Origin of the sequence: Halococcus sp. PRR34 (genome assembly GCF_028617175.1) — an archaeon.
GTDB classification, from domain to species: Archaea; Halobacteriota; Halobacteria; order Halobacteriales; family Halococcaceae; genus Halococcus; species Halococcus salifodinae.
In genome coordinates, this window is sequence record NZ_JAQJDA010000003.1 from 223885 (window position 1) to 280929 (window position 57045).

Here is a 57045-nt window from a genome sequence, read left to right on the forward strand (position 1 = left end):
GACGGGATCGGGCGGGCGTCCTCCGGCGAGAACATCGCCGCGTTCGTCTGCCAGCCTGGTCCCGGAACGGAGAAATCGGTCGAGAATGTGGGTTGCGCGACTCAATGCGTGCCACGGCACCCGTGAGGATCGCGAGAGATAGAACGCGCGACCACGATCGTCATCGACGACGTCGCGATCGACATCGCCACCGACCGAATGTGAGACGAGGCCACCTACCAGGCTGCGATGACCCCTGTCACCCTCTTTCAGGACGTCTCCGAGAACCGCCCCCAGCCAGCACGACGACCTCGCCGACCGCTACGGCGAGAGCGTGGTCGAGCGCGCCACCGACGTCGGCAACTGAAGCCACACTCCGCGCTGCATCCTGAGAACGATTTCGAAGCTCCGGTTTCCGCTGAGTACTGATCGCGTAGCGCCCGATCCGCAGCGGCTGCCGATGGTTATGAGGGTTGCGCGTCGGTCTCGGATGCGGCCACCGTGTTGCTGAGGGTCCCGATTCCCTCGTAGGTGATCTCGATGCGGTCGCCCGGTTCGATCGTGCCCGGGTTCGCCGGGCTCCCGAACGCGATCGCGTCGCCAGGGCGGAGGGTGAACCGTCGGGAGAGGTACGCGACGATCTCGTGTGGATCGAACAGCATCAGTTCGGTGTTCGCGGCTTGGCGCTGCTCGCCGTTGATCGTCGTCGTCATGTCGATCCCGTGCGGGTCGATATCCGTCTCGATCCACGGACCGAGCGGCCCGGACGTATCGAACGCCTTTCGGGCGGTCCGACCCTGCTGGTCGAGCGCGTCGACGTCGTTCATGATGGTGTAGCCCTCGACCACGTCCGGAACGTCCGCGGCAGCGACGTCGTGGCATTCCTCCTCGATGACGGCGACGAGCTCACCCGCGTACGTCAGCTCGTTCGTCCAGTCGGGATACCATATCGGATCGTCGTGGCCAACGAGCGAGGCCGGCGGTTTGATGAAGAAGTCGGGTTCGTCCGGCCGCTCGTAGTCCATCTGATCGAGCGTTGCGGCGAAGTTCCGGCCGACACAGTACAGCGCCGATGGCGAACAGGGGTACGTGAGCTCTCCATCTTGGCCGACGACGTACTCGGCGTCCCGCGTGGTCACGATCCCGTCCTCGTACCGACCGCTGACGACGCCACCTGACGTCCGTAGTCGCGCTCGTCGCATACACGACGGCCGGGTGCGACCGTAATAAGCCCTCGTGAATCGGCGCTTCCAGCCACTCAGCAACGCTGTTCGGTCCTGTTGTCCAGTCGCGTGAGCTACTCCGCAGCTAGCTCGACAAGCGCCGTCCCCAGCACCGCGGTATCCGGTGTCGGTGAGTGTCCCTTTCAGGGTTTCACTGTCGTCGTCTTCGAGCAGCTCGGCAGTAAACGTCCTCTCCCCCTCGATGTTGAACTCGGGTTGTTCCATGGGCCGCACGGGACAGCTAAGCCGTATGACTGTTTTGATGTACTACGGCTCGTTCGATCCGACAGCTCTCCACCCCGGATTCAGATGAGTAATCTATTCCAACTAATAAATTCCGATACAGCACCTACCAGTTCTAGCCACGTCTCGCGTAACAGAGAACCGAAACAGCGTGTGGGATTTGCCATTTTTCGATAGACATCTCTAATCACGATGTAAAAATGCCAAAGATATGGTTATACTGAAAATTCTGTTAACGATCGGTTGGAACTGTTGCGGTTCTATTGCCAACCCGGTTTGTTATCGGTGCTGTCGGATCTGTCTCGTGGCCCTGTGCTTCGCCTTGTCTCTCGGTCGAGGCCGCTCACCTCGTGAAATGACTTCGCTACTGAATGTCGTCGCACAGGCGTTCTCTACTGGATAGCAGCCGACTTTTCACTCACGTGAGGACGGTCGACCAGCTCAAGAGCAGTGATAACTAAAAACTCATCCAACTGTGTCTGTCATCGACTAATTCGACATGCCTAATTATACTGTGTTCCCTACTGAAACTTCGTTCGATTGAGGCGTGGTCACTATCCGGGTCGGCAACATCTGATCGGTGTTTCTGCCCGAACCGACCAACGATAGCACAGCATCGCACGCGCTCGTCCAACCCGACCGTCGACACGGTTAGCGATCGGTGCCCAGAACGGGTGTGTTCGTCACCGGCGACACCATCGTGCCGCCGTTGCTGGAGTGCGAGTCGACTCTCGAATGATGGTTTATTTTTCGGATTCAGACCGCCTCGACCCGTTCGAACAGATACGCACCGAGACCGACCATCACGACCGACGAGGCCACGAGCGCGCCGAAGTTCACGACGAGGGGATACGTCGACGTCCCGACCAGTGCCGCCCGGAGCCCGTCGACGCCGTACGTCAGCGGGTTGATGTACGCGAGTGGCTGGATCAGTTCGGGCAGCCCCTCGATGGGGACGATCGCGCCCGAGAGGATGAACAGCGGGAAGATGACGAACTGAACGATGAGCGAGAAGCCCTCGCTGTCGGAGAACTGCGACGCGAGCGCGATGCCGAAGCCGACGAACGTCACCGCGATCAACACGAGGAAGACCGCTGCGAGCGGTAGCGAGAGCCAACTCGCGAGTTCGAACCCGAGCGGGATCGAGATCGCGAGGATGAGCACCGCCTGGACGATCGCCGTCGTCGACCCGCCGGCGATCCGACCTAGAACTATCGAGGTCCGACTCACCGGCGCGACGAGGATCTCCTTCAGGAACCCGACGTCCTGATCCGAGAGGATCGAGATCCCCGCGATCGAGGCACCGAACAGCATCGTGAAGCCGACGATGCCTGGGACGAGATACTGGAGGTATTCGACGCCCTCGGGGAGGCCGGGGATCGCCTCGCCACCGAGCCCGAAGCCGAGGAGCACGAGGAACATCAGCGGGAACACGAGCGAGCCGATGATCTGGGAGGGCGTCCGCAGGAATCGCTTCACGTCGCGGAGCCAGAGCCCGTAGATGCCGAGGGGATCGATCAGCTTCATCGACTCGCCCTCGCGGCCTGCGACGATTCCTCGCGTGACTCTGACTCCGTCGACGGTTCGTCGGCCTCGCGCTCGGTCAGCGTGCTGCCGGTGAGCGCGAGGAAGACGTTCTCGAGGCTCGGCTTCTCGAGATCCACGGACGAAATCGTCGCTTCCGTCTCGTCGGCGAGTCGGACGAGGTCGACGATCCGGGTGGTGCCGTGTTCGAGCGTGATGGCGATCCCCTCGTCGGTTCGATCGCGCTCGCGCACCCACGGTCGGTCGCCGAGACGGTCGACGAACTCGTTTGCCGGACCATTGAGCCCGAGCGTGACGACGTCGCCGCCCAGCGAGTCCTTGAGTCCCTCGGGCGAATCGATCGCGACGATATCGCCCTGATCCATGATCGCGACCCGTTCACAGAGGAAGTCGGCCTCGTCCATGTAGTGGGTCGTGATGATGATCGTGACGCCCGACTCCTCGTTGAGCCGCTGGATGTACTCCCACGTGTCTCGACGGGTCCGGGCGTCCAACCCCGTGGTGGGCTCGTCGAGAAAGAGCACCTCGGGCTCGTGCATCAGCCCGCGGCCGATCTCCAAACGGCGCTGCATTCCGCCGGAGTAGCTCGCGACCTTGTTGTCCGCCACGTCGGCGAGGTCGACGAGTTCGAGCACCTCGGGGATGCGCTCCTCACGCTCTGCCGTTCGCTTGCCGTACATTCGACCGTGAAAGGCGAGGTTCTCTGTGCCCGTCAGCTCCTCGTCGATCGCGGGCTCCTGGAAGACGATCCCGAGGCTGTCGCGCACGTCCCCCCTCTCCTTGGTGATGTCGTGGCCGTTGACCCGCGCGGCCCCCTCGCTCGGTCCCAGCAGCGTCACTAACATGTTGATCAACGTCGACTTTCCCGCGCCGTTCGGGCCGAGGAGTCCGAAAATCTCGCCTTGTTCTACCGTAAAGGAGAGGTCGTCCACCGCCGTGACCGTGTCGAACTCCTTGGTTAGGCCATCTACCTGGATTGCATCCATCGAATCGTTCCTGCACTAACTGAACGGTCAGTCTATGTAAACCTGTTGTGTCGGTGTTCGGTAGCGATGCACACTCGGGTCGTGAATCCAACGACCGAGCCGAAAGACTGAAACCTGACTAAATGTATAGTCAGGTATGGCCCAATCACTTTCAAAGAAGCGTCCGTGGCTCGCCGCGCTCCTCGCCGTTTTCGCCACGGGGGCGGGTCACCTGTATCTCCGACGGTGGCTACGGGCGCTCGGCTGGCTCGGGGTCGCGGGGCTCACCAGCTACCTGTTCGTGCCGGCGTCGGCGCTCGAAGCGTTCGTCTCCGGTGGTCAGGTTGTCTGGCTCGATCTCCTCCCGCTGCTCGTGGTGACGACCCTCAGCGCGCTCGACGCATACCAGCTCGCGGTCGTCAACAACTACTTCCACCGCGTTCGTACCCACGATGGAGCCGGCCCGACGGCGTGTCCATCGTGTGGTCGGCCAGTGGATGACGACGACCTCGACTTCTGCCAGTGGTGTGCAACCCCGCTCGGCAGCGAGGGGTCGTGAAAACGATAGCCTTTTGTTTCTGATTGAATATTCAGTCTATATGAGCAGTGACGCGGACGATCGAACCGGCACGCAGGCAGCGATCATGGAGGCCACCTACCGGGCGCTCTGTGACCACGGCTACGCCGACCTCACGATCCAGGCGATCGCGGACGAGTTCGAAAAGAGCAAATCGCTGCTGTACTACCACTACGACACCAAAGACGAGATCCTCGTCGAGTTCCTGTCGTACATGCTCGATCAGTTCACCGTCGAGGACGCGATCGATACGACCGACAGTCCCGACGACCAGCTGCGGTCGCTGATCGACAACTTCCTGCCGGCATCGCCCGACGCGGAACAGCGCGAGTTCCAGATCGCGCTGCTCGAACTGCGTTCCCAGGCGCTCTCGAACGAGGCCTACCGCGAGCAGTTCACTCGCGCCGATCGTCTCATCAAGGACACGCTCGCGGACGTTCTCACGGCCGGCATCGACGACGGCACCTTCCGGGAGGTCGACGTCGAGCCGACGGTATCGCTACTCGCCTCGACGATCGACGGTGCGATGTTGCGGCGTGCGACCATCGCCGGCAACAGTACGGCCGCGACCCGCGAGGCGCTGACACAGTTCATCGAAACAGAAATCCTCACTGGTGAGTAGCCAACAGCCGCCGCGCAGTCATCGGCGGCCGTCGCTAAGGCCGGAGTGGCGGTTTCGCTGCGCGACGCTTACGGCCGTTGCCAGCGCCCGGCACGCCACTCCCAAAGGAGTTCGAGGCCGATCCATCCGAGTCCCCAGACGAGGACGACCGTCGCCACGATCGCCGTCGTGGCGAGAATCCCCAGCGACCACGTGAGCGACACCAGCAGCGGGTAGAGCAGCGCCCCGAGGACGACCGCGATGACGAGACTTCCGACCGCACACGCGTAGTGTTCGAACGGTCGAACGCCCTCCACGCCCTCCATCCCCTCCACCCCGTCCTGTCCACTCCCGGAAATGGACGACTGCTCTTTCTCGCTCGTTCCATGAGGTGTGTACACATCCAACACCAATTTGGAGCTATGTTGTCGATGGTTGTTAACGGTTCCGTCGGTGGGCGGTAGGACGGCTGGTTACCGAGTGGCCGTGAACACGAAAATACGAAAATGAAACCGACGTTAGATTCATGTATTCGTGGTGTGTAACAGCAGGCGTGAGGGAGTAATATGGTTGCAATCCGGACGAACGAACTGACGAAATACTACGGCGAGACCCTTGGTATCGAAGATCTCACCCTCGACGTGCGGGAGGGCGAAGTGTTCGGATTTCTGGGTCCCAACGGCGCGGGCAAGTCGACCACCATCCGGACGCTGATGGGGTTTCAATCGCCGAGCGGCGGGAGCGCCACCGTGTTGGGCCACGACGTCACCGACCGGAGCGCGATGATCGAGGCCAAACAGTCGATCGGCTACATCCCGGCCGAGATGGGGTTCGACGAGAGCGTCACCGGGCGGCGATTCCTCCGGTACCAGGCGTCGCTCAAGGGCGATACGCGGAGCGAGGAGTTACTGGAGCTGTTCGATCCGCCGATGGACCGCGAGATCGGCGAGTATTCGACTGGGAACAAGCGCAAGCTCGCGGTCGTGCTCGCGTTCATGCACGACCCGGATCTCGTCATCATGGACGAACCGACTTCAGGACTCGATCCGCTGATGCAGGAGCGCTTCTACGAGTTCATCCGCGAGGAGCAAGAGCAGGGCGTGACCTTCTTTTTCTCCTCGCACATCCTGAGCGAGGTCCAGAAGATCTGTGACCGCGTGGGCGTCATCCGAAACGGCCAGCTCGTCGAACTCGAAGACGTCGAGACGCTGCTCGACAGGACGGGAAAACGCGTCTCGGCGCACGTCGCCGGCACCATCGAACCCGGAGCCTTCGACATCGACGGCGCACACGACGTCACGATCAGCGGTGACGAGGAGTCCTCCCGTCCCACAGCGGCCGACGGGGGTGAGCGCGATCCTCGTCGGAGCGCGGAGCGATCCGACGGCGATGGCAACCGAACGAACGGAGCGCCCGCGGACGCCGAACAGGAACCGGGCGAGGACGACGCGGGCGAGGGTTCCGCTGCGGGCGGACGCGAGGGGACGACGGTGAGCTTCACGTACACGGGCGATTACAACGCCCTGCTCGAACACCTCGTCGAGTACGACATCCTCGACCTCGACGTCGCGGACGCCCCGCTGGAGGACGTGTTCATGCGCTTTTACGGCGACGTCGACCCGGACGAGGAGTCGAGCACCGTCGGCCGATCGGATCGGCGTGGTGAGGCGGATGTTTGAGGTCGCGCGCTACGAGGGCGAACGCCGCCTCGTGCTCGGGGCCACCATCGCGGTCGCGGCGAGTTTCTACGGTGCGATGTTCGTCGCCCTCTCGCCGTCGTTCACCGACTTCGACCTCGAAGCCATCTTCTCGAACCTCCCCCAACAGTTCACCGAAGGACTCGGTCTCGCGGCGATCGATACCCTACCGGGGCTGCTCGCAGTCGAACTCTTCCAGGTCGGCTGGGTGCTCGTGCTCGGGCTCTACCTCGCGTACAGCGCGGCCTCGATGGTCGCTGGCGATATCGAGACGGGCCGGATGGATACGCTGCTTTCCGCGCCGGTCTCCCGATCGAAACTCGTCGTCGAGGAGTTTTCCTCCCTGCTGGTGCCGATCCTCGCGGTCAACGTGATCACCCCGATCGTGCTCTATGCTGGGTCGGTGATCATCGACACGCCGCTCGACGTCGCGAACCTCCTCGCGCTCCACGCGCTGGCGGTTCCCTATCTGCTGTGCTGTTCGGCGGTCGGGTTCGCGGCGTCGGTGTTCCTCAGCGACCAGGGCCGTGCCCAGATCACCTCGATCGGGGTGCTGGTCGTGGCGTTTCTCGTCGAGACGCTGCTCATCGGCACCGATTACGAGGTGCTGGGTGTGATCGCGCCGATGAACTACTTCGACCCCACCGAGATCCTCGTCAACGGGAACTACGACCTCGCGGGCGGAGCCATCCTGCTCGCTGCGGCCGCAGTGCTGGTCTTTGCGAGTCAGTGGCGCTTTACGAGGATGGATATCCAATGACCCTCGACATCCTGCGATACGAAGGGGGCCACCGGATCAAGAGTGCGATCGGACTTAGCGCCGCATTCGCGCTGATGGCGTTGGCGTTCGTGGCGTTCACGCCGTTGATCACGACCGACGTCGCGGCCAGCGCTCAGTTCGAGCAGGTCATGACGGACCTGCCACAGCCGTTCATCGAGGCGTTCGGTTTGGAGAGTCTGTCGAGCCTCGAAGGTCTGCTCGCCGGCGAGTTCTACACCCTTTTCTGGGCCGTGTTCTTCGGTCTCTATCTCGCGTACACCGCGGCGGGGTCGATCCGGGGCGACATCGACACCGACCGGATGGACGTGCTGCTCGCGAACCCGGTCTCGCGGGGCAGCGTGCTCGTCGAGAAGTTCCTCTCGCTGCTCGTGCCGATCCTCGTCGCTAGCGTCGTCACGCCGGCGGTGATCTACGCCGGGACGCTGTTCATCGACGCGTCGATCGCGGTCGAGGAGCTTCTGATGATTCACGTGCTCTCGATTCCCTACCTCCTGTGCTGTGGGGCCATCGGCCTCGTCCTCTCCGTCCTGCTCGACAGCAAGGACACCGCCCAGAACGCCGCCATCGGGCTGCTCTTCTCGCTGTATCTGCTCGAATCGTTCATCGTGGCGACCGACTTCGGCTGGGTGGCGAACATCGCGCCGATGAACTACTTCGACGCGAACGAGATCCTCGTCGAGGGGAGCTACGACTTCGTGAGCGCGGGCATCCTGCTCGCCGCCACGGTCGTACTGATAGCCGTGAGTCAAGTACGCTTCGCGAGGATGGACATCCAGTGATCCGATCGTCTCGCTCGGCAGCGAAACCGAACCACCGCACGCCCCACTCACAAATGGCTGACAGATGAAGGGATTCAGCGACGAAAAACGGGATCTCCTCAGAGAAGAACTCCTCGATGCGGGCCGGACGCAGTTCGCGCGCTACGGGATCGACAAGACCACGATCGCCGATCTCACAGGAGAGGTCGACATCGCGCCGAGCACGTTCTATCAGTTCTTCGACTCGAAGGACGAGCTCTACCTCGCGGTCCTCGACCGCGAGACCGAGCGGTTCTACGGGCGCGCCGTCACGCCGTTGGAGGAGACGGACGATCCCGAGCGCGCTATTCAGGAGTTCCTCCGGATCACGTTCGAGGAGCTGGAGACGAACCCGCTCGTCGAACAGCTGTTCACCGGCGACGACTACGAGCGGCTGACGCGCCTCTACTCCGACGAGGAACTGGCCGAACAGATCGACCGCGAACTCGGCTACCTCCTGCCGTACGTCGAAGCGTGGCAGGCCGAGGGGACGATTCGAGATGGCGATCCCGAAGCGATCGCCGGCACCATCGAGGCGGCGGTGACCCTCGCGCCGTACCGCGAGGAGATCGGCGAGGACCGCTACCCCGCGATCCGCGACACGATGATCGAGACGATCGCTGCCGGACTCACCGATACTATGGGCCGGGAAGACGACCCACACGACCGAACGCACGACTGAGCCATCGGCGATGTCGTGGCGACGACGTCACATCGCCGAACGGGCCGGCGGTCGGTACTCCGCGAACACCTCGACGAGCACCTTGAGCAGGCCGAGGACGACCGGTCCGAAGAACAGTCCCATGAAGCCGAACACCGCGAGGCCGCCGAAGAGGCCAACGACGAACAGGCCGGGGTTGAGCCGCGCCTCGCGCCCGCCGATCATCGGCCGGAGGTAGTTGTCCGAGAGACTCACGACCAGCGCGCCGTAGACGAACAGCGCCACCGCGATCACCGGGCGGTCGACGAGCACGAGATAGCCGGCAGCGGGGAGCCAGACGACCGACGCGCCGATGATCGGCAACAGCGCCAGCACGGTGGTCGTGATCGTCCAGAAGATCGCGTTCGGCACGCCGAGGACGGCGAACCCGATCCCGAGGAGCACGCCCTGGACGACGGCGACGAGGATGTTGCCGAACACGACCGCCCACATCAGCCGATCGCTCCGCTCGTAGAGCCGGTCGATCGTCGTCTCTCTGACCGGCGAGACGGCCCGGAGCCACGCCGCGAGTGCCGGGCCGTCCGCGAGCAGGTAGTAGAGCACGAACAGGAGGACAGTGATGCCGATCGCGATGTTCGAGAGACTGCCGATGACGCTCACGACGTTGCCGAGCACCTGGCTGACATTACCGAGAAGCGCTGTTGCGCCGTCCCCGCCGGAACCGCCGAGCAGCGCGGATGGATCGAGGTTCCACTCCGTCAGGATCCGATCGATGTTCATCGGGATGCCGGTCTGCTCGCTCAAGCGGCTCTCGATCGCCCCGACGCTGAACTCGCCGCGCTCGATCGCAACGAGAATCGTGGACGCCTGTCGGACGCCGACACCGACGAGCACCCCGAGCGGAACGATCACGGCGAGAAACGATCCGACGATGAGTAGTCCTGCCGACCCCCGACTCCCGACGTACTCCCGGAGGCGACATTGGAGCGGGTAGAGCAGGTAGGCGAGCAGGATCGCGAGCAGCAGATACTGCTCGTAGGGCAGCACCATGAGGACGGCGACCGCGCCGAAGAGGGCGATCGCGGCGAGGAGCAGACTTCGTTCGATGGACATATCCCTGCGAACGCGTGGCGCACTCATAAGCGCCGGTGCCGCTTCACCCGTGATCCGAGCCGCCCCGGCGCGATCGTCGGATTCGTCTCACCCGCAACTGCATGGCGACGGATCGACTCTCTGACGCCGGGGCCGCGGTCTACACCGGAGCGATCCTCACCCGACGGCCGGTCGTCGCGTCGCAGCCCCGTCCGTTGACTCGACGACGAGCCGACCGTCGCTGTGCACCGTGACGGTCGATCCGGCGAGCGTGAACCGAATCACCCCGTACGACCGGGGCTCTTCGTCCGTGGTTCCACCGAAGAGTCGTTCGACGGTTCGTGAGTGATCCTCGCCGTAGTCGGCGGCGACGGCTGTCGTGTTCGTGCCGGTCGCCGTCGCGACCGCCTCGACGATGGACTCGCGAAGCGAGCCCGCTTCGTCCCAGTAGTGACGGCCGATATACTGTCCGTTCCATCGTGTTTCGGTCGCTTTAGCCTCGTGGTTGCTCATTCGTGTACTCCGCCGAGCGCCATATGGGATCGCCGCTCGACATTCTGACTAACCATTCATTCAATATCAATCTTCTGCCTCCTTCAGTCGAAGGAGTTGCCGGGATTCGGCCATTGTAGTGCCCACACGGCGATCGAACCGTCGACGAGCGGGATCGACGAGTCGTCGACGGTATCGTTCCGGTGGCTCTCCACAGATCGCTCTTCCGATCACGTGCCGTAGAATGGGCCGACGGGGGAAGGCTGCTAACCAGGTCAAAACCGTGCGGTGATGCCACGCAACGGTTGGTTTGTACTCCCCCGATGGTGGGATGAAGCGGCATCGCACCCCGGCCCTGACTAAACGTTTCGTCAGCATAAGTCTTGTGCCGTCGTTCGTCCTTGTATCGGGGCTATCGCTGTCGATCGGGTCGTGACGCCCGTACACTCGATGCTCCCTTCGATTCGGTGGCGCAGGCAACACGCCTATGTGAATCGCCGTGGGAGATTGGTTCGGACGCGACGTTCACGGGGCGGTTGCCGTGCCACGGAGGATCGGCGAACCGCCGGACGACGGAGATTTCGAGCCATGTCAGGAGACAACCGCGAACTCGCCATCGTTGGACTGGGCAAGATCGGGGGCAACCTCGCGCGCCAGGCTATCGGAAAAGACATCCGAGTTGTCGGGTTCGACACGGCCGATCGGCCCGACCTCGACGATACGGGGGTCGAGGTCCACGATGCCGGCGAGTACGACACGCTGGTCGAGGAGCTCGACCCACCACGCGTGATCTACCTCTCGCTGCCCGCCGGTGGCCTGATCGACGACGAACTCGATGCTCTACTCGATCATCTCGACGAGGGCGACGTCGTGATGGACGGCGGCAACTCCTTCTGGCGCGACTCGATGCGCCGCGAGGAGCGCGCATGGGAGGAGGGTGTCTACTACCTCGATACAGGGACCAGCGGCGGACCACCGCGTGCGAGCGAGGGGGCCTGTTTCATGGTCGGCGGAAAGGAAGAAGGATTCGAGATCGCCGAGCCCTATCTCGACACGCTGTCGGTCGACGGCGGTCTCCTGCACGTGGGACCGCCAGGGAGTGGACACTTCGTGAAGCTCGTCCACAACGGGATCGAGTTCGGGATGCTCCAGTCGATCGCGGAGGGGGTCGAACTCCTCGAAGCCGGTGACTTCGACGTCGACATGGCCGACGTGTTCCACAACTGGTCGAACGGCGCGGTCATCGAGAGCTGGCTGGTCGAACTCATGGAGAAGGGCCTCCGCCACGAGGACCAGCAATCGGACGCCCCCGAGTTCGAGGAGATCCCCCACTACATCGAGGACACTGGGGAAGTCAACTGGCTGGTTCAGGAGGCGTTCAAGGGCGAGACGCCGATCCCGGTCATCAGCCAGTCGGTGATGGAGCTGTTCAAATCACGGGGCAACCAGCGCCACGCCCCGCGGGCAGTCGCGCTGATGCGACACGGGTTCGGCGAACACCCCTTCGGCGAGGACGAACACATCAGGGAGGAACGGTTCACCGGTCGGGTCCGAAACGACGTCCGCCACGAACTCCGTGACGAGGAGGAGATGGACCCGCTCCGGCCGGTCGATCGATCCGACGACGGATAAGCGGAGATACGAACGATGGCAAAAGAGTTCACCTACACGGCCGACGACGAGCAGATCCGTGAATGGGCGGAAACCGAAGACGAGGCGATCGAGCAGGCCCGCGCGGCGCTCGACGACCACGGGCTCGACCTCGACGACGCAGCGATCCGCGAGCATATCGAAGTGGTCCCGTCGCCGAACCGGATCAAGAGCGGCGCAGAGGGCGTTTTCGACGAGCGCCGACGACGGGCGGGCGAGCGCGCAGCGCAAGAACTCATCGAGGACGGGATGGACGTCGGGCTCGGGACCGGGAGCACGACGGCGTGGACGGTCGCCGAGATCGGTCGGCTGCTCCGCGAGGGAGAGTTGGAGGACGTCCGCGGCGTGGCGACCTCGCTTCAGTCCCACGAGCTCGCGAAGGAGGCCGCGATCCCGCTCGTCACGCTCGACGCAGTCACCGAGCTCGACATCACGGTCGACGGCGCGGACCAGTACTCGGAGAACGAGCCTACCGTCATCAAGGGCGGCGGCGGCGCACACGCCCGCGAGAAGGTGATCGACGCGATGGCCGACGAGCTGGTCATCACCACTGACGAGGAGAAGGCGACCGACCCGCTCGACTACCCCGTTCCTGTGGAAGTGATGCCCGACGCCCGCGAGGTCGTCGCCGAGTGGGTGCGCGAGGCCGGCGGCGAGCCCGACCTTCGGATGGCCGAACGCAAGGACGGGCCGGTGTTCACCGCGAACGGCAACCTCGTGCTCGACTGTGACTTTGGCGGGCTCGACGATGCGGCGGGCACGGCGCAGGAACTCGACGCGATCCCCGGCGTCCTCGACCACGGCATCTTCCTTGACATGGTCGATGCGGTCTATCTTGGGACCGGGGACGATGTCGACACGATCACGTTTTGAGGACGGCCGATTCCGGTCTACGTCGTTTCAGACCTCGATAACGGTATTTTCGAGCTGTCCGACGTTCTCGATTCCGATCGCAACCTGATCATCCGCTTCGAGCGTGAACTCCTCGGGCACCAGCGAGGTCCCGGTGAGAACCACCGCGAGCTCGGGCAGCGGATTGTGGCGAGTCGTGTACGAGACGAGCTCCTCGGGCGAGCGCACCATCCGTGAAGTCGACGTGCTGTCGTCGAACAGCGTCTCGCCGTCGCGCTCGATCGTCATCGAGAGCTCCAGATCCCGAGGATCGCCGACGGTTTCGGGCGACGCGATGCAGGGGCCGATGGCACAGCACCGGTCGTAGACTTTGGCCTGGGGGAGGTACAGCGGGTTCTCGCCCTCGATCGACCGACTGCTCATGTCGTTGCCGACGGTGTAGCCCACGATCTCGTCGCGGTAGACCACGACGCCGAGTTCGGGTTCGGGCACGTCCCACTCGGAGTCCTCGCGGATCCCGACACCCTCGCCAGGGCCCACAGTCCGTGAGGGAGTGGCTTTGAAGAAGACCTCCGGGCGGTCGCCTTCGAAGACGCCCTGGTAGATCTCGCCGCGGCCGCTCTCCTCTTCGCGGGCGTCGCTGCTTACCTCGTAGGTGACGCCGGCGGCCCAGACTTCGCCCGGGATCGCCGGCAGGGTCGCCCGCTCGGCCACCGATTCGGCGTCGAGCAGCGGCGCGTCGGCGGTCAGGCGCTCGGTCACGCCGTCGACGTCGGTGTCGACGACGTCCGCGACCTGAGCGAGGTCGCAAAAGTCGCGGAGTCCGTCGCGCGCCCCGGTGAGGTCGTAGGCCTTCTCGTCGTCGCGGGCGACGAGCTTCGTGCCTTGGTCGGTCGCCACGCGGTAGTAGCGCATGCCGGCGGTACGACCTCCCCGCACAAAGCCGTCAGGGTGATCGACGCACGAACACCGTGAGCCTGAGATAGCAGGCCGAAAGAAGGGTATGTCTCGCGTCCGTTGCTCCAGCGATGGCAGACACCTACGAGAACTACGTTGACGGGGAGTGGCGCGCCTCCGAAACCGGCGAGACGTTCGCGGTCGAAAACCCCGCGAACACCGACGAGACGGTGGCGGAGTGTCAGGATTCGAGCAGCGCCGACGCCCGTGGTGCCATCGAGGCTGCCGCAGCCGCCCGGGACGCGTGGGCGGAGACCCCGGGACCCGCTCGCGGCAAACTCCTGCGCGAGACAGCCAAGCGGATGGACGACCGACGCGAGGAACTCACCGAGACGCTCGCGCGCGAGGAGGGCAAGGCGCTCGGCGAGGCCGGCGGCGAGGTCGGCCGCGCGATCAACATCTTCTACTACTACGCCGAGAAGGCCATGGACTACGCCGGCGAGGCCAGCAATCCGAGCGCCACCGGACAGAACCTCTACACCGTCCGCGAGCCGATGGGCGTCGCGGGCCTGATCGTCCCGTGGAACTACCCCATCGCAATCCCCTCGTGGAAGATGGCTCCCGCGCTCGCGACGGGCAACACCGTGGTCTGTAAGCTCTCACAGGACGCGCCGACGGTCTTTCTGAAGGTCACCGAATGTCTCGCCGAGGCCGCCGACGCCGTGGATGCCCCCGATGGTGTCGTGAACGTCCTGACCGGTGGCGGCGAGGAGGTCGGCCAGCCGATCGTCGAACACGACGAGGTCGACGCCGTCTCCTTCACGGGGAGTCGCTCGGTCGGCGATATGATCTACGAGCAGGCTACTGACGCCCACAAGCGCGTCCAGACCGAGCTCGGCTCGAAAAACCCCACCGTCGTGACCGAGAGCGCCGACGTCGAGGAGGCCGCACAAATCGTTGGCGGCGGTGCGTTCGGCGTCACAGGACAAGCCTGCACCGCGACCGAGCGGGTGATCGTCCACGAGTCGGTCCACGACGAGTTCGTCGACGCGCTCGTCGACTATGCGAAATCGATCGAGATCGGGGCCGCCCTCGACGGGGCGGACATGGGCCCCCAGGCGAACGAGGGCGAAATCGAGGGCACCCTCGACGACGTCGAGACCGCCAAAGACGAAGGCGCGACCGTCGAGTACGGCGGCGGCCAACCCGACGGCGACGAGTACGAGAACGGCTACTTCGTCGAGCCGACGATCCTCACCGGCTTGGACTCCGATGCGACCGTAATGCAGGAGGAGGTGTTCGGCCCCTTCGTGGGGATCATGACCGTGAGCGATTTCGAGGAAGCGATCGACCTCGCCAACGATGTCGAGTTCGGACTGGCGGCCGGGATCGTCACCGACGACCACACTCAGGCCAACCGCTTCGTCGACGAGGTCGACTTCGGCGTCGTGAAGGTCAACGAAGCCACCACCGGCCTCGAACTCCACGTTCCCTTCGGCGGCATGAACGCCTCTTCCAGCGAGACCTACCGCGAACAGGGCGAGGAGGGGATGGACTACTTCACCATCATCAAAACTGTCTACGATAACTACTAGACACCCACCTTTTTACTTTGTTACGAGACGGCTCCGCCGTCTCGGCATGACGAAAGACGCCTCCGGCGTCTTTCGAACCACGTCGGGTCTCCTCGCTCGTCGGCTTCGCCGACTCGCTGCGGGGACCACTCCTCGTAAAAATCTGGACCAAAAACTGCCGCTCGTTCGCCCCGCTCACTCGCGGTACAGTTGCTACCCCTTTCCGCAACCGCACAGCACCGTCCGAGCCCTCGGCCCGCGAAGCGGGCCTCGCCCTCGATCCACCGAGGACCGCAACTGCACCGCACAGCACCGCCGAAGCCCTCGCCGCGCGCTCCCTTCGTTCCCGTGAGCGAAGCGAACGGGAGCTCGGAGCACGCGAAGCGTGCTCCGGTGTTCGCTGCTCACTCGGCCTGCGGCCTCGTTCGCGCGCCTCGCCCTTCATCCGCCAGGCCCGCAGACCGCACCGCCACCGCACGCGGCAGTCGTCGCCGAGAGCGGCGGTTCTGCCCGATCCGACTCCCGAGCGGAGAACCGGCACGACACGGACCACGACGTACAGTCCCGTGGTCGCGATCGCTGTCTGTACGAAGGCGGCGACGAGTGTCGGAACACTGGTCCCGAACCTGAAAAGACCGAACGGTAGCGCGACGAGGGTTCCGAGAGCGACCCACACGAGGACGGGCACTGCGACCACGGTACTCTCGTCGAGAAGCTCGCGGAGATCACCCGACAAGCGGAGCGGACGAGTTTCGCGGGCGATAGCGATGCCACGGACGACGACGAACACCACCGCGGTGGCGGACCCGACGATTTGAAAGCCGATCGAAAGCGTTCCGAGAAACGATCCGTTTGCGAGCGCCGCGACGAGCGCACTCAGCACGTACCACGCGAACAGCAGTCCCCCGACGGGCAGGCTCTCTTCCAACAGACGTCGCGAGTCCAGAGGCATGGTCTCCCGTGTCTCAGCAGAACATAAATCGATTGTCCAACGACGCGTTTTTCACCACCCCACGGCACGAGAGCGCATGAACGCAGTCACACTCGGGCCCGAGGGGACCTACTCCCATCGGGCGGCGGGGGCGATCGCCGACGAGGTCGAGTTCCGCGAATCGGTCACGGGGATCGTCGCGGCGGTCGCCGATGGCGCGGCCCCGCGCGGCGTGCTCCCGGTCGAGAACAGCATCGAGGGTTCGGTGACCGAGAGCCTCGACGCGCTCACCGAGTACGAGGTCGCGGTCGTCCGCGAGCTCGTCACCCCGATTCGCCACGCACTGTTGGCCCAGGGGCCCGAATTCGACACCGTGGCGAGTCACTCCCAGGCGCTCGCACAGTGCCGGGCGTTCCTCGACGTCGAGTATCCCGACGTGGCACTCGAAGCGGTCGCCTCTACCGCCCGAGGGGTCGAGCGCGCCCGCGAGGACCCGAACATGGCGGCGATCGCCCACCCCGACACCGCCGGCGACGACCTCTCCGTGCTCGCCGAGGGGATCCAGGATCAGGCCTCGAACGCCACGCGGTTCGTCGCGATCGCCCCGCGCGCCGAACGCTCCGCGGCCGGCGGGAAGACCTCGCTCGTCGTCTACCCGAACGACGATTATCCTGGGCTGCTGCTCGATCTGCTTGAACCGTTCGCCGATCGCGGGATCAACCTCACTCGGGCCGAGTCGCGCCCGAGCGGCGAGCGCCTCGGCGATTACGTCTTCCACATCGACGTCGCCGCCGGGCTCTACGAGGAGCGCACTCAGGAAGCGGTCGAATCCATCGAGGCCATCGCCGAGGAGGGCTGGGTCTGCCGGCTCGGCTCGTACGACACCGAACACGTCGTGGCGTGAGGGGTGCGGTGAGGATGCGGTTGGCGTGCGGTGAGCGTGCAGTGGGTGCGCAGCCGGCTACCTGTCAAAGTTAAGTCCATCGCGGGCCTATGCTGAAGCGCCATGTCGCGACGCAACCCCTTCGAGGAGATCGAGCAGATGTTCGAGCGGATGAACCAGCAGCTCGGCCAGTTCGACGACATGCCGGTCCCCGGAACCCAGCAGCTCTCGGTCGACCTCGCCGACCGCGACGACGCTTTCGAGGTCACCGCCGACCTGCCGGGCTACGACCGCGAGGACATCGATCTCTCGGTGGCCGACCGCACCCTCCGAATCACCGCCGAACGCGACGAATCCACCGAGGAGGGCGAGGGCGACTACCTCCGGCGCGAGCGCCGCCGCCACTCGGTCAGCCGCACCCTCTCGCTGCCCGAGAACGTCGAAGAGGACGAAGCCAGCGCCACCTACACCAACGGCGTCCTGACTGTGACGCTGCCGAAGGCCACGGATCTCGACGACTCGCGCAGCATCGACATCGACTGATCGAGCGCGATTCCACCCTCGACCGAGGCCGCTTTCAGCCTCGACGCCGGAGCGGATGCATGACGCTCACAGCCGGCGACCCCGCACCCGATGTCTCGGCACCCAACCAGGACGGCGAGACGGTCGCGCCCGCCTTCGACGACCCCACGGTCGTGTACTTCTACCCGCGCGACGACACGCCCGGCTGCACTGTCGAAGCCAACCAGTTCGAGCAGGAGCACGAGAGCTATCGCGACGCCGGCGTCACGGTCTACGGCGTCTCGACCGACGGCGTCGACTCCCACCGCGCGTTCGCCGACCAGGAGGACCTCGACTTCGACCTGCTCGCCGACCCCGATGGCGAGGTCGCCGACGCCTTCGGCGTCGACACGTCAAGCGGCGCGGCCGCACGGACGACGTTCGTCATCAGTGACAGTGAAATCCAGCGGGTCTACACTGGCGTCGATCCCGACGGTCACGCCCGGACGGTGCTCGGCGACGCGCTCGACGCTGACCTCGCGTCGCTCGACGACTGAGGCGAGAAGTTACCGAGAGGCGACAAACCGAGTCAGAGCCGAGTCGCGATCGTCCGAGCGGTTGCGTCGGTGACGGCCTGCCAGTCGTCCGAGCGTTCGCCGCCGCGCTTCGGTGGATCGAGTTCGAACTCGATTGGTGCGTAGGTGAACCGATCGAGCGCGTCGCTCGCGACCCGGCCGACGAACTCGGCGTTTTCCCGTTTTGCGGAGACACCGCCGCTCGTGAGATCGTAGTAACCGGTAAATACCTGAAAGACGGCGACGCGATCGGCGTCGGACGTGTCGCTGGCGTCGGGAGCGTTGCCGTCATCGAACGCACCCTCGGCGAGATGGCGAAACAGTTTCGCGGTGTTGTCGGCGGGGTCGGCTCGTCGCCATTCGAGTTCAACGAGTACCCACTCCGCCGAACGGCAGCCAGCGATGTCGACCGGCGTCCCTGCAATTCGGCGTTCGATCTCCCAGTCGTAGTCGTCGCACCGCTCCACGAGTGTATCACACAGCCGGTTTTGAACCGCAGTGGCGAACGCACCCACGAGCTCGCACAGACGCTCCCACTTCCTATGGTTTTCGGCAGCCGTTAGACGGGTGAGCTATCCCTCGCGAATCTCGATCGCTGGCCGGCCCGGTCGCGCCTTACTTACCAGGTCGTCAGGAGCCTCGGCGGCGCGTTCGAGCACGATTGTGGCGTCGAACTCTCGATCGAGCAGCCACGACGCGCGTTCGAGTGCGTCGTACTCGTGGTCGGGCGCGAGCGTTTCGGAGAGTGCCTGAGGGTTCGCGGCGAGGTCCTTCGCGTAGTCGGCGGCGTCCTCGCCGTGCGTCCGGAGCTCCTCGTCGGCCATCACCGTGCCCACGACGTCGTCGTCGGCTTCGATCGCGACGTCGAGCGCACGATGTTTCCACTCGGGGGCGACCGCGACCTCGATGGTTTCGGGGTTCTCGATCCCGGCCACGTCGAGGATGTCACGGACGTCCTCACGGGTGTTCTCGACGAGGCGGCGCTCGGCGGCGTAGTCCTCGACACCGCCGTCGGGGTCGGGCCACGCGGCCTCGGCCACGAACCCCTCGTTGCCGAGCGTGGCCCACGACTCCTCGGCGACGTGGGGTGCGACGGGCGCGAGCAGCCTGACCGCCGTCCGGAGCCCCCGCTCGAACGTTGCCGTGTCGGGGGTCGTGTACTCGCGGTACTGGCCGAGCAGTGAGACCAGCCCGCGCGCCTCCCGGAGGGCCTCGTTGAACCGGAACGCCTCGTACCCTCCGGTTGCCTCCGCGATCGTCGCGTCGATCTCGCGGGCGACGTACGCGTCGATCGGTCGATCGCCCGCATCGGTCGTCGAGAGATCGCCGTCGGTGAACGCCTCGACCGTGCCGAACAACCGGCGGATGAACTCGTTGCTCGACCGGACGCCGCGCTCGGTCCAGTCGAAGTCCTTCGCGGGGCGGGCCGCGCCCATCATGAACAGCCGGGCCGTGTCCGCGCCGTACTCTGCCATGATCTCGACGGGCGAGACCACGTTGCCCGTGCTGGAGGACATCGCCGTCCCGTCGAGCTGGACCATTCCCTGGGGGAGGTAGTGCTCGAACGGCTCGTCGACGTCGAGCAGCTCCATGTCCGCAATCGCGCGGGTCACGAACCGCGAGTACAGCAGGTGCATGACCGCGTGTTCGATCCCGCCCACGTACTCGTCGACCGGCAGCCAGTCGTTCGCGCGCTCGGTGTCGAACGGCACGTCCGCACGGTCGGGCGAGGTGAATCGGAGGAAGTACCACGACGAGTCGACGAACGTGTCCATCGTGTCGGTCTCGCGTTCCGCAGGGCCACCACAGTCGGGACACTCGGTTTCGACGAACGACTCGACCTCTTCGATCGGGTTGCCCGTCGGCGTCGGGACGAACTCGGGGAGCTCCACGGGCAAATCCTCGTCGGGGACCATGACCGGGCCGCACTCCTCGCAGTGAACTACTGGAATCGGCGTGCCCCAGTAGCGCTGACGAGAGATGAGCCAGTCGCGCAGCCGGTACTGGGTGTGGTGGGCCGCCGTGTCGAGGTCCGCAATCAGCTGTTCGCGTGCCTCGCCGCTCGCCACGCCGTCGTACTCGCCGCTGTCGATCAGGACGCCGTCATCGGTGTAGGCCCCCTCCGAGACCTCCGCGGTGTCGCTTTCGCCTCCGTCATCGGGTGCGACGACCTGACGGATCTCGATGTCGTACTCCGCGGCGAACTCGTGGTCGCGCTCGTCGTGGCCGGGAACGCCCATCAGCGCGCCGGTCCCCACGTCGGCGAGCACGAAGTCGGCGACGTAGATCGGGATGTCCTCGCCCGTCGCGGGATTGATCGCGTACTCGCCGGTGAACACGCCGTTCTTCTCGTCGGTGTCGGCCTCCGGATCGAGCTCGTCGACCGCTGCGGCGAGGTCGGGATCGTCGGCGACGATCTCCCGAGTCATCTCGTGATCCGGTGCGAGCGCGAAGAAGGTCGCGCCGTAGAGGGTGTCGAGTCGCGTGGTAAAGACCTCGACCGGACCGTAGTCGGTGCCGAACTCCACGGTCGCGCCCTCCTGGCGGCCGATCCAGTTGCGCTGCATCCCTCGGACGTTGTCGGGCCACTGCTCCAACCCGTCGATCCCGTCGAGCAGGTCGTCGGCGTACTCGGTGATCTTCAAGAACCACTGATCGAGGGTTCGGGTCTCGACGGGGGTGTCACACCGCCAGCACAGCTCCGCCTCGCCTTCGACCTGCTCGTCGGCGAGGACGGTCTCACAGGACGGACACCAGTTGACTTCGCCGCCCTTCTGCTCGGCGAGCCCCTCCTCGTAGAACTGCTTGAACAGCCACTGGTTCCAGCGGTAGTACTCGGGCTCGCAGGTCGTGATCTCCCTGTCCCAGTCGATACCGAATCCGATCGACTGCATCTGGTCTCGCATGGTGTCGATGCAGTCCATCGTCCACTCCCGGGGGTCGATCTCGCGCTCGATCGCGGCGTTTTCTGCGGGGAGGCCGAACGAATCCCACCCCATCGGGTGAAGCACGCTTTCGCCCTGCATCCGCTTGTAGCGGGCGTAGGCGTCGGTGATGGTGTAGTTGCGGACGTGGCCCATGTGGAGGTCGCCCGAGGGGTAGGGAAACATACTGAGGACGTAGCTCGGGTCGGTCGCATCGTCGGAGATGCGGAAGACGTCCGACTCCTCCCAGCGGGCCTGCCACTTCTGTTCGACGTCGGCGTGGTCGTAGGTGTCCTGTTGTTGCATGAGAGATGGCGTTGTCCGTCGTAACCGATCCATCCATCTATAGGTTGCCATCGTCCACCGCAAACACGAGCCCCGTCCGACCGCGACGCTCTTTACGACGCGACACGTAAACGACGGCATGAGCCAGGAGGAATCGGACGACGAACCCGGAACCGCACGGAAAGTGCTGCGGACAGTGACGCCGCCATCGCAGATGCATCGCGACACCGAGATGGACGTCATCGGGTGGTCGATCCTCGTCGGCCTGTTGGTCGTCGCGCTGCCGTTGCTGCCGGTGCTCGTGATCGTCTGGGTGCTGACGAGACTGTTCGATCGGGGCGCGGATCGAGCTACTGACTGACGAACGCGAACGACTCGCCGTTGTCGTTCTCGCGGGCGTGCTCGTAGACCACGTGAGCGGTCGCCACGTCCTGGATCGCGAGGCCGGTGCTGTCGAACACCGAGATGCCGTCCTCGGGGGTGCGGCCCGACGCTTCGCCGACGACGATCTCGCCGACCGCGCTGTCGATGTCGGCGTCGCTGATCACGCCGTCTGCGTACGGGATACTGATCTCGCCGGAGTGGGTGGTTTGAGCGTGGTCGTCGATCACGAGCCGGGCGTCGCGGAGGATCGTGGGATCGAGCTCCTGCTTGTCGGCGGCATCCGCGCCCATCGCGTTGACGTGGGTGTGCTCGCCGAGGTCGTCTCTGGAGACGAGCGGGGCGGTGCTCGGGGTCACCGTAGAAAGCACGTCGCAGGCGGCAGCCTCCGGGATCGAGCCGCCGTGGACATCGAACCGGTCGTCGAAATGCTCGACGAACGCCGCGACGGCCTCGTCGTCGAGGTCCGCGACGACGATCTCCTCGATGTCGCGCACGGCGGCGATGGCTTCGACCTGGGTGTACGACTGGACGCCCGCCCCGACGAGACCGAGACTCCGGGCGTCCTCGCGTGCGAGATGGTCGGTGGCGACCGCGGCCGCCGCGCCGGTGCGCTGCATCGTGAGCTCCGCGCCGTCCATGATCGCGAGCGGGCGAGCGGTCTCGGGATCGGAGTAGATCATCGTGCCGAGCACCGTCGGGAGATCGAAGTTTTCGGGGTTGTCGGGGTGGACGTTGACCCACTTGATACCCGCGGCGTCCCACTCGCCCGCGTCGAGATAGGCGGGCATCGAGCGGAAGTCGCCGTTGTACTCGGGGAGATCGATGTAGGATTTGGCCGGCATCTGGGCGTCGCCACGTTCGTAGGCCGCGAACGCGTCCTCGACCGCCCGGATGACCTCGTCCATCCGTGCGTTCGCGTCGACTGCTGTCTGGTCCAACAGGAGCGTTTCCATACCGGCGATTTCTGCGCGGCAGCCTTAATTCTACCACTCTCGGGGTCGCCACACCGATCGTGATCGGTGAACGAAAAGACATTTTGCACGATGTGTCCGAGAGGCAGCATGCAGCGTGCCGTGGGGACGGTTCTCGTTGTCGTGCTGGTGGTGCTTGCCGGCTGTAGTGGGGTGTTCGGGGGTGACGGTGGCGGTGAGTCGACACCGACGGTCACGCCGATGACGGTGCCGACCGACGAGCCCACCCCGACGCCGGTCCCACAGCTCGCGCCCGGACTCACGGGCCAGGGTATCGAGAACGCGAGCGCGCTCGTGGCAGCCCATAGCTCGTTTCTTCAGAATCGATCGTTCACCGAGCGGTCGAACTCGACTGGACTGGGACCGAACGGTTCGGTTCTCGTTGACACCACGAGCACGCTCCACGTAGGGTCGGGCGACGAGGGGATTTACGCCGTCACCGAGCGTAACAGCAGCGAGGGCTATTCGCCATATCCGGAGACGCTCGCGGCCCGCACCGAGGTCTGGTCGAACGACGGACGAACACTGTGGAACCGAACGTATGCGAACGGAACGACGAGATACGACCGGCTCGATAGCAGTTCCCAAACACGGTTCGGTGCTGCAGGAGCGGGACTCCGATACCGTCTCGAATGGTTCACCACCGATACCACGTCGGTAACCGAACGGCAACGCAACGGCTCCACGCTGTATCTCGTTCGGGGAAAGACCCGAACCGAGCAGACGTTCGCGAACGGAAACACGAGTCTCCGAATGCTCGTCGATCGACGGGGTGTCATCCACAGCTATCGGACTGTTCAGCAGCTATCGGGGAACGAAAATCTCACCCGCGTCGTCAGTACGACCCGGTTTTCAGCCATCGGTGCGACCGATGTGCCGGACCGACCGTCGTGGGCCGACACAGCGTTGAATCGGACGACATCGGTCCCGAGTCGGACGCCATCGTCGGCGAACGCGACAGCGAGCATGGCCACGACCACATCGGGATCGACGACTGCTCGGAACGCGACGGTATCGACCGAGACGACGAGCCTCGATATCAGTAGCTGACGACACGCTTCTCTCAGCCAGACGCCCGACTCAACACCGTTCGTGTCTCATCTCGATCCAGTTCGTTCGGGCGACGATCCATCGTCGTTGCTCTCGCCCGTTGCATCCGGCGCATGGAAACACCGAACGCGTGAGCTGTCGATCGTCTCGAAGTCGGGCTGGCGCTCGGCACACTCCGTCGTCGCGGCGGGACAGCGCGGATGGAACGAACACCCAGTCGGTCGATCCGTCGGATCGGGCGGATCACCGCGGAGCGGCGTCGGTCGATCGTCACCGGGGACGTCGCTCGGGATCGCACGGAGCAACGCGTCGGTGTACGGATGGCTCGGCTGTTCGAACAGCTCCTTCGCCGGCCCTCTCTCGACGATCTCGCCGGCGTACATGACCGCGACTCTGTCGGCGAGATACCGAACGACATCGAGATCGTGGCTGATGAACACGTACCCGACACCGAACCGTCGTTGTACGTCCCCGAGCAGGTCGAGGATCGTCGCCTGTGTCGCCACGTCGAGCCCGGAGACCGGTTCGTCGAGAACGATCACGTCGGGATCGTGCGCGAGGGCGCGGGCCAGCGCGACGCGCTGGAGCTGCCCGCCCGACAGCTCCCGAGGGTATCGATCGGCGATCTGCGGGGAGAGATCCACACTCTCCAACAACCCATCGACGTCGTCGAGATCGGCTTCCGCCGTCGAGACCGTCCCGGGGTCGTCGAGAGCCTCGGAAAGCGACCGACCGATCGGCCACCGGGGATCGAAACTCTCCCGGACGTGCTGGAACACGACACCGATCTGCCGCCGCTGGCTGTACGAGCGATCCCCGATCTCCCCCACACGAGTGCCGTCGAGGCGAACCTGACCCTGACTCGGCGTGAGTTGCCCAGTCAGGAGCTTTGCGAGCGTGGATTTCCCGCAGCCGCTCTCGCCAACGAGCCCGACGGTTTCACCGGTGTCGACCGACAACGATGCGTCACGGACCGCTTCGGCGGACGGCTCGTCGGTCCGCAGTCGATCGAGAAACGAGCGCTCCCCCGAGAACTCCTTCGAGACGTTCTTCGCTTCGATCACGGGGGTTCTCGATCGCGATTCACTCGCGGTTCGCTCTCGCTGTGTCGTCCCGTTCACGCTATCGGGCGTCGATCGTTTCTGACCGGGAGTGTCTGCGTGGTTGGGGGGAAGTGGCGCTTCCACACAGGCCAGTCGATGGTCGGGGTTGCGTTCGATCGTCGGGACCGGTCCGTCGTGACACGCCGGGGTCGCGTGTCGGCAGCGATCGACGAACGGACACTTCTCGTGGCCACCGATGGGGTTCGGCGGATTTCCGTCGATCGATCGTGCTCGTTCGCCCGGGTCGTTGCTCCGGACCGAACACGCGAGCAGTGTTCGAGTGTACGGATGTTCCGGCGCAGTCAGTACTTCTTCGACCGGACCGGCCTCCATCACCTGTCCACCGTACAGAACGACGACGCGGTCACAGGTCTGTGCGATGACGCCGATGTCGTGAGAGATGAGGAGGACGCCGATGTCCCGCTCGTCTCGGAGGGTGCGAAGTCGTCGGAGGATGTCCGCCTGTGTCGTCGTATCTAGTGCCGTCGTCGGTTCGTCGGCGATCAATAGCTCGGGCTCACTCGCCAGCGCAGTGGCGAGAACGGCACGCTGGCGCATCCCGCCCGAGAACTCGTGAGGGAACGCCGCCGAACCCGACTCTGGGTTCGGCACGTCCATCGCCGCCAGCAGCTCGACAGCGCGCTCGCGTGCCTCCGCCCACGCCGACCGATCCCGGAGCAATGGGACGCCGAGGAAATCGGCGAGACGCTGCTGGCCGTTCGTTTCGTGTATTCGAACCGCCTCGCTGATCTGTTCGCCGATCGGGAACACCGGATTCAGCGTCTCTGTCGGGTCTTGGAAGACCATCGAGAGCTCGTTGCCGCGGATCCGCCGGAGTGTGGACTCGTCGGCGGTCGTCAGTTCGGTCCCGTCAAACGTGATCGTTCCGTCGACGATCCGCGCCGGCGATTCCAGTCTGCAGATCGACCGGGCGGTGACGGACTTGCCGCTGCCGCTCTCACCGAGGAGACCGACGATCTCACCACGATCGACCGAAAAGGACGCGCCATCGACCGCGTGGACGGGCCCTCGATCGGTGTCGAAGCGAGTGTGGAGCTCCTCGACGCGAAGCAGTGGGTCGCTCACAGCTGCTCCGTTCGGGCCGACTGAGCCGGTGAGAGCCTGTCTCTGAGACTGTCGCCCAAGAGGTTGAACCCGAGGACGGTGAGCATGATACAGCCCCCTGGGGCGTTGACGAGCCACCACGCCTGTCGAAGGTAGGGACGCCCCGACGCGAGCATCGTTCCCCACTCGGCTGTCGGCGGTTGGGCACCCAGTCCGAGAAAGGACAGCCCCGCAGTCCCGAGGATGACGCCGCCGATATCGAGCGTCCCGAGAACGACGACGGGCGCGACGACGTTCGGCAGCAGGTGGCGGGCGGTGACGTGTATCCGGGATCGACCGACCAGCCGGGAAGCGGTCACGAACTCCCGTTCTCGAACCGAGAGGACGCTGCTACGGATCAGTCTGGCGTACGATGCCCAACCGACGACGGCCAGCGCGAGCATCACGTTCACCAGACTCGGCCCGAGAACGCCGGCGATGACGAGCGCAAGCACGATCCCGGGAAACGCGAGCAGCGTGTCGACGAGTCGCATCAGTGCTTCGTCGACCCACCCGCCGGCGTAGCCCGCGACGAGACCGACCACCGTACCGACGACGAGCCGGACGGTCGTCACGGCGATGGCGATGCCGAGCGACAGCCTGGCTCCGTGTGAGAGCCGTGTGAGCACGTCGCGACCGAGCTGATCGGTGCCGAGTGGATGGGCCAACGATGGCGGTTGCAGTCGACTGAGGAGGTCCTGCTCGGCCGGGCCGTACGGCGACACGATCGGCCCGAACACCGCGAACACGAGCATGGCGAACACGACGATCACACCGAACTGTGTGAGGGGGCTCGACGGGAGCACGCCCGTCCACCGTCTCCGTTCCCCGTCCGATCGCTGTTTCCGTTCCCCGTCTGATCGCTGTTTCCGTTCCTCGTCCGCTCGCCGTGGTTGCACGTCGGCTGGCGTCTCACTCACGTCGGTTCACCCCCGAGATCGATGCGCGGATCGAGTCGGCTGTAGGTGAGATCGACCACGACGTTCGTCAGCACGAAGATAACCCCGATGAGGAGTGTCACTCCCTGCACGATCGGGTAATCGCGTGCGAAGATCGCATCGACCAGGAGCGTTCCGAGCCCCGGTCGCTGAAACACGACCTCGACGACGACGGCACCGTTGAGAACGTAGCTCAACTGGAGCCCGATGATGGTGACGACGGGCACGAGCGCGTTCCGGAGCGCGTGTTTGTAGACGACGATTCGTTCACGCAGCCCCTTCGATCGGGCCATGCGAACGTAGTCGGCGTCGAGGACGTTGAGCATCGCCGTCCGTACCAACCGGGTGATAACCGCGGCCATGCCCGATCCGAGAGTCAGCGCCGGGAGGACCAGATGTTCGAGCCCACCCGCGCCAGCGACGGGGAACACGTCGAGCCGGAGCGAACAGACGATGATGAGGAGATAGCCGAGCCAGAAGTTCGGCATCGAAACCCCGACGAGCGCACCGAACTGTGCGGCGTAGTCGGTGTGACTGCCCGGCTCGACCGCGCTGGCGATCCCGGCGGGGACCGCGATCGTGACCGCGACGAGCATCGACGCGACGGCGAGGACGATCGTGTTCGGTAGTCGTTGTGCGATCATCGTTGTGACGGCCCCGTTGCTGTAATACGACTGGCCGAGATCGCCGCGAACCACGCCACCCATCCATCGGGCGTACTGGATGGGGAACGAATCGTCGAGACCTTTGGCCGTCCGGAACTGTGCGACGGCTTCGTGCGACGGCGTCTGTCCACCCATCTGCTGGGTGAGGATCGTTCGCGCCGGATCTCCGGGGGTGATGAAGATCAGCCCGTACGTGAGCACCGAGACGGCGAACAGGACGACGACCATGGTCAACAGCCGTCTGAGGAGGTACTGACCGCTCATCTCACTGCTGTGTGTCCCACCATCGGTGTCCCTGTGAGTGCAGCCACGGTGTCGGCCAACCACTCGCCGGCGGGACCGTTCGATCCGGGGTTGTAGCGGGGACTGTCGACCGATTCACGCTCCGCTTCGATCGGTTCATTGGTTCCGCGACAGATCGGACCAGTCGATCATGTTGGCAATGGGATGTTTGTCGATGCCGGCGACGCTCGCCCGTCGGCCGAAGGCGTAGTCGTTGTAGTACAGCGGGACGACCGCACCAGTGTCGACGACCCGTCGTTGCACCTCGCCGTAGCGATCGCGCTTTTCTTCCAGCGTTTCGGCTCGGTATCCCTGCTCGATGAGGCGATCGATCTCCTCACCGGGGTTGTAAATGCCGGTTCCGTTCTGCTCGTGGAGCTTCCGGTTGTCGCTGCCGTCGGAGTGGAACATCGCTCGGATGAGGTAATCACAGGCGGCGCTGTTCGATCCGAAACTGACGAGCGTCAGGTTCGCCTCACCGGCGGTGAACGTATCGTAGAACGACGCCGGATCGACCTGTCGGATTTCGCTCCCGACTCCGATCTCCTCGAACCACCCCGAAAGAATCTGCGCGATCGTTCTGTCGTCGGTGTTTTCGCTGTTGATCAGTATCGAGAGCGTTTCGCCGCTGTAGCCGGACTGCTCGACCAGTTCCCGTGCCCGATCCCTGTCCGGCTCGTCGGTGGGGAGATCGTCGTGGACGGCCCACGGGACGATCGACGAGATCGGACCTCGTGCCGGTTTCCCCATCCCGTTCAGGACACTTTCGACGATCCGGCGCTGATCGACGGCCCAGCTGAGGGCCTGGCGAAGCCGTTCATCGTCGGTCGGTGCTCTGTAGAGGTTGACCGCAACGAGACTCGTCTCCGGTGTGAGATGGGTCTCGATAGCCGTTTCGGACGCCTCGTCGATGGCCGTGGCTCTGCTCTTCGGGACTTTCTGTGCGATGTCGACCGATCCTTTTTCGAGCGACAGAACGCGCGTATTGGGGTCCTTGATCCATTCGAACGTGAGCTCCGCGGGGCTCGCAGTTCCTCCTCGGTAGTTCTCGTCCGGTGTGAGCGTGATCGACTGCTCTTCCTCGACGTTTTTCACCTGGAAAGGGCCGGTTCCAACCGGTTTCTCGGTCGCATCGGGATGTTGGATTCCGAAGTAGTTGTGTGAGATCGTGCCGGGAAACGCGGGAAACGGCTCCGTCGTCCGGAAGCGGACCGTGGCGTCGTCCACTGCGGTGACGCCGTCGGGTTCGACACCGATCCAGCCCGGAACCCACGACAGCTGCTCGAAGACGCGGTCGAACGAGTGAACCACGGCGTCGGCACCCAGCGAATCGCCGTTGTGGAAGGTGACGCCGTCTCGAAGCGAAAACTCCCACGTCGTGTCGTCGACTGCCGTCCACTCCGTGGCCAGCAACGGCGCGGTCTCCATGTCCTCGGTGGTGTCCACGAGCGGTTCGAAGACGTGTGTGTAGTACGGAGTGATGCCGCGGTAGATGTCCCATTTCTCTCGGGTCGGGTCACGGGCGAGAGCTACAGTGAACGATTCCTCCGAGGCAGACGGTGCGCTCGTCGACTCGGTTCGTGAGTGGTCCGAACCGCCTTCCGAGCCGTTCGACACCGGATGAGAGCCACTACAGCCCGCTATCGACCCGGAAGCACCAGTCACAACACCGCCGAGAAATCGCCGTCTCGAACACCCCTTACCCATCGGCGTCCTCCCGCGTACCGACCGAACCGGTACGAGACGCTCTATCGAACTGCGACCGTGCTTTCACGCCTCTGAGTGCTGATTCACGCCGAAGGCGTTCTACAGCCATGACTACAACGAGATTCCAACCCATCAAAACAATTTCTATTGCAATAGAACAACCCAACTTTCACAACGACCGTCGACCATCGTAAGCCAGGCCAGACGCCTCCTCGAACTGTCGAATATCGTGTCGTGACCGATCCCAGCGTGTCGAACGTGCTGTGTGTCGCCTTTACCTCAGAAACCGAGGTTGAGCACCCGATTCCCGACGAGTGACACACAGATCACGGCGAGAAACACGACGAAGATCCCGAACGCGATCCCCCAGCCCGCAGCGTCCGCAACCGTTCCCACAACGACGCTTCCTGTCGCGCTCAACATCATGTACGTCGTCCGCACGAGACCGAACCCCGCACCGCGTTCGGCGGCCGAGAGATTATCGACGAAGCGGGGCAAGAGCGCCGCGCCCCAGCCCATCGCGATGCCGACACAGAAGATGCCGACGAGGAGGACACTCAACCGCGAGCCGACGAGAAGCAACGTATAGCCAGCTATCCCGAAGACCGCACAGAGACCGGCCGTCTCTTCGCGACCGAACCGGTCCGAGAGCGACCCGATACCGGGCTGTGTGAGTCCCTGAATGACGAAATACGCCGAGAACAGTGTACTGGCGAACGTCACCGAGTAGCCGTGATACGCGATCAGAAACGTCGGCAGGAACGACGCCGTCGCCTGCCAGATAAACTCGAACAGAAACGCGAGCACGGCAGTGAAGGCGATCTTTCGTCGGGAGAGGAGTTCGAGAACCGGTTCGAGTGCGATGCGATCCGCCATCGACTGTTCGGGCCGTGCAGGCTCCGTCGGGCGGACCTTCCAGCGGAAGAGGACGAACACCGGTAGCGCAGCGACGGCTCCGAGCGCGATCGCCGCCCGCCAGCCGAACCACTGACTGACGGCGGCCGCCGCGATCGGGGCTATCAGTCCCGCCAACGGTGCCCCGGAGTTGTGGAGACCGATCGCGGTGCCGATGTTGTCCAGCTCCCGGCTCAGCAGCGTCGTCGCAACGCTGTAATGTAGCCCTGCAACGCCACCCAACACCAGCGTGAGAACGAGGAAGACCGGCATCGATGGCGAGAGCGCGAGCAGCGCGCTGGCGACCGTCGTCAGTCCAACTGCCGCGAGGATGACGCGCCGCTCGCCGTACCGATCGGCCAGGATGCCGCTTGGGAACTGTGCGAACGCGTACGCCATCCAGAGGCCGGTCAGCGCGAGTCCGAGAACGCCCGTCGACGAACCGAACGTATCGACGATCTCCGGCACGACTGGACTGATGACCAACCGAGCAACCATCGTCGCGAAAAACGCGAGCGTACAGAGTACGACGAGCGTCACCCGATAGTCCCATACTCGCTTCACCACTCGTGGTATCCCTCTGATCTGGTAAAACGTACTGACTCGCCACAGAACATCTTGGAGTAGTTACCAGAGTGGTGCCCGCTCTCTCGGGGCGAGTCGGTTCCGCTCGAAAACGAAGACTGACGCCGGATCGCTTGTCTCGAAACGTCTTCGGATTCCTCTCGGCGGTCTTCGAGCCGCCGGACGCGTTCGATATCTGTCTGGTGGAGTGTGGTGGTCGAGCCGAGCTTACATCATGCCGCCCATGCCACCCATACCGCCCATACCACCCATGCCGCCGGGTGCGCCACCGGGGCCGCCCGCCTCCTCGCCGCCCTCGGTGGTGAGGTCACCGGCGGAGATGATGTCGTCGATCTTGAGCACGAGGTTCGCGGCCTCGGTCGCGCTCGACAGGGCCTGCTCCTTGGCGTGGGCCGGCTCGACGACGCCCGCTTCGTAGGTGTCCTCGACCTCGCCGTCGTAGACGTTCAGGCCCGCGTGCTCGTCGCCGGACTCGTGGGCCGAACGGAGGTCGACGAGGGTGTCGATCGGATCGAGACCTGCGTTCTCCGAGAGCACCCGGGGAACGAGTTCGAGCGAGTCGGCGAACGCCTCGACCGCGAGCTGCTCGCGCCCGCTCACGGAGTCGGCGTACTCGCGGAGCCGGGAGGCGAGTTCGACTTCGATCGCACCGCCGCCGGCGAGCACGCGCCCGTCCGAAACCGTCTGGGCGACGACTTCGAGCGCGTCGGTGATGCCGCGTTCGAGCTCGTCGACCACGTGGTCGGTCGAGCCGCGGAGGAGGATCGTGACGCCGTGGGAGTCTCCACCCTCGACGTAGAACAGCCCGTCGTCCTCGTCTCGGGTGACCGAGCCGGTACCGAGGTCGGCGGCACGCGCGCTGTCGAGGTCGGAGACGATGTTCGCGCCGAGAACTTCCTTCAGGAACTCGATGTCGGACTTCTTCGCGCGGCGCACGGCCAGAATCCCCTCTTTCGCGAGGTAGTGCTGGGCGAGGTCGTCGATGCCCTTCTGGCAGAACACGACGTCAGCGCCGGTTTCCTTGATCTGCTCGACTTTGGCCTTGAGCTGCTCGTCCTCCTGATCGAGGAACTGCTGGAGCTGGTCGGGATCGGAGAGGCTGACCTGGGAGTCGACGTTCGCCTCCTCGACCTCGACGGCCTCGCTCAGCAGGAGCACGGAGGCGTCCTCGGCCTCGGTCGGCATGTTGTCGTGGACCGGGTCCTTGCTGATGACTGCGCCGTCGAGGAGCGTGGAGTCGCCCGCCGACTGGCCGGTCTGAGTCTCGATGTTGACGTACTCGAGGTCGACGACGTTCTCGCCGGTCTGGGTTTCAACGGTGACGTTCTGGACCGCGTCGACGATGAGGTTGGCGAGCTGTTCCTTGTTGGACTCGGCTCCCTTGCCGGTCATCGAGGTCTCGGCGACCTTGCGGATGCGGTCGGTGTCGTCGGCGTCGATCTCCTCGGCGAGCTCGCCGATCTCCGCGCGAGCCTGCTCGCTCGCCATCTGGAGACCCTTGATGATCGCCGTCGGGTGGATGTCCTGTTCGAGGAGCCCCTCGGCGTTCTTGAGGAGTTCGCCCGCGACCGCGACCGCCGTCGTCGTGCCGTCGCCTGCCTCGTCCTCCTGGGTTTCGGCGACCTCGACGATCATCTCGGCCGTGGGGTTGTTGATGTCCATCTCGGTCAGGATGGTGACGCCGTCGTTCGTGACGGTGACGTCGCCCATCGAGGAGACGAGCATCTTGTCCATCCCTTTCGGTCCGAGTGTCGATCGAACCGAATCCGATACTGCGCGTGCTGCGTTGATGTTGTGGGACTGAGCGTCCTCGTCCTGGACGCGCTGGGAGTCGTCGCCCATGATGATCATCGGCTGGCCCTGCATTCGCTGACTCATGATTCACCGACCGATTGAATGTGCTTCTATAAAAAGCTAACTATTGGTGGCGAAGTGAGGCCGAGGGCGCTCACGAACGAACTGGACGCAAACCGCCCGACGGTGTACTCACGAACGACAAATCATGCGGGGTGTTATCGATGGCTGTGATGCGAGCTACGGCAGCGGCGACAGGAATTTATATACATCGACGGCCTTCCTCGGACGAATGCCGTACCCGAACAGTCCGGAAAAACACGACTGGGAGGCGCTGATCACGCCACGGGCGAGCCTCGATTATTTCCACGACGAGCCGGATCCGGTACCGAAGTCGCTCGTCCTGTGTTTTCACGACGGGCTTCTCGATCACGTCGCCGAGAGCTACGCCGTCACCGGGTTCGAAACGTGGGATACGGGGTACGCGCTCGGTACAACTGATGGTGAGGTCGGGATCGTTCGCGTGCCTGGCGTTGGCGCGCCGGTGACCGCCCTCCTGATGGAGGAGCTGATCGCCCGCGGGGCCGAGCGATTCCTCGCGCTCGGGCACGTCGGCAGCCTCCAGCCGGACGTCGCGCTCGGCGATCTGGTCGTCGTCGACCGCGCGCTGCGCGACGAGGGAACCTCACATCACTACCTCGATGCCGGAGCGTACGTCGACGCGACGCCCGCGCTGTGCGACCGACTCGAAGCCGCACTCGATGCAGCAGACGAAACCTACCATACCGGCCCGACGTGGACCACGGACGCGGTCTACCGGGAGACGATCCCCGAGATCGAGCGCTACCGCGAGGACGGCATCATGACTGTGGACATGGAGGCCGCGGCGGTGTTCGTGGTCGCGGAGCATCGTGGCGTCGATGCGGGCGCACTCTTTACTATCAGCGACCACCTCGACCCGTCGGGCTGGGAGCCACGGTTCGCCGAGACGGGCGAGCACCTCGAACGCGCGTTCGCGCGGGCCGTCGCGGCGCTCTCCGACTGAATTACTCGATGGGTTCTTTCCAGTGGACAGTCACCGTCCCGATCACGAAGTCGTCGCCCGTGCTGGCGTCGCGGACGAACCGGAGCGTGTTGGTGCCCTCGACGAGATCCGCGCCGGTGATCGGGTCCATCCAGTACTGCCAGCCCGCGCCTGGCGGGATGTCAAAGCCCGTGAGCGCGTCGCCATTGACGAGGATTTCGTGGTCGTACGCCGAGACGTCGAAGACCTGGAGTTCGAGGTACGGGTCGACGACCGGCTCCGTGGGGACGGTGAACTCGAACTCCGAGGAGCGGTGGTTGCCGACGAACTCCGCCCACGACACGTCGAGTCCGTCGGCGCTGTCGCCGAGGTGTTCCTGGACGGTGAGGAGTGCGTAGTTCGCACGGGTGGGCTGATCCATTGTGTTGGCGCTCGTCCGTTGAGGTGGTAAGTCCGCCGTCTCGCCTCCTCGAAAATCTCTGATTTTTCGGACGACAGCAAAAGATGGTAGCATGGGCCGGCGCGAATTCGAATCGCGGTTACGGCCACCCGAAGGCCGAAGGATACCAAGCTACCCCACCGGCCCGCGGCCGAAACCACGAGCAGGAGCGTGTTAACCCTTCCGTCTCAGCGTGGTCCCGCCCCGAATCGACTACTCGACGGCGAAGTACCGATCCCAATGATGCTGACAGCCGGGATTGAACGCGCCGTCACACTCCGGACAGCGATGATCGCAGTCGAGGTACGCCGTGATCGAGAGCCGCGCGCCACAGCGTCCACAGAGCACGGCCCGTTCGTCGAAGCGTGCCTGCGGCCACCGGCTCGTCTCGTGGTCGGCGAGCACCTCGTGACACTCGATGCAGGGGTAGAACGTCTCACAGCACGGGAGCGCGATGGCGACCACGTCGCGGTCGGTCCGGTAGTGCCGACAGCGCGTTTCGGGGTCGACTTCGACCCCGCGGAGCGGGACGTCGAGTGCGTGATCGTCGGTCGTGTCGCCACGCCCGTCCCCATCGGACTGGTCGGTCATCAGTACTGCGTGTACCCCGCGGTGTCGAGCCAGTTGTGCGCGACCGTGATGGCGTGGTCGGCGTGGAGTCGCTCGGGGCCGAGGCGCACCCGCGCGTTCGCGATCCCCGCCAGCAGCTCGGTCTCGCCATCGGCGAAATCCCGGTGATCCGACAGCACGAACGCCGGATCGTCGGGCGGCTCGATCTCGCCGACGGGATCGCCGTCCTCGTGAAGCGTGACGACGGTGCTCCCCTCGGCGATCGTCTCCAGGATCGGCTCGAACCCGCGCCGAGAGAGATGGACGCCCGGCGAACTCTCGGTCTCCATGTGGCCGATGGCCTCCTCACGCGCATCGAGCGCGTTGCGGACCAGCGCGGCGGTCGAGCGTTCGTCGGGGTTCAGCCGGCGGAGTTCGCTACCCTCGAAGCGCACCGCGAACTCGTCGCCGAGCACGAGCCACACTCGAACGTTCTCGCGGAGATCGTGCGAGAGGAAAAACGCCGAGTTCACACACCGACAGAGCACGTCGAGCCGCCCCGCGCCGCCCGCGAGATCGTCGAGCGAGAAGTCGGCGGTCGTGGGGGCGTCGTGACCCAGTACGACGAACTGGCGCATAGTCTGCCTGGCGACCGGAAACGAATAGCGCCGTCGATCACCGACTCACCAGGTCAGCCCCTCGTAGGTGAGTCCCTCGCGCGGCTCGACGATCCGCCGGCCGTCGACCACTACTTGACTACTCATCTCGTCGAACGCGCCGTCGAGCGCTGCGAACTCGTCCCAGTCGGTGACCACGAGCGCGCCCGCAGCGTTCCGGAGCGCGTCGGCCGCCGAGTCGGCGTACTCGACCTCGGGGAACTTTTCGGCCATCGCGTCGGCAGCGACCGGATCGTAGGCCGCCACGTCCGCGCCGCGTTCGAGCAGCCCCGCGATGATCGGCGTCGCGCGCGACCCGCGGATGTCGTCGGTGCCTGGCTTGAACGCCAATCCGAGCACCGCGATCCGCTGTCCTTCAGGTGCGACGTGGCGTTCGAGCAGTTCGAGCATCCGCTCGGGCTGGCGGTCGTTGACGTCGACGATCGCGTCGAGCAGCGTCGGCTCGTATCCCACCGAGCGCGCGGCGGCCCGGAGCGCGTCGGTGTCCTTCGGGAAGCACGACCCGCCCCAGCCCACACCCGAGCGGAGGAACCGTTCGCCGATCCGGTCGTCGAGCCCGATCGCGTCGGCGACCTCGTACGAGTCGACACCGAACTCCTTGCAGACGTTGCCGAGCTCGTTGATGAGGCTGATCTTCCCCGCGAGGAACACGTTGTTCGCGTACTTCACCATCGCGGCCTCGCGCCGCCCGGTCTCGACGATCGGCACGTCATCATCGTTTGCGGCGACCAGCGGCTCGTACACCCCGTGAAGTCGTTCGAGTGCGCGATCTCGCGGGCTTCGCCCGCTCGATCCATTCGCGGAGCGTTGCTCCGCGCGGTCCCCGTCCTCAGTGCCGAACACGAGCTTGTCGGGTTCGAGGAAGTCCGTGACCGCCGACCCCTGGCTCTGAAACTCCGGATTGACCGCGACGCCGAACTCCTCGCCCGCACGCTTGCCCGAGGTCTCTTCGAGGATCGGGACGAGACGCTCCTCGACCATCCCGGGGATCACGGTGCTCTTGACCACGACGAGATGGTAGCCCTCGGTCGCGGCGAGTTCCTCGCCGATGTCGCGCATGCCGGCCTCGACCACCGAGAGATCGATGCTACCGTCCTCGCGGGTGGGTGTCTGGAGCGCGACGAACGTGACGTCGGTCTCGCGGAGAGCGGCGTGATCCGTGGTCGCGTGGAGCCGGTCACCCGAGTGAGTCGCGACGCGCTCGTCGAGGCCCGGCTCGTGGATCGGGGTTTCGCCGGCGTTCAGGGCATCGACGATGCCTTCGTCGATGTCGATTGCAACCACGCTGTGGCCGAGATCGGCGAGACAGGCTGCGACGCTCGTGCCGACGTAGCCGCTACCGACGACGCTGATGTTCATGCCGGCTCGTTCACCACCTCTCGCCTTGAGCGTTCGGATGGATGCCGATCCAGCCAGTACAACCCGTTCCAGAGCCGCGACCGAACCGATGGACAGATTTTTGCGACCCGGCGCTGGACGGGAGGACATGAAAGCTGTCGTACTGGCTGCCGGCGAGGGCACCCGTCTCCGGCCGCTCACCGAGGACAAGCCGAAGGGGATGGTCGAAATCGATGGGCAACCCATCCTCACGCACTGTTTCGAACAGCTCGTCGAGCTGGGCGCGAGCGAGCTCCTCGTGGTGGTTGGCTACCAAAAAGAGGTCATCATCAGCCACTACGGCGACGAGTTCGAGGGCGTTCCGATCACGTACGCCCACCAGCGCGAGCAGGCGGGGCTCGCCCACGCCCTCCTCACCGTCGAGGAGCATATCGACGACGACTTCATGCTCATCCTCGGCGACAACATCTTCGACGCGAACCTCACGGACGTCGTGGACCGCCAGCGCGAGGACCGCGCCGACGCGGCCTTCCTCGTCGAGGAGGTCCCGATGGAGGAGGCAGACAGATATGGCGTCTGTGACACCAACGACTACGGCGAAGTCACCGACGTCGTCGAAAAGCCCGAGAACCCGCCGACGAACCTCGTTCTCACCGGCTTTTATACGTTCACGCCAGCGATCTTCCACGCCTGCCATCTCGTCCAGCCCTCCGCGCGCGGCGAGTACGAGATCTCCGAGGCGGTCGACCTCCTGCTCCGCTCCGGACGGACCATCGACGCGGTCCGGATGGACGGCTGGCGGATCGATGTGGGCTATCCCGAAGACAGGGACGAAGCCGAACGACGCCTTCAGAAAAAACGTGGCGAGGCCGGTACTGAGACGGACGCGAATGCGGATGCGGACGCTGATTCCGGTTCGGAAACCGAGACGGCGGACGCGACCGGAAACGAGTAACGAATCGAACTACGCGGTGCGGAGCCGGTCGCGGATCGTTTCTTCGACGGTGTGTTCGGCCGACCATCCCAGAGCCGCTTCCGTGCGTGACGTGTCGACCGGGAACGAGTCCACGAGTGTCTCGCCCGACCGCGGATTCGGAATAATTTCGACATCGGCGTCGATGTCGCGCTCGTCGGCCGCAACGTCGGCGACTAGCTCGGCGAGCTCCTCGACGCTGGGGTCCTCGTCGCTCGCGAGTTCGTACTTCTCGACGCCGGTGTCGCCGCGGTCGAGCTGGCCGATCATTTTCTCGGCGCTGTCGACGTAGGCCCGCGCGACGTCCTCGACGTGGACGTAGTTGCGCGATTGGGTGCCCGGCTCGTACACGGTGAGCGTCTCGCCCGCGAGCGCGCGATCGAGGAAGAAGTTCGTCACCGTGCCCTTCGAGACCCGCTCGCCGTCGATCGTGTGATCGCCGTAGAGGTTGGCGATCATGAACTGGTGGGCCGGGAACGCTCCCTCCGAAAAGGTCTCGATCGCGCGCTCGTTCAGGAGCTTGGTGCGGCCGTACCAGTTGAGCGGGTCCCGGGGATGGTCGACCGTGATCGGGAACTTCTGGGGATCGCCGATGACGCCCATGCTGAACGGGAAGATCAGTCCCGTCTCGTGTTTTCGGCAGAACCACGCCACGTTCTCGGTCCCCTGCACGTTGACCTCGTAGGCGAGATCCGGATGGTCCGCACAGTCGTCGACGCCGCTGAGTGCGGCGAGATGCATCACGATGTCCGCACCGGCGAGTGCGTCTTCGAGCCGGTCGCGGTCGCGGACGTCGAGGTGTTCGACCGCGACGTCGCCGACCTGGCGAACGTCGCCGAGATAGAAGTTGTCGAACGCCGTGATCTCCCACTCCGAGTGTGCGGCCTGAAGCTGCTTGACGACACAGCTTCCGATGTACCCCGCAGCGCCGGTGACGGCGACGGTCGTGGTTCCGTCCTCGCTCTCGCTGCCGGCTTCGGCGTCGCGACTCTCGCTCATCCTGCGAACCTCTCGGCGAGATCGCGAACACCCTCGCGGAGCGTGTGCTCGGGGGCGAACCCGGTCTCGTCGAGCCGATCGAAGTTCACGTGATAGGAGGGGCCGGGATGTTCGTCTTCGAGGTACGTCACGTCCACCGTATCGATTTCCTCGCTAATGAGTGTAGCGACGTCTTCCACTCTGTAGTTCTCGTCGTTCTTCCCTACGTTGTAGACGGGTTTCGACCACGCGTCCGGGCGGAGTACGGCATCGCGGTAGGCCCGTGCGGCGTCGTCGACGTGGATGAACGGCCGCCAGTTCGAGCCGTCGCCGTACACGGTGAGAGGCCGGCCGGTGAGCGCGCGGAAGACGAAGTGGTTCACCACGAGGTTGAACCGGATGCCCGGCGCGTCGCCGTACACCGTACTCAGCCGGATCGCCGTCCCGTCCATGTCGTACTCGGCCGTGTACTCGGCGAGGAGCTTCTCGGACTCGTACTTGGTCTCGGCGTAGGGGTTGATCGGATCGGGGTCGACCGTCTCGTCGATGTCGGTGCTCGTCGCCCGGCCGTAGATGTTACACGAGGAGGCCACGACGACCCGGTCGACGCCGATCTTCCCGGCCGCGGTGAGTACGTTTCGCGTGCCTTCGAGGTTGGTCGCGTAGGTCTCCTCGCGGCGGTCGTGGGTGCTGTCTGCGCCGGTGATCGCCGCGAGATGGACGATCCCGTCGACGTTTCTGACTGCGCTCTCGACGTCGCCGTACTCACGGACATCGCCCTGTCGGAAGTCGACAGCCTCGACACAGCCCATCAGGTTGCGTGGCGAGCCCGCCGAGAGATCGTCGAGCACGACGACCCGATCGATCCGGTCGTCCTCGCACAGCAGCGGGACGAGCGCGCTCCCGATGTATCCGCACCCGCCGGTGACGAGGAGATCCATCAGTCCTCCCGGTCTTCGAGCACGTCCGGTAGGAACCGATCCTCGTGGGACGTGATGACCTCCGCCTGCTCGGTCATCGCCCCGAGAACCTCGTCCATTCCGGTCTCGAAGTCCACCGACTGGCCGTCGATCAGTTCGTCGTACTTCTCCCGCTGGATCTCCATCTCGTGGGTCTCGTCCTCCTCGCGCGGGTTCTCGACGTGCTCGACTGTGACGTCGAGATCGTACTCCGCGCCGACGTCGGCGATGGTTTCGGCGATCTCGACGATACTGATCGCGCGCGTCGTCTGGTTGTAGACCGTGTGGTCCTCGGGCCGGTCGTCGGGATCACACAGCGCCAGCCGCGCGAGACCCTCCACCGTGTCCTCCAGGCTCACGAACGGCTTTCGCTGCTCGCCTTTCCCATAGACCGTCAGTGGGTAGCCCGCGACCGCCTGAGCCACGAAGCGGTGGGCGACCACCCCGAAGTAGTAATCGAAGTCGAGGCGGGTGGCGAGCCGGTCGTCCGCGCGGGTCTCGTCGGTGCCGGAGCCGTAGACGATCGCGGTCCGGACGTCGCTCACAGGAATGTCGAACTGAGAGTGGGCGAGCCGGAGGTTCGCCGCGTCGTGGCTCTTGGTGAGGTGGTACCACGAACCCGCCATCGCGGGGAACGGAACCTCGTCGCGGTCGCCGTCGTTCTCCATCGTCGCCCCGCCTTCCGGGATCGGGAACTCGGGCGCACCGTACACCCCCGTGGTGGTGGTCTCGACGAAGTGGGTGTCGTCGAGCCCCGCTTCGTGGAGCCCCCACACGAGGTTCCGGGTGGCCTGCATGTTGTTGTGCTGGGTCTCGTTCGCGTGCTCGCCGTTGATCTGTGAGTACGGCGCGGAGGGCTGGGCCGCGGTGTGGATCACCGCGTCGGGCTCGTGGACCGCGAGCAACTGGTCGACGAACGCTCGATCCGTGAGATCGCCCTCGACGAACGAGAGGTTCGTGAGACCCTGCTCCTCGGCGGCCGCGACACGCTCCTCGATCGAGGTGACCGGCGTGGCGCTTTTCGCGCCAACTGACGCGACCCACTCGCGGCGCGCACCGTTGTCCACGCCGAGTACGCGCTCGCCGGTCCGCTTCGCGATCCTGAGGGCCGTTGGCCAGCCAACGTAGCCGTCCGCTCCGGTGACGATGATCGACATTGGTTACTCAATTTCTGAGTAACTACTCCGCCGACAAAACGCTTTCCCCTCGGATTTGGGTGATGTTCACACGAACAGCCTGGTCGAAAAGTAGATCGTGGGTTCGATCGTGGTTCACGCCAGCCGATCGGCGATCCCCGCAGCGATGGGCAGCCGGGGGGATTCGCCCTGGTAGGCTTTGACCATGAGGTACGCCCACGCGACGAACCCCCCGACCGCGGCCACGAGCCAGACCAGACCGAGGACCAACGAGAACAGGCTCCCGACGAGGAACCCGCCAGTGGACCCGCTGAACGTCGCCACCGACACCACCGTCCCGAGGAACGTCAGCGCGGTGTACGCCACGAGAAGAACGCCGGTGAACGCGATGCTCTGGGCGGCGTGCCACCGCACGAACGGGTCCTCTCTTTCGATCAGATAGAAGATCAGTCCCGAGACCATTCCGAACAGGTACGACAGCGCGCCTGCGGTGTTGCTGTCGAGTCCCGTGTCGTTCTCCACGGCCGCTGTGGGCTCGTTCTCTACGTCGATGTCTTGTGTGCTGCTTGCCATTGGTTGCTCCGCTGTGTGATGGGTGTTCGTCCGCCCGTACCAACGCCGGCGGGATCGCCGCCAACGGGTATGTTAAAGCGTGTCGTGGGGTTATACTCACCGACCGAGATCGTCTCACGACATGAGACGATCTCATCACGTGAGACCGTCTCACTCGATACGTACATTCCTGTACGCGTCCTCCGTCCGGGGGAGCCTCCGTGGCTCGGGAACACAACACATGGAACTCGATGCATTCGTGGACGCGCACCGACCGATCGAGTCCGGCGAGTCGTTCGAACTCGAGAACTCGAAACTGCTCGACGTCTCGCTCGATGGACGCGTACTGGGGAAAGCGGGATCGATGATCGGCTACACCGGCGACATCTCCTTCGAGCGGCAGTCGAGCGGCGGGCTGAAGGGGATGCTCAAAAAGCGGATGACCGGCGAAGGGGCCGTGATGATGGCGGCGTCGGGCACCGGCCACCTCTATCTCGCCGATCAGGGAAAGGAGGTTCAGCTCCTGGAGCTCGACGCCACCGACGAGATCAGCGTGAACGGCAACGACGTCCTCGCGTTCGAGGAGTCGGTGACCTGGGACATCAAGATGCTGAACTCCATCGCGGGGTCCTCCGCGGGCGGAATGTTCAACGTCTATCTGAAGGGCCCGGGTCACGTCGCGATCACCACTCACGGCAACCCGCTCGTGGTGCCGACGCCGGTCCGGACCGATCCCAACGCGACCGTGGCATGGAGCGCCAACGTCTCGCCCAGCGCGAACCACGATCTCTCCCTCAAGAGCTTCCTCGGACGCTCTTCGGGCGAGACCTTCCAGCTCGAGTTCGCGGGTCACGACGGGTTCGTGATCCTCCAACCGTACGAGGAGATCAACCCGGATCAGAGCGGCGGTGGCGAAGAGAGCGCCGGCACCGGTCAGGGGATCAGCGTCAACGACTTCTTCTGATCGACAGCGAGCATCCTTCGAGAAACCAGGCCAAGGACACTCACCGTTCCGACGACGCCGCTGCGAAGACAGCGTTCTCTCCGGTGACGCCGTTCTCGACCCTCGTCGCAGTAGGCCAAAAGACATAAGTTAGTGTCTACTAAACTCCTGATTGGAGGGAGCAAACAAAAACGCGCTGATTGGAACGATGGATGCATACCGCTGGAATGATCCTCTATGCATCTACACGACGGTCGAGTTCCGTTGCTGCACACAGGCCAGGTGAGTTCCTGTCCACTTTGGCCACTGGCATCGGTTGCTCACCCATGCCACTTTGAACGGCACTTACCCGTACTGCACTTACCCGTACTGTATTTACGAGACCCGCTTCCAGAACTGATCTTCCAGGGATCGAGATGCGTGATCGGGGATGTGATGCCCACCTTCGGCATCGCGGTCGTACCCACCGATCTCCGGAGAATTTGCAGAGGCTAACAAAAAATTCAGCATCAGATATTATGTTGTTTGCTACGATACACGAACGTCGGACATGAGATCCGTTACGTCGGTTCGATCCGTGATTCGAGAGGGATCGATCCTCGCCACGCCGGCGGTGGAGTTTCAGGCAACGATGCTCTCGGTACTGTTGGTCATCATCGCTCTGTACGTGCTGGCAGTGGTGTATGACTCGTACTACTCGCCCTGGCCCGGGGATACTGGCATCCCTTTTCCACGACCCGATCCGTGTCGATTTCACAGACGAGTCGCACTTAGACGCGCTACAACAACGATTTAGTAGCCAGACAACTAGGAGTCGATATGCCGAGCGCGAAGGCGGAGGATTACATCAAGGCGGTGTACCAGCTCCAAGACGGTGACGACCCGGTTGCCACGTCGGCCGTTGCCGATGCGCTTGGCGTCACAGCGCCGACGGTGACGGCGACGATGAAGCGGTTGCAAGAACAGGGTCTCGTCGAGCGCGAGGAGTACAAGGGCGTGCGACTGACCCCCGAGGGTGAGCTCGTCGCGCTCGAAACCATCCGCCATCACCGACTGCTCGAACTGTTTCTGACCGAGCATCTGGGGTACGACTGGACCGAAGTTCACGACGAGGCCGACCAGCTCGAACACCACATCAGCGAACGACTCGAAACCGAACTCGCGGCCGTCCTCGAAGATCCGAGCGCCGACCCGCACGGCGCGCCGATTCCGACCGAGGACCTCGAACCAACCGACGCCGACGACGATCCGCTCTCGGAGTACGACGAGGGCGAGACGGTGGTCGTCACACAGGTGGCCGACAGCGATTCGGCGGTGCTCGCCTACCTCGCCGACGCCGGCATCACGCCCGGCACCCGTCTCGAAATCACCGAGATCGCGCCGTTCGGGATGCTCACCGTCGCGTCCGACGACGCCGACGACACCGTCTCGCTCCCCACGGAAATCGCGACCGCCATCCGCGTTCGCGATACCGACTCCGAGCCGTCTGATAGCGAGATGACGCTGGCTGGGTGATCGTCGCTGTTTCACCGCGACCGACCGCTGTATCGACGGTTGAGAGCAGAGAATCCCGAGAGTGAACCCGAGCACGAACGCTGTCCAGACGGTTCCGGACAGGCTCCGCGTCCCGTCCCTCTCGGCCGACGAGTGATCGTGATGTACGACTGGCAGCGCCCATCGGAGCTTTCGTTCGACCGGCCATGACTTTTAGCCCAGTCTAATCTTGGAGTTAGGACGGAACCTTTATCCCCTTTGCATTTCCACAATCGTGTGAGATGAACGGCACACTTTGTGTTGACTCCCGACTCGATTCCGGCTTCGATGGCTGGAATCGCCGCGAGGGAGTGTCTGAACGATGATCGCCCTCCAACTCGGCCTGCCGGAAGGCCTCGGTATCCTCGTCGGCTCCTGGCGCGAAGCCTTCGTGCAGGTCTCGGCCTTCGTCGGCGCGACGATCCTCCTGTTCAGTCTCGTCCAGTATCGGTTCGACGGCCAACTCACCGAGTGGCTCAAAGAGAACGAACGCGCCCAACCCCTCACCGGCGCGTTGCTCGGACTCACCCCGGGCTGTGGCGGTGCCATCATCGCGATGCCGCTGTACATTCGCGGGACGGTTAGCTTCGGCACTGTCGTCGCAGCCCTTGCAGCGACCGCGGGCGACTCGGCGTTCATCATCCTCGCGCTCGCCCCCGAGGCAGCGTTGTACGCCTACGGGATGGCGTTCGTCGCAGCGGTCCTGTTCGGCTACGCCATCGACATCTTCGGGCTCGGCGTCGGCTACGTCGACAACGCGGTCGAGCGCATCGGTCGCCCGATGACCGACGGCGGGTTTTCGACGACGAGTGTCGCCCACGGTGGCCCGAGCATCGCCGACTACGACGGCCCCGACGGTCACGACCACGACCACGATCACGGCAGCGATATGCCGAGCTACCTGCCGAACTCCGGGCTGCTCGAACGCGCGAGTCACGCGATCCACGTTCTGTGGTGGATCGTCCTCGCGGGCGGACTGGTCGCCGGCGTGATGTACCTCGCCAAAGGCGCTCAAGAGCCCGCGTGGGAGCTCGCGGCCACGTACGACGGCCTGTTCACGATCGCTGGCCTCCTCGGCACCACGCTATCGTTTTACCTGTACTTCGTCGGCAAACACTACATCGGCGAAGGCGAGACCGGCCGCATCATGGATTCGTTCGACAGCCTGTACAAGACCTTCCAGCACTCCGCGATGGAGACCGCGATGGTGACCGTGTGGGTCGTCGCTGGCTACCTGCTCTACGAGTACGGGCTCCTGCTCACCGGACTGGATATCGCCGGACTCGCGGCAGCTGCGGGCATTCTCGCGCCGATCGCGGGCGCGGTGCTCGGCCTCATCCCCGGCTGTGCGGCCCACATCGTGTTCGCACAGCTGTACGCTCTCGAAGAAGCCATTCCGTTCTCGGCGCTCGTCGCGAACGCCATCAGTCAGGACGGCGACGCGCTGTTCCCGTTGATGGCGATCGACATGAAGGCCGCCATCATCGCGACCATCTACACGACGATCCCGGGCGTCATCGTCGGGGTCCTCGTCTACTACCTCTGGCCGTACGCCCAGTTCGGGTTCGGGGTACTCGGATGACGGTCGTTCCGATTCACAGCACCCGCAACGTACGACCAGCACGAACGGGACGCTCGGCGCGAACGGGATGCGTGAGGGGTGACTGACGTGTACGAACACATCCTCGTTCCGACGGACGGAAGCGATCCCGCAGCCGCTGCCCTCGGGCACGCGCTCGGGCTCGCCACCCAGAACGATGCGATCCTCCACGCCCTGTTCGTCATCGATACCGACAAGAGCTGGCTGACGGTCTCGCGAACCGAGGTCGACGACGCGATCAGAGACATCGGGCAGGAAACCAGCGAGCAAGTCCTCGGCGAGGTCGAAGCCGCGGCTGCGGATGCCGGCGCCGAACTCGTCACGGAGGTGCTGGAGGGGACGCCCGACGAACGGATACTCACGAGTGCCGCCGACGACGACGCCGATCTCATCGTGATGGGAACACACGGTCACTCGGGGCTCCAACGCCGTCTCCTCGGGAGCGTCACCGAACGGGTCATTCGAGGAGCCGATGTCCCCGTCATGGCGGTCAGCGTCGCCGACGAAGACACCGCCTGAAACGGCGTAGTTACTATCCCAACGTCGGCTTATTAACAAAAACTATTATTATAACCCGCTATTCTGGCAGCTAGTTTGATAAAAGTGCGGTTCGTAGCGTCGGTAATGGACTCGGGCGAAACGACCACGAAACTCTCCGTTCCGCGGATGGACTGTCCCTCGTGTGCGGGCAAAGTCGAGAACGCCCTCGATCGACTCGCCGGCGTCTCGTCGTACAAAACTCAGCCGACAACTGGCACGGTAGCCATCACCTACGACACGACGTCCGTCGAGAAGACGGATGTCGTAACTGCCATCGAGAGCGCCGGCTACGACGTCACCGACACCACGAGCGAAGGAACGACCGACGGCGGCGCGAACGACAGCATCTGGACGAGTCCGCGCGCGCTCAAAACGTGGATCAGTGGAGGATTTCTCGCGCTCGGCCTCCTCTTCGAGTTCGTCCTGGCAGCGCAGAACGCCGCGGTTGGAACGGTCCTCGGGAGTGAACTCTTCGTTGCCGATATTCTGTTCTTGATCGGCGTCGCGGTCGGGGGCCAGGAAATCCTCCGGAACGGCTACTACTCGGCGCGAAACCTGAACCTCGACATCGACTTCCTGATGTCGGTCGCCATCCTCGGGGCGCTGGTCGCGAGCCTCGCGTTCGGCGAGGCGCTCTACTTCGAGGCCGCGACGCTTGCGTTCCTGTTCAGCGTCGCCGAGCTGCTCGAACGCTCCTCGATGGACCAGGCCCGCAACTCGCTCCAGGAGCTCATGGATCTCTCGCCGAACGAGGCGACCGTCAAGCGAGACGACGGCGAGGAGACGGTCCCGGTCGAAGACGTCTCGGTGGGCGATGTCGTCGTGGTGCGACCGGGTGAGAAGATCCCGATGGACGGCGACGTCGTCGACGGCGATAGCGCGGTCAACCAGGCCCCGATCACTGGCGAGAGCGTCCCGGTCGACAAAACCACCGGTGACGAAGTCTACGCCGGCACGATCAACGAGGAGGGGTACCTCGAAATCCAGGTCACGTCTGCGGCCGCCGACAACACCCTCTCGCGCATCGTCGAGATGGTCGAGGACGCCCAGTCGAACAAGACCGAGCGCGAGCAGTTCGTCGAGCGATTTTCAGCGTGGTACACGCCCGTGGTCGTCGCCTTCGCCGTCCTCGTCACGCTGGGGAGCCCGTTCGTGCTCGGAACGGCGTGGTCGACCGCCGTCGTCTACGGACTGACGCTCCTCGTCCTTGCGTGTCCGTGTGCGTTCGTGATCTCGACGCCCGTCTCGGTCGTGTCGGGCATCACGAGCGCGGCCGACAACGGCGTGCTCATCAAGGGCGGCAACCACCTCGAAGCGATGGGTGCGGTCGACGTCGTCACGTTCGACAAGACCGGGACACTCACGAAGGGCGAACTCACCGTGACCGACGTCGTTCCGCTCCACGGGAACACCGAGGATGACGTCCTCCGGTGTGCACGGGGACTCGAAGCCCGAAGCGAGCACCCGATCGGCGAGGCGATCGTCGCCGAGGCCGGGAGCGCGGACGTCGCCGAGCGCGAGATCGACGACTTCGAGGCCATCACGGGCAAGGGCGTTCGGGCCGAGCTCGACGGCACGCCACACTTCGCCGGCAAGCCCGGCTTGTTCGACGACCTCGGTTTCGATCTCTCACACGTTCACGCCACGACCGATGGCGGAGTCGTCACCGAAACGACGCGCCAGCTCTGCGAACGGCACAACTGCCTCGATCTGCTGGAGGAGACGGTGCCCGAACTCCAGTCCGAAGGGAAAACCGTCGTGCTCGTCGGAACTGAAGACGAGATCGAGGGCGTCGTCGCCGTGGCGGACGAGGTGCGCCCCGAGGCCAAACGCACGATCGCCCGGCTGAAGGATCTCGGCGTGGAGCGCACGATGATGCTCACGGGCGACAACGACCGCACCGCGCGCGCGATCGCCGAACAGGTCGGTGTCGACGAGCACCGCGCGGAGCTGCTTCCGGACGAGAAAGTCGAAGCTATCGAGGAACTGGTCGAGGAGTACGATGGGGTTGCGATGGTCGGTGACGGAATCAACGACGCGCCGGCGCTCGCCACGGCGTCGGTCGGCATCGCGATGGGAGCCGCCGGAACCGATACGGCGCTCGAAACCGCGGACATCGCGTTGATGGGCGACGATCTCGCGAAACTCCCCTACCTCTACGAACTCGCGAACGACGCGAACGGCGTCATCCGCCAGAACATCGTCGGGAGCCTCCTCGTCAAGGCCGGGCTCGCGGTCGCGGTCCCGTTCGGCTACGTCCCGATCTGGTTGGCGGTGCTCGCTGGCGACGCCGGGATGACCGTCGGCGTGACCGGCAACGCGATGCGGCTCTCACGGATTCGGCCGGACCTCGCAACCGACACCGCCGAACGGAGCGAGTGACGCCGGCACTACCCGCTTCCGGACCGACGCTTCGTCTCGATCGTGGCCCTGGGCAGAAAGATGGCCACACCGTTGTCGAAAAAGTCAGTATCTTTTCGGGTGTGTCGATACCGCGGCGACGCTCTTCTGGAATCAGAACGAGAGATGCGAGGACGAACTCGGTTCGTCGTTGCCGACGCCGCCGTCGTGCAGATACGTGTAGTTGCCGTCGGTCAGGAACGCGCTCCCGTCGGCGACCGTGATCTCGACCGGCGGGAGCGTCGTCCCGGCGGCCTCCCCGTTGTCACACTCGCCGGAGCAGGCGTCGAACATCGAGCCGTGTTTCGGACAGATGATTGTCCCGTCGCGCATCGCTGCCCCCGTTCCGCGGTCGAGGCGCTGGTTCTCGTGGGTGCAGTTGTTGACCCAGCCCTGGATACCCGGCTCGTCGTCACAGCGGACGAGGATGAGTTCCTGCTCGTTGGTGAACGCATCCGCCGCCGTGAACAGGTAGGAACCGACGTCCGGCACGTCGGCGACGTCGGCGATGTGTGCTCCGTCGGGCATTGTCCGAGAGACGGGCTTTCGCTGTAAAGTTGTGGCGCTCAACGGTGACCGTCCGGTGAAGACGAGAGCGTTTACAGGAAGCGCAGCAGCGAGTGATTCGCCGCCACGAACCCGAGGAGGAGCGTCACTCCGTAGAACCCTGCCACCAGCGTGACGTGACTCCGACGGTGGTTCACGAGCCCGAACACGGGCGTCAGAACTATCGGATACCAGGGCGACCACTGCGTGAGAACGACCATCGACGTGATCGCCAGTGTTACTGTCGCCAGCACGATCGGATCCGACTCGTATCGATAGACGACCACGAGAACGAGCGCTCCACAGACGAGCGTGGCCGCGACGAGCGGCGTGATCCCAGCCGTCACTGCAATCGGGCTCGCGTTGAACTGTGGGGTTTCGCTCAGGTGTGTGAACCCGGGAATCGACAGCACGAACGACGCAACCGATGCACCACCGAGCACACCGGCGAGCCCCAATCGCCAGTCCACCGTCCAGTTTCGCGCCCGCACGTACCGGACGGTGACCACAACCGCCAGCGGACCGAGATACCAGAGCCGGTAATGCAACGAGAGTGCGGCGACGAGCGCCAGCATGGCAACGCCGTCCCGCCCCTGTCGGTACGCAAGAATCCCGTACAGCGCTACTGCGGCAGCGATCGGATCGAAAAAGCCGTTCAGTCCCCAGAACACGTAGAGGGGCGCAGCCACGAGGAGGACGCTCCCCACGAGGACGGGACGATAGCTCCCACGCAGCGTCCGGGCGAGCAGCCACGTCGCACCCACGCCGCCGAGCCCGAAAGTCACCACCATCGCGAGATTGACTACCGACGCGGGGAGTAGCCCGAGATTGTTCACCACACCGAACGGTAAGAACAGCAGTAACGACCCGAACGGGTAGAGATACGGGAGGGCAGCCCAGTTGACGAACGGCCGCAGCGCACCGAACTCCCACTGACCGATCGGTGTCGTGAAGACCTCCGGACCGATGTTGAGGAGCGCCCACGCGGCGTAGGCGTGATGCAGATGGTCGGTGTACAGCGAGTCGAGCGAGTAGGCGGGCGGCGAACCCAGAAAAACGGCGACGATACAGACAGCCACCGCGAGCCAGGCGCAGACGCGTTTGAGCGGGTCGGCGGCGAGAAACCATCGACGGAACAACCGGTCGAGCGACCGATAGGCGGTGGCGATCACGACGGTACTGCGGCGAGGAGTCACGTGAGGATTATGGCCGGATCGCCGGCGGCTCCCCTCGTCGGCGTATCCACGTGGTCCAGAAATGCCCGTTTGCGGCGTCGAGCGCGACTACACCCCGGGTAGGAGTCCGAGCTCTGTGTCGATCGGTGTTCGCGTTGCTTATCAACCACCGACTGAAGATCTAGACGGATGGGATCGCGACTCGACGCCCGATTGCTCCTCCCGATCGCGCTGTTTGCGTGCCTCGTTCACGCCGAGTCTCTCGACCTGTGGTTCGTGGCTACCGATACGTTGCCGCTCATCGAGACGAATCGAGTGTCGAATCCGGCAGCGATCGGCACGCTGTTCACGCAGCCGCTCATGGCCGGCTCGGATTTCGCTTCGATGGCGCTGTTCTATCGACCGGTAGCCAGCCTGACGTACGCGATCGATCACGCGCTCTGGGGGCTCGATCCCTTCGGATATCACCTCACGAACGTCGTTCTTCACGCCGTTGGGACCGTTCTCGTGGTGGTCACGATCACCGAAATAACCGACCGTCCCCGCGTCGGCTACCTGACGGGGCTGCTGTTCACCGTTCATCCCGTGACCGTCGAAGTCGTGCCCGTGATCGCCCGGCGGCAGGACATCCTCCTGGCGATCTTCGTGTTGGGAACGATCTCGCTGTTCGTGCGCTGGCATCGTCGGTGGCAGCGACACCGACGCCAGAACCGTGAGTGGACGCTCCGGCCGTATCGTCCGCTCATCGCCGCACTCGTCGCGTACACGCTGGCGCTCGGATCGAAGGAAACCGCACTCGTCGTGCCGGCTTTGCTGCTGGTCTGGGCTACTCTCCAGCAGGACGAGGGGCCCATGCAACGACTCCGCGCCGGTCTCACTGCGATGGGATCGTTCGCGGTGGTCACGCTTCTCTACGCCGCCGTCAGGGTGGCGGTTCTCGGCGGTCTCGGTGGCTACCACTCGCCGTTCGGGGGGTTGCCGTCCTACACGCTCGAAAACGTGTTGCTGACCGCTGGGAAATACGTCCTCTGGACCGTGCTGCCGGTTCAGTTCAACGCAGCGGGAACGGACGCGACGACTCTGTCGGTCGGTCTGGTCTTCGTCGGCGTGGTGGCGCTCGGCGTCGTCGGCTTCGTCGTGCTTGCCGGACGCGGCTGGTTCACCCGCGGGCGACACACCGTCTGGCGGACGATCACGGCGATCGGCTGTCTCGTCTCCTTGGCGGCGATCCCGTACGTCCTGGGGGTCGGCGCAGAGACGCCCACTCGTCTCGACCCGCCGGCACTCGTCGAGATCGTCGTCCCGATCCTGTTCGTTGGTGGGTGTGGTGCGGCGATCCTGACGGCGATGCTGAGCCGTGAGCCGCTCACCGCTGCCACGCGTCGACAGCTGCTCTTTTTCGGCTGCTGGTTCGTTGGTCCGCTCGCCGGTCTGCTTTTCGCCAAGCAGATCCTTCTCCAGCCGCTGTCGTTCGGGTTCGGAATTCGCAACGCGTACAGCGTCCTCGTCCCGGTGTTGGCCGGGTTCTCGCTGCTCGTGATTGGTTGTGTCAACCGATTCCACACCCATCTCGAACACACGCCCACGATCGGCGATCGTACGGGGAACCTCACAGCCGTGTCCGTGCTACTGGTGGTTCTCGTATCGATGGGTGCCGCCTCTCCGGCACTCTCCACAGACCGCGGCTGGGAAGCTGCGGGCGAGCTCAACCAGCGCTCGCTCGACGCGGTCAGCGACGACCTCGCGGACACACCGAACGCTACGGTCGTCTACCTCGTCGACTATCCGAACAAGTTCGACGCCCGAAACGCGTCCGGACGGAACGCCCACTCGGTGACTCCACTCCTGTCTTACTCGATCGAAGCCTGGCTCTCGCTCGATCGATCATCCCCGTCCACTCAGGTCCGTCTGGTCCGGCCACGAGCGGTCGAGTCGGTTCCACCGCAGCTATCGTCCGCAACCCAGGCCCGTGACGACGTCGTCGTCGTGCGTGTGACCGATGACGAACGCAGTTGACTGACGGACACAATTGACCGACGACCGCAGCCACCAGCCGTGTGCCGTGAGTGTTGACGCAGGACGATCGGCTGTGTCTGATGGACGCAATCGAAAGCCTACACCACGAGTCTGCAGGTCGGGCCAGACGACTGATCTCGACTGGGCGTGGTTCCGTGACGATCAGAGCCGGTACATCCCGAGGAAGGCGACGGCACCGACCGCACTCACCACCGCAACGAGCGGGAACGCAGCGCCGAGGCCGAACCGTTCGGCGGCGACGCCGAACAGCAGGGGCCCGATCGCGCCGCCGAGCGACCCCGCCGTCAACATCACCCCGAACAGACTCCCGCTGAACCCGCGTTCTGAGTACTGGGAGGTGATCGCGTTCATCGCGGGCAGGGCAGCCCACATCGCAACGCCGAGGAGGAAAAACCATCCGAACAGCACGATCGGCACCAACGGCACGACCGCGGTCGCACCCAGTACGATCGTCGAAGTCGCGAGCGCCCCGAAGCCGAGGGTTCGCCGATCCATGCTGTCGGCGAGGGAACCCGCGGCGAGCGAGGAGATCCCGGCACCGACGAGCATCCCGAAGAAGATCCCGTTGGCGACACCGGCGGTCGTGCCGGCGTGTTCGACGAGAAAGGACGTGACGAACGTCCGGACCGCGCCGAGTTCCGTGGCGATCGCGAGGTTGGCGAGAAACAACACTGCGACCCAGGGTTCGAGCGGCACCGAAACCAGCCCGGAGAGACCGGACCATCGATCCCCGGTGTTCTCGCTCGTCCGCGAGGCAGGGCTCTCGTCGGTCCCGCCGTCGGGTTCGACCGGGGCTGCGTCGTCGGAGCGGTGTCGGGGCCGGAACACGGCCAGAAACACCATCGCATAGACGACACCGACTGCCGCGCTGACCGTGAGCGCGAACCGCCAGTCGAACAGCGTTGCCAAGCCCCCGATGAGTGCCGGGGCGAGGGCGGTACCCACGACCCCGCCGAGTCCGTGGATTCCCATCGCCTTGCCTTCGGTAGCGCCGGTTTCGAGATCGCTGATGATCGACATGCCAGAGGGGTGGTAGGTGCTGCCCCCGATGCCGGCGATCACTTCGGCAGCGACGAGGGTCCAGTACCCCTGTGCGCTCGCTGCGACGAGGATGCCGGCCGCGAGCACGACCATGCCGCCGGCGAGGAGCCACCGCTGGCCGATCCGGTCCGCGAGCACGCCCGCGGGCAACTGAAAGATCGAGTACGTGGCGAAAAAGACGGTCAGCAACGCTCCAGCCTCGCCGTAGGAGATCGCGAAATCGTTCACCAACAGCGGCAGGATCGGCGGGAGCGCGACGCTGTAGAACTCGTTGACGGCGTGTGCCACCGTAATGAGCCACACCTCGCGCGGGTTCGACACCGAGACCAGGCGCGAGGTGAACGACCGCGACATGTGATTGCTCCTCCGTCGTATCCAATGAGCGTTGGCTTTCCGGGGCGGGTGGATCGAAGATTCGGCGGACGGCGGTGACCGGGACGCAGACCTCAACCCGCGCCAATAGTGTTAACGCCCCTCAATCGTATCGCTAGACGATGGAGCAGGGAACGGAGCGCGAACGGGAGGCGGTGCGGGAAGCCTGGGACGCGATCGCGGCACGGCGGGCCAGGACGGATGCCCTCCTGCTTGGCGGCGTGCTCGTCGGTAGTGGCCTCCTGATCGTTGCGTTCGCTCTGCTGGTGCCGCTGGAACTGTGCGTCCACGGTGCCGGGATCGATGGATCGATCTGTACGACCCAACAGCTCAGCCGCGAAGCCATGCTCCTCGCGCTGATCGTCGGGGGAATCATGACAGGCGGTGGTGGGCACCTGTTCTGGCAGAACCTTCATCACCCGAACTGACGTTTCGAACGGGTTCGGTAGGTGCGAAAGTTCCGATCGCCGAACGGGAACCAGCCCGCTCTGCCGCCTGCGGAAGCTGCTTTGACGTCCATCGACAACACCCAGACGACTTCGTGGAACGCCCTCCAAACCCCGTTCGGTTGGTCGTGTACTGGGTCGGTCTCGCGCTCGTCCGCGCGGGGCTGATCGACCGGGAGCGAGCGCGCCGAACGACCGACCTCGCGTGGCCGCGGATCGTCACCGGCCTCGCGCGGATGTCGAAAAACGCCATCGACGTCGCGATGGTCGGCGTCGCTATCGGCACGAGTGCGATCACGGGCGTCGGATTCGCGGCCTCCTTTTGGGGCATCGCGTTCGCGCTCGGTGGCGGCGTCGCCAGCGGCACCATCGCGCTCGTCTCGCAGGCATACGGTGCCGACGAGAGCGGTGGACAGGCCGTCCGATCGAGTGTCGTGATCGTGCTCGCGCTCACGATCCCCGTCGCCGCGCTCTTCTGGTCGCTGCCAACCGAGCTCGTCGGCCTGCTCAGCAACGATCCGGCCGTCGTGGCCCTCGGTGCGGACTACCTCCAGGTCGTCGGGTTGGGGATCCCTTTCGCCGGGTTGAACCTCATCGGGAGTCGGACGCTCGTCGGCACCGACGACGCGTGGACGCCGATGGTCATCCGGGCCGGCGGAGCGGTCGTGAACATCGCACTCAACGCCGTGTTGATCTTTGGCGTCGGGCTCGGCGTCGTCGGTGCGGCGATCGGGACCGTGCTCGCGAACGTCGTCGTCACCACGACGTTCGCGCTCGGTTTCACGCACGGCCGCGTCCCACTGGTCGGGTCGTTCGAGGTGACGCTCGATCCACTCGGGACGTACGTCGATCGCGACACCATGCGTCAACTGGTCGAGATCGGCACGCCCATGATCGGCAAGAACTTGGCGTGGCGGCTGGGCGAGTTCCCGCTGCTCGCGATCGTCGACATCTTCGGGACGGCGGTCGCGGCGGCGTTCGTGATCGCGCTGCGGGTGCGGGACCTGATGAACACGCCGGGCTGGGGGTTCAGCCTCGCGTCGTCGAGCCTGGTGGGTCAGGAACTCGGGATCGGCGACGAGGCGAGCGCCGAAGCATACGGCCGCGACGTCATGCGGTTCGCGGTCGTGGTGTATTTCGTCTCGGCAGGACTCGTGTTCGTGTTCGCCGAGCCGATCGCGCTCGCCTTTGTCGGCGATCCGACCGCGCCCGCGCTGCCGATCACGGTGACGCTGATCTACGCCACCTGTGTCGGGATCGTGTTCCGCGGGCTCTCACGGACGGCCAGTGGCCCGCTCCGCGCGAGCGGCGACACTCGCTGGCCGTTCTACGGGCAGGTGCTGGGGTACGCGATCGCCATCCCGGTCGCCTACCTCGGCGCAGTCACGCCGCTCGGTCTCGCCGGGCTGGGGCTTGCGATCGTCATCGAGATGGTGGCTCCCGCGATCGTCAACTACTATCGGTTTTCGACCGGCAAGTGGAAAGCGATCAGTCGGTCGTACCGGCCGGCTGCGAGCTCCGGCGACTGATAGGGACGGTTGGCAGTCCCGATGACGACGCCGGGAAGCCGAGCGGCCGATCCCGAGAGGTGCGTCGTTACAGATCCTTGCCACCGTTGACGTCGATCACTTCACCGGTGATGAACGACGATTTCTCGTCCGCGAGGAAGCCGACGACCTCGGCGACCTCTTCGACGGTGCCGAGCCGTCCGAGCGGCGTGTCGTCCTCGATGCCTGCTTTCAGCTTCTCCGGGACGCCGTCGAGCATTTGGGTCGCGATGAATCCCGGGGCGACACAGTTCGACGTCGATCCCTCGTCCGCAAGCTCCAACGCCAGCGTCCGGGTGAACCCGAAGATCCCGCTTTTCGCCGTCGCGTAGTTGGCCTGTCCCATGTTGCCACCTTTGCCCACGATGCTCGAGATGTTGATCAGTCGCCCCTCCGCTGCCGCCGCGATGTCGTCGTAAAACGCCTGTGTGCAGTGAAACGCCCCGTCGAGGTGGATGTCGAGCACCGTGTCCCACTCTTCGTGGCTCATCTCGGTAAACAGCACGTCCTGGTTGATGCCCGCGTTGTTGACCACGACGTCCGCACGGCCGAACGCGTCGTGGGTCGTCTCCCGCATCGCCTCCACTTGCTCTTGGTCGGTAACGTCCGCTTGGATCGCGAGTGCACGCCCGCCGGCCGATTCGATCCGGTCGACGACCTCGTTGGCTTCCGTTTCCGACCGACGGTAGTTGACGACGACGTTCGCCCCCTGCGTTCCGAAGCACTCGGCGATTCCCCGTCCGATCCCGCGCGACGAGCCAGTCACCACACACGTTCGATCCTCCATGTGATACGAGTAGTAATGCATCCGATATGAAGATTGGGCCCAGTCACTCACGGCGGACACGGAGACCGCACCGATTCCGTGAGCGGTGTTCCGTCACCAATGGAGAAGAACTATCACGCTCTTTCGATAGGAGGCTGGTGTGCCAGTTCCAGAGCCACCGATTTTGGCCCTCGCCCCGCCACTGGTCGCCATCGTTCTCGCTATGGCGACGCGACAGGTACTCATCTCCCTCTATGCGGGCATCTGGTCGG

53 protein-coding genes, 1 tRNA gene and 2 pseudogenes (2 of these 56 cut by a window edge) are annotated in these 57045 nt (G+C 64.6%); 27 read left to right on the top strand and 29 right to left on the bottom strand.

Annotated elements, in window-relative coordinates:
* A protein-coding gene (locus tag PHA81_RS06075; RefSeq protein ID WP_241430240.1) for a thiamine pyrophosphate-binding protein crosses the window boundary here: on the top strand, window positions 1-126 show its 3' portion. It extends 171 nt beyond the left edge of the window; the window shows 126 of its 297 coding nt (coding positions 172-297); its start codon lies beyond the left edge, outside the window; it ends in the stop codon at window positions 124-126.
* A pseudogene (locus tag PHA81_RS06080) lies at window positions 127-346 on the top strand (malate synthase); the annotation flags it as partial.
* 97 nt (window positions 347-443) lie between these two features.
* Here the strand turns inward: PHA81_RS06080 and PHA81_RS06085 are convergent.
* The 3 genes from PHA81_RS06085 to PHA81_RS06095 all read right to left on the bottom strand — a co-directional run bounded on the left by PHA81_RS06085 (window position 444) and on the right by PHA81_RS06095 (window position 3976).
* Window positions 444-1181, bottom strand: coding sequence for a fumarylacetoacetate hydrolase family protein (locus PHA81_RS06085; protein WP_005039469.1), 738 nt, complete (start codon window positions 1179-1181; stop codon window positions 444-446).
* A gap of 1020 nt (window positions 1182-2201) precedes the next feature.
* Window positions 2202-2972 carry an ABC transporter permease gene (locus PHA81_RS06090; protein WP_005039466.1) on the bottom strand — a complete coding sequence of 257 codons (771 nt, stop codon included), beginning with the start codon at window positions 2970-2972 and terminating at the stop codon, window positions 2202-2204.
* Window positions 2969-3976: a daunorubicin resistance protein DrrA family ABC transporter ATP-binding protein gene (locus PHA81_RS06095; protein ID WP_005039464.1), complete on the bottom strand. Its 1008-nt coding sequence runs from the start codon at window positions 3974-3976 to the stop codon at window positions 2969-2971. Before PHA81_RS06095 ends, PHA81_RS06090 begins: the two co-directional genes overlap by 4 nt.
* Before the next feature lie 136 nt (window positions 3977-4112).
* Here PHA81_RS06095 and PHA81_RS06100 point away from each other — a divergent pair, with 136 nt between their 5' ends.
* Both PHA81_RS06100 and PHA81_RS06105 read left to right on the top strand, forming a co-directional pair.
* Window positions 4113-4514, top strand: coding sequence for a zinc ribbon domain-containing protein (locus PHA81_RS06100; protein ID WP_005039462.1), 402 nt, complete (start codon window positions 4113-4115; stop codon window positions 4512-4514).
* Between the two features lie 40 nt (window positions 4515-4554).
* Window positions 4555-5154: a TetR/AcrR family transcriptional regulator gene (locus PHA81_RS06105; protein ID WP_005039459.1), complete on the top strand. Its 600-nt coding sequence runs from the start codon at window positions 4555-4557 to the stop codon at window positions 5152-5154.
* A 68-nt stretch (window positions 5155-5222) separates the two neighbouring features.
* Here PHA81_RS06105 and PHA81_RS06110 read toward each other — a convergent pair whose 3' ends face one another.
* On the bottom strand, window positions 5223-5543 hold the full coding sequence (locus PHA81_RS06110) for a hypothetical protein (protein WP_273835828.1): 321 nt from the start codon (window positions 5541-5543) through the stop codon (window positions 5223-5225).
* 156 nt (window positions 5544-5699) lie between these two features.
* Between PHA81_RS06110 and PHA81_RS06115 the strand changes: the two genes are divergently transcribed.
* The 4 genes from PHA81_RS06115 to PHA81_RS06130 all read left to right on the top strand — a co-directional run bounded on the left by PHA81_RS06115 (window position 5700) and on the right by PHA81_RS06130 (window position 9090).
* Window positions 5700-6812, top strand: coding sequence for an ABC transporter ATP-binding protein (locus PHA81_RS06115; protein WP_005039454.1), 1113 nt, complete (start codon window positions 5700-5702; stop codon window positions 6810-6812).
* On the top strand, window positions 6805-7590 hold the full coding sequence (locus PHA81_RS06120) for an ABC transporter permease subunit (protein ID WP_005039450.1): 786 nt from the start codon (window positions 6805-6807) through the stop codon (window positions 7588-7590). Before PHA81_RS06115 ends, PHA81_RS06120 begins: the two co-directional genes overlap by 8 nt.
* Window positions 7587-8390 (top strand): ABC transporter permease subunit, encoded by an 804-nt coding sequence (locus PHA81_RS06125; RefSeq protein WP_273835833.1) that lies wholly within the window; start codon window positions 7587-7589, stop codon window positions 8388-8390. Before PHA81_RS06120 ends, PHA81_RS06125 begins: the two co-directional genes overlap by 4 nt.
* A 64-nt stretch (window positions 8391-8454) precedes the next feature.
* Window positions 8455-9090, top strand: coding sequence for a TetR/AcrR family transcriptional regulator (locus PHA81_RS06130; RefSeq protein ID WP_005039445.1), 636 nt, complete (start codon window positions 8455-8457; stop codon window positions 9088-9090).
* 27 nt (window positions 9091-9117) lie between these two features.
* Here PHA81_RS06130 and PHA81_RS06135 read toward each other — a convergent pair whose 3' ends face one another.
* Together PHA81_RS06135 and PHA81_RS06140 are read right to left on the bottom strand one after the other, a co-directional pair.
* Window positions 9118-10182: an AI-2E family transporter gene (locus tag PHA81_RS06135; RefSeq protein ID WP_005039442.1), complete on the bottom strand. Its 1065-nt coding sequence runs from the start codon at window positions 10180-10182 to the stop codon at window positions 9118-9120.
* A gap of 156 nt (window positions 10183-10338) precedes the next feature.
* On the bottom strand, window positions 10339-10674 hold the full coding sequence (locus PHA81_RS06140) for a HalOD1 output domain-containing protein (protein ID WP_005039440.1): 336 nt from the start codon (window positions 10672-10674) through the stop codon (window positions 10339-10341).
* A gap of 567 nt (window positions 10675-11241) precedes the next feature.
* Here PHA81_RS06140 and PHA81_RS06145 point away from each other — a divergent pair.
* Both PHA81_RS06145 and rpiA read left to right on the top strand, forming a co-directional pair.
* Window positions 11242-12285 (top strand): NADP-dependent phosphogluconate dehydrogenase, encoded by a 1044-nt coding sequence (locus PHA81_RS06145; RefSeq protein WP_005039438.1) that lies wholly within the window; start codon window positions 11242-11244, stop codon window positions 12283-12285.
* Window positions 12286-12300: 15 nt separating this feature from the next.
* A complete protein-coding gene (rpiA, locus tag PHA81_RS06150; RefSeq protein WP_005039434.1) occupies window positions 12301-13176 on the top strand; it encodes a ribose-5-phosphate isomerase RpiA in 876 nt (291 codons plus the stop codon).
* A 27-nt stretch (window positions 13177-13203) separates the two neighbouring features.
* Here the strand turns inward: rpiA and PHA81_RS06155 are convergent, their stop codons facing one another.
* Entirely contained in the window at window positions 13204-14070 is an 867-nt protein-coding gene (locus PHA81_RS06155) for a fumarylacetoacetate hydrolase family protein (protein WP_005039431.1), read from the bottom strand.
* Window positions 14071-14183: 113 nt separating this feature from the next.
* Between PHA81_RS06155 and PHA81_RS06160 the strand changes: the two genes are divergently transcribed.
* From PHA81_RS06160 to PHA81_RS06175, 4 genes are all read left to right on the top strand, one after another.
* Window positions 14184-15647, top strand: coding sequence for an aldehyde dehydrogenase family protein (locus PHA81_RS06160; protein ID WP_005039428.1), 1464 nt, complete (start codon window positions 14184-14186; stop codon window positions 15645-15647).
* 1007 nt (window positions 15648-16654) lie between these two features.
* Window positions 16655-17461 carry a prephenate dehydratase gene (gene pheA, locus PHA81_RS06165; RefSeq protein ID WP_005039425.1) on the top strand — a complete coding sequence of 269 codons (807 nt, stop codon included), beginning with the start codon at window positions 16655-16657 and terminating at the stop codon, window positions 17459-17461.
* Between the two features lie 102 nt (window positions 17462-17563).
* The gene (locus PHA81_RS06170) at window positions 17564-17983 is read left to right on the top strand and encodes an Hsp20/alpha crystallin family protein (protein WP_005039423.1); all 420 of its coding nucleotides are present in this window, start codon (window positions 17564-17566) and stop codon (window positions 17981-17983) included.
* Window positions 17984-18042: 59 nt separating this feature from the next.
* Complete coding sequence (locus tag PHA81_RS06175; protein WP_005039419.1) at window positions 18043-18498, top strand: peroxiredoxin; 456 nt, start codon at window positions 18043-18045, stop codon at window positions 18496-18498.
* A 32-nt stretch (window positions 18499-18530) separates the two neighbouring features.
* On the opposite strand, the gene PHA81_RS06180 is transcribed toward PHA81_RS06175, so the two are convergent.
* Both PHA81_RS06180 and leuS read right to left on the bottom strand, forming a co-directional pair.
* Complete coding sequence (locus tag PHA81_RS06180; RefSeq protein ID WP_241430239.1) at window positions 18531-18983, bottom strand: hypothetical protein; 453 nt, start codon at window positions 18981-18983, stop codon at window positions 18531-18533.
* 105 nt (window positions 18984-19088) lie between these two features.
* Window positions 19089-21746: a leucine--tRNA ligase gene (gene leuS / locus PHA81_RS06185; protein WP_005039416.1), complete on the bottom strand. Its 2658-nt coding sequence runs from the start codon at window positions 21744-21746 to the stop codon at window positions 19089-19091.
* A gap of 118 nt (window positions 21747-21864) precedes the next feature.
* Between leuS and PHA81_RS06190 the strand changes: the two genes are divergently transcribed.
* Window positions 21865-22086: a hypothetical protein gene (locus tag PHA81_RS06190; protein ID WP_005039413.1), complete on the top strand. Its 222-nt coding sequence runs from the start codon at window positions 21865-21867 to the stop codon at window positions 22084-22086.
* On the opposite strand, the gene PHA81_RS06195 is transcribed toward PHA81_RS06190, so the two are convergent.
* Complete coding sequence (locus PHA81_RS06195; RefSeq protein WP_273835844.1) at window positions 22076-23062, bottom strand: ornithine cyclodeaminase family protein; 987 nt, start codon at window positions 23060-23062, stop codon at window positions 22076-22078. The genes PHA81_RS06190 and PHA81_RS06195 overlap by 11 nt on opposite strands.
* 108 nt (window positions 23063-23170) lie before the next feature.
* Between PHA81_RS06195 and PHA81_RS06200 the strand changes: the two genes are divergently transcribed.
* Window positions 23171-24130 (top strand): hypothetical protein, encoded by a 960-nt coding sequence (locus PHA81_RS06200; RefSeq protein ID WP_005039410.1) that lies wholly within the window; start codon window positions 23171-23173, stop codon window positions 24128-24130.
* A 47-nt stretch (window positions 24131-24177) separates the two neighbouring features.
* Here the strand turns inward: PHA81_RS06200 and PHA81_RS06205 are convergent, their stop codons facing one another.
* From PHA81_RS06205 to thsB, 6 genes are all read right to left on the bottom strand, one after another.
* A complete protein-coding gene (locus PHA81_RS06205) occupies window positions 24178-26319 on the bottom strand; it encodes an ABC transporter ATP-binding protein (RefSeq protein WP_005039408.1) in 2142 nt (713 codons plus the stop codon).
* Window positions 26316-27257, bottom strand: a complete 942-nt coding sequence (nikC, locus tag PHA81_RS06210; RefSeq protein WP_273835850.1) for a nickel transporter permease — start codon at window positions 27255-27257, stop codon at window positions 26316-26318. The genes PHA81_RS06205 and nikC overlap by 4 nt, the downstream gene beginning before the upstream one ends.
* Entirely contained in the window at window positions 27254-28204 is a 951-nt protein-coding gene (nikB, locus tag PHA81_RS06215) for a nickel ABC transporter permease (protein WP_005039405.1), read from the bottom strand. The genes nikC and nikB overlap by 4 nt, the downstream gene beginning before the upstream one ends.
* Before the next feature lie 135 nt (window positions 28205-28339).
* Window positions 28340-29929 (bottom strand): ABC transporter substrate-binding protein, encoded by a 1590-nt coding sequence (locus tag PHA81_RS06220; RefSeq protein ID WP_080510246.1) that lies wholly within the window; start codon window positions 29927-29929, stop codon window positions 28340-28342.
* 279 nt (window positions 29930-30208) lie between these two features.
* The gene (locus PHA81_RS06225; protein ID WP_005039400.1) at window positions 30209-31363 is read right to left on the bottom strand and encodes an MFS transporter; all 1155 of its coding nucleotides are present in this window, start codon (window positions 31361-31363) and stop codon (window positions 30209-30211) included.
* Window positions 31364-31615: 252 nt separating this feature from the next.
* A complete protein-coding gene (gene thsB, locus PHA81_RS06230) occupies window positions 31616-33274 on the bottom strand; it encodes a thermosome subunit beta (protein ID WP_005039398.1) in 1659 nt (552 codons plus the stop codon).
* A 136-nt stretch (window positions 33275-33410) separates the two neighbouring features.
* Here thsB and PHA81_RS06235 point away from each other — a divergent pair, with 136 nt between their 5' ends.
* Window positions 33411-34247 carry a nucleoside phosphorylase gene (locus PHA81_RS06235; protein ID WP_241430237.1) on the top strand — a complete coding sequence of 279 codons (837 nt, stop codon included), beginning with the start codon at window positions 33411-33413 and terminating at the stop codon, window positions 34245-34247.
* 1 nt (window position 34248) lies between these two features.
* Here PHA81_RS06235 and PHA81_RS06240 read toward each other — a convergent pair whose 3' ends face one another.
* From PHA81_RS06240 to aglM, 5 genes are all read right to left on the bottom strand, one after another.
* Window positions 34249-34647: a hypothetical protein gene (locus tag PHA81_RS06240; RefSeq protein ID WP_005039392.1), complete on the bottom strand. Its 399-nt coding sequence runs from the start codon at window positions 34645-34647 to the stop codon at window positions 34249-34251.
* 92 nt (window positions 34648-34739) lie between these two features.
* A tRNA-Pro gene (locus tag PHA81_RS06245) sits at window positions 34740-34812 on the bottom strand.
* Window positions 34813-34878: 66 nt separating this feature from the next.
* Entirely contained in the window at window positions 34879-35256 is a 378-nt protein-coding gene (locus PHA81_RS06250) for a CHY zinc finger protein (RefSeq protein WP_005039389.1), read from the bottom strand.
* A complete protein-coding gene (gene trmY, locus PHA81_RS06255; protein WP_005039387.1) occupies window positions 35256-35852 on the bottom strand; it encodes a tRNA (pseudouridine(54)-N(1))-methyltransferase TrmY in 597 nt (198 codons plus the stop codon). Before trmY ends, PHA81_RS06250 begins: the two co-directional genes overlap by 1 nt.
* A gap of 45 nt (window positions 35853-35897) precedes the next feature.
* Entirely contained in the window at window positions 35898-37250 is a 1353-nt protein-coding gene (aglM, locus tag PHA81_RS06260) for a UDP-glucose 6-dehydrogenase AglM (protein ID WP_005039386.1), read from the bottom strand.
* 127 nt (window positions 37251-37377) lie between these two features.
* On the opposite strand from aglM, the gene aglF reads away from it, so the two are divergent.
* Complete coding sequence (gene aglF, locus PHA81_RS06265) at window positions 37378-38184, top strand: UTP--glucose-1-phosphate uridylyltransferase AglF (RefSeq protein WP_005039384.1); 807 nt, start codon at window positions 37378-37380, stop codon at window positions 38182-38184.
* A 9-nt stretch (window positions 38185-38193) separates the two neighbouring features.
* Here the strand turns inward: aglF and PHA81_RS06270 are convergent, their stop codons facing one another.
* The 4 genes from PHA81_RS06270 to PHA81_RS06285 form a co-directional block, all read right to left on the bottom strand.
* Window positions 38194-39201, bottom strand: coding sequence for an NAD(P)-dependent oxidoreductase (locus tag PHA81_RS06270; RefSeq protein WP_005039382.1), 1008 nt, complete (start codon window positions 39199-39201; stop codon window positions 38194-38196).
* On the bottom strand, window positions 39198-40121 hold the full coding sequence (locus PHA81_RS06275) for an NAD(P)-dependent oxidoreductase (RefSeq protein ID WP_005039380.1): 924 nt from the start codon (window positions 40119-40121) through the stop codon (window positions 39198-39200). Before PHA81_RS06275 ends, PHA81_RS06270 begins: the two co-directional genes overlap by 4 nt.
* Window positions 40121-41296 (bottom strand): NAD-dependent epimerase/dehydratase family protein, encoded by a 1176-nt coding sequence (locus tag PHA81_RS06280; protein WP_005039379.1) that lies wholly within the window; start codon window positions 41294-41296, stop codon window positions 40121-40123. Before PHA81_RS06280 ends, PHA81_RS06275 begins: the two co-directional genes overlap by 1 nt.
* Window positions 41297-41410: 114 nt before the next feature.
* Window positions 41411-41848, bottom strand: a complete 438-nt coding sequence (locus tag PHA81_RS06285) for a DUF4870 domain-containing protein (protein WP_005039377.1) — start codon at window positions 41846-41848, stop codon at window positions 41411-41413.
* 220 nt (window positions 41849-42068) lie between these two features.
* On the opposite strand from PHA81_RS06285, the gene PHA81_RS06290 reads away from it, so the two are divergent.
* The 5 genes and pseudogenes from PHA81_RS06290 to PHA81_RS06310 all read left to right on the top strand — a co-directional run.
* Window positions 42069-42791, top strand: a complete 723-nt coding sequence (locus tag PHA81_RS06290) for an AIM24 family protein (protein ID WP_005039376.1) — start codon at window positions 42069-42071, stop codon at window positions 42789-42791.
* A 798-nt stretch (window positions 42792-43589) separates the two neighbouring features.
* Complete coding sequence (locus tag PHA81_RS06295) at window positions 43590-44285, top strand: metal-dependent transcriptional regulator (protein ID WP_005039374.1); 696 nt, start codon at window positions 43590-43592, stop codon at window positions 44283-44285.
* 340 nt (window positions 44286-44625) lie between these two features.
* Window positions 44626-45885 (top strand): putative manganese transporter, encoded by a 1260-nt coding sequence (locus PHA81_RS06300; protein WP_005039372.1) that lies wholly within the window; start codon window positions 44626-44628, stop codon window positions 45883-45885.
* Between the two features lie 87 nt (window positions 45886-45972).
* Window positions 45973-46422, top strand: coding sequence for a universal stress protein (locus PHA81_RS06305; RefSeq protein ID WP_049909794.1), 450 nt, complete (start codon window positions 45973-45975; stop codon window positions 46420-46422).
* A gap of 99 nt (window positions 46423-46521) precedes the next feature.
* Window positions 46522-48825 (top strand): annotated as a pseudogene (locus PHA81_RS06310) (cation-translocating P-type ATPase); the annotation flags it as partial.
* A 132-nt stretch (window positions 48826-48957) separates the two neighbouring features.
* Here the strand turns inward: PHA81_RS06310 and PHA81_RS06315 are convergent.
* Window positions 48958-49371 carry a Rieske (2Fe-2S) protein gene (locus PHA81_RS06315; protein WP_005039367.1) on the bottom strand — a complete coding sequence of 138 codons (414 nt, stop codon included), beginning with the start codon at window positions 49369-49371 and terminating at the stop codon, window positions 48958-48960.
* 71 nt (window positions 49372-49442) lie between these two features.
* On the bottom strand, window positions 49443-50561 hold the full coding sequence (locus PHA81_RS06320) for a hypothetical protein (protein ID WP_005039365.1): 1119 nt from the start codon (window positions 50559-50561) through the stop codon (window positions 49443-49445).
* 192 nt (window positions 50562-50753) lie between these two features.
* Here PHA81_RS06320 and PHA81_RS06325 point away from each other — a divergent pair, with 192 nt between their 5' ends.
* Window positions 50754-52580, top strand: coding sequence for a hypothetical protein (locus tag PHA81_RS06325; RefSeq protein ID WP_005039363.1), 1827 nt, complete (start codon window positions 50754-50756; stop codon window positions 52578-52580).
* 162 nt (window positions 52581-52742) lie between these two features.
* Here the strand turns inward: PHA81_RS06325 and PHA81_RS06330 are convergent, their stop codons facing one another.
* A complete protein-coding gene (locus PHA81_RS06330) occupies window positions 52743-53996 on the bottom strand; it encodes an MFS transporter (RefSeq protein WP_005039361.1) in 1254 nt (417 codons plus the stop codon).
* Between the two features lie 140 nt (window positions 53997-54136).
* Between PHA81_RS06330 and PHA81_RS06335 the strand changes: the two genes are divergently transcribed.
* Both PHA81_RS06335 and PHA81_RS06340 read left to right on the top strand, forming a co-directional pair.
* Window positions 54137-54442, top strand: a complete 306-nt coding sequence (locus PHA81_RS06335) for a hypothetical protein (protein WP_005039359.1) — start codon at window positions 54137-54139, stop codon at window positions 54440-54442.
* Window positions 54443-54555: 113 nt separating this feature from the next.
* Entirely contained in the window at window positions 54556-55989 is a 1434-nt protein-coding gene (locus tag PHA81_RS06340) for an MATE family efflux transporter (RefSeq protein ID WP_049909785.1), read from the top strand.
* A 67-nt stretch (window positions 55990-56056) separates the two neighbouring features.
* Here PHA81_RS06340 and PHA81_RS06345 read toward each other — a convergent pair whose 3' ends face one another.
* Window positions 56057-56794: a beta-ketoacyl-ACP reductase gene (locus tag PHA81_RS06345; RefSeq protein ID WP_005039355.1), complete on the bottom strand. Its 738-nt coding sequence runs from the start codon at window positions 56792-56794 to the stop codon at window positions 56057-56059.
* A gap of 139 nt (window positions 56795-56933) precedes the next feature.
* On the opposite strand from PHA81_RS06345, the gene PHA81_RS06350 reads away from it, so the two are divergent.
* On the top strand, window positions 56934-57045 hold the beginning of the coding sequence (locus PHA81_RS06350; protein WP_241430236.1) for a Na+/H+ antiporter NhaC family protein. It continues 1655 nt past the right edge of the window; only the first 112 of its 1767 coding nucleotides appear in the window; the start codon lies at window positions 56934-56936; the stop codon falls past the right edge of the window.

Bases quoted from the DNA above. Each gene is read 5' to 3' on its own strand.
- PHA81_RS06085 (WP_005039469.1), bottom strand. From the start codon at position 1,181: ATGCGACGAGCGCGACTACGGACGTCAGGTGGCGTCGTCAGCGGTCGG.
- PHA81_RS06090 (WP_005039466.1), bottom strand. From the start codon at position 2,972: ATGAAGCTGATCGATCCCCTCGGCATCTACGGGCTCTGGCTCCGCGAC.
- PHA81_RS06095 (WP_005039464.1), bottom strand. From the start codon at position 3,976: ATGGATGCAATCCAGGTAGATGGCCTAACCAAGGAGTTCGACACGGTC.
- PHA81_RS06100 (WP_005039462.1), top strand. From the start codon at position 4,113: ATGGCCCAATCACTTTCAAAGAAGCGTCCGTGGCTCGCCGCGCTCCTC.
- PHA81_RS06105 (WP_005039459.1), top strand. From the start codon at position 4,555: ATGAGCAGTGACGCGGACGATCGAACCGGCACGCAGGCAGCGATCATG.
- PHA81_RS06115 (WP_005039454.1), top strand. From the start codon at position 5,700: ATGGTTGCAATCCGGACGAACGAACTGACGAAATACTACGGCGAGACC.
- PHA81_RS06120 (WP_005039450.1), top strand. From the start codon at position 6,805: ATGTTTGAGGTCGCGCGCTACGAGGGCGAACGCCGCCTCGTGCTCGGG.
- PHA81_RS06125 (WP_273835833.1), top strand. From the start codon at position 7,587: ATGACCCTCGACATCCTGCGATACGAAGGGGGCCACCGGATCAAGAGT.
- PHA81_RS06130 (WP_005039445.1), top strand. From the start codon at position 8,455: ATGAAGGGATTCAGCGACGAAAAACGGGATCTCCTCAGAGAAGAACTC.
- PHA81_RS06135 (WP_005039442.1), bottom strand. From the start codon at position 10,182: ATGTCCATCGAACGAAGTCTGCTCCTCGCCGCGATCGCCCTCTTCGGC.
- PHA81_RS06140 (WP_005039440.1), bottom strand. From the start codon at position 10,674: ATGAGCAACCACGAGGCTAAAGCGACCGAAACACGATGGAACGGACAG.
- PHA81_RS06145 (WP_005039438.1), top strand. From the start codon at position 11,242: ATGTCAGGAGACAACCGCGAACTCGCCATCGTTGGACTGGGCAAGATC.
- rpiA (WP_005039434.1), top strand. From the start codon at position 12,301: ATGGCAAAAGAGTTCACCTACACGGCCGACGACGAGCAGATCCGTGAA.
- PHA81_RS06155 (WP_005039431.1), bottom strand. From the start codon at position 14,070: ATGCGCTACTACCGCGTGGCGACCGACCAAGGCACGAAGCTCGTCGCC.
- PHA81_RS06160 (WP_005039428.1), top strand. From the start codon at position 14,184: ATGGCAGACACCTACGAGAACTACGTTGACGGGGAGTGGCGCGCCTCC.
- pheA (WP_005039425.1), top strand. From the start codon at position 16,655: ATGAACGCAGTCACACTCGGGCCCGAGGGGACCTACTCCCATCGGGCG.
- PHA81_RS06170 (WP_005039423.1), top strand. From the start codon at position 17,564: ATGTCGCGACGCAACCCCTTCGAGGAGATCGAGCAGATGTTCGAGCGG.
- PHA81_RS06175 (WP_005039419.1), top strand. From the start codon at position 18,043: ATGACGCTCACAGCCGGCGACCCCGCACCCGATGTCTCGGCACCCAAC.
- leuS (WP_005039416.1), bottom strand. From the start codon at position 21,746: ATGCAACAACAGGACACCTACGACCACGCCGACGTCGAACAGAAGTGG.
- PHA81_RS06190 (WP_005039413.1), top strand. From the start codon at position 21,865: ATGAGCCAGGAGGAATCGGACGACGAACCCGGAACCGCACGGAAAGTG.
- PHA81_RS06195 (WP_273835844.1), bottom strand. From the start codon at position 23,062: ATGGAAACGCTCCTGTTGGACCAGACAGCAGTCGACGCGAACGCACGG.
- PHA81_RS06200 (WP_005039410.1), top strand. From the start codon at position 23,171: ATGCAGCGTGCCGTGGGGACGGTTCTCGTTGTCGTGCTGGTGGTGCTT.
- nikB (WP_005039405.1), bottom strand. From the start codon at position 28,204: ATGAGCGGTCAGTACCTCCTCAGACGGCTGTTGACCATGGTCGTCGTC.
- PHA81_RS06220 (WP_080510246.1), bottom strand. From the start codon at position 29,929: ATGGGTAAGGGGTGTTCGAGACGGCGATTTCTCGGCGGTGTTGTGACT.
- thsB (WP_005039398.1), bottom strand. From the start codon at position 33,274: ATGCAGGGCCAGCCGATGATCATCATGGGCGACGACTCCCAGCGCGTC.
- PHA81_RS06235 (WP_241430237.1), top strand. From the start codon at position 33,411: ATGCGGGGTGTTATCGATGGCTGTGATGCGAGCTACGGCAGCGGCGAC.
- PHA81_RS06240 (WP_005039392.1), bottom strand. From the start codon at position 34,647: ATGGATCAGCCCACCCGTGCGAACTACGCACTCCTCACCGTCCAGGAA.
- PHA81_RS06250 (WP_005039389.1), bottom strand. From the start codon at position 35,256: ATGACCGACCAGTCCGATGGGGACGGGCGTGGCGACACGACCGACGAT.
- trmY (WP_005039387.1), bottom strand. From the start codon at position 35,852: ATGCGCCAGTTCGTCGTACTGGGTCACGACGCCCCCACGACCGCCGAC.
- aglM (WP_005039386.1), bottom strand. From the start codon at position 37,250: ATGAACATCAGCGTCGTCGGTAGCGGCTACGTCGGCACGAGCGTCGCA.
- aglF (WP_005039384.1), top strand. From the start codon at position 37,378: ATGAAAGCTGTCGTACTGGCTGCCGGCGAGGGCACCCGTCTCCGGCCG.
- PHA81_RS06270 (WP_005039382.1), bottom strand. From the start codon at position 39,201: ATGAGCGAGAGTCGCGACGCCGAAGCCGGCAGCGAGAGCGAGGACGGA.
- PHA81_RS06275 (WP_005039380.1), bottom strand. From the start codon at position 40,121: ATGGATCTCCTCGTCACCGGCGGGTGCGGATACATCGGGAGCGCGCTC.
- PHA81_RS06280 (WP_005039379.1), bottom strand. From the start codon at position 41,296: ATGTCGATCATCGTCACCGGAGCGGACGGCTACGTTGGCTGGCCAACG.
- PHA81_RS06285 (WP_005039377.1), bottom strand. From the start codon at position 41,848: ATGGCAAGCAGCACACAAGACATCGACGTAGAGAACGAGCCCACAGCG.
- PHA81_RS06290 (WP_005039376.1), top strand. From the start codon at position 42,069: ATGGAACTCGATGCATTCGTGGACGCGCACCGACCGATCGAGTCCGGC.
- PHA81_RS06295 (WP_005039374.1), top strand. From the start codon at position 43,590: ATGCCGAGCGCGAAGGCGGAGGATTACATCAAGGCGGTGTACCAGCTC.
- PHA81_RS06300 (WP_005039372.1), top strand. From the start codon at position 44,626: ATGATCGCCCTCCAACTCGGCCTGCCGGAAGGCCTCGGTATCCTCGTC.
- PHA81_RS06315 (WP_005039367.1), bottom strand. From the start codon at position 49,371: ATGCCCGACGGAGCACACATCGCCGACGTCGCCGACGTGCCGGACGTC.
- PHA81_RS06325 (WP_005039363.1), top strand. From the start codon at position 50,754: ATGGGATCGCGACTCGACGCCCGATTGCTCCTCCCGATCGCGCTGTTT.
- PHA81_RS06330 (WP_005039361.1), bottom strand. From the start codon at position 53,996: ATGTCGCGGTCGTTCACCTCGCGCCTGGTCTCGGTGTCGAACCCGCGC.
- PHA81_RS06335 (WP_005039359.1), top strand. From the start codon at position 54,137: ATGGAGCAGGGAACGGAGCGCGAACGGGAGGCGGTGCGGGAAGCCTGG.
- PHA81_RS06345 (WP_005039355.1), bottom strand. From the start codon at position 56,794: ATGGAGGATCGAACGTGTGTGGTGACTGGCTCGTCGCGCGGGATCGGA.